This is a genomic window from Micromonospora sp. NPDC048063 (assembly GCF_043202855.1).
GTDB lineage: Bacteria > Actinomycetota > Actinomycetes > Mycobacteriales > Micromonosporaceae > Micromonospora.
In genome coordinates, this window is sequence record NZ_JBIDBG010000016.1 from 1 (window position 1) to 57671 (window position 57671).

General features: G+C 75.4%; 8 protein-coding genes (1 of these 8 running past the window's edge). All 8 read right to left on the reverse strand.

The window, feature by feature from the left end; all coding sequences use genetic code 11:
• Positions 1-509: 509 nt before the first annotated feature.
• The gene (locus ACGFZ2_RS28140; RefSeq protein ID WP_350711463.1) at positions 510-1349 is read right to left on the reverse strand and encodes an ABC transporter permease; all 840 of its coding nucleotides are present in this window, start codon (positions 1347-1349) and stop codon (positions 510-512) included.
• Positions 1346-2398, reverse strand: coding sequence for an ABC transporter ATP-binding protein (locus tag ACGFZ2_RS28145; RefSeq protein WP_393458643.1), 1053 nt, complete (start codon positions 2396-2398; stop codon positions 1346-1348). Before ACGFZ2_RS28145 ends, ACGFZ2_RS28140 begins: the two co-directional genes overlap by 4 nt.
• 86 nt (positions 2399-2484) lie before the next feature.
• Positions 2485-7944, reverse strand: coding sequence for a type I polyketide synthase (locus ACGFZ2_RS28150; protein ID WP_393458676.1), 5460 nt, complete (start codon positions 7942-7944; stop codon positions 2485-2487).
• A 31-nt stretch (positions 7945-7975) separates the two neighbouring features.
• Positions 7976-17491, reverse strand: coding sequence for a type I polyketide synthase (locus ACGFZ2_RS28155; protein WP_393458679.1), 9516 nt, complete (start codon positions 17489-17491; stop codon positions 7976-7978).
• Positions 17488-22479 (reverse strand): type I polyketide synthase, encoded by a 4992-nt coding sequence (locus tag ACGFZ2_RS28160; protein WP_393458646.1) that lies wholly within the window; start codon positions 22477-22479, stop codon positions 17488-17490. Before ACGFZ2_RS28160 ends, ACGFZ2_RS28155 begins: the two co-directional genes overlap by 4 nt.
• 36 nt (positions 22480-22515) lie before the next feature.
• Positions 22516-33480 (reverse strand): SDR family NAD(P)-dependent oxidoreductase, encoded by a 10965-nt coding sequence (locus tag ACGFZ2_RS28165; RefSeq protein ID WP_393458649.1) that lies wholly within the window; start codon positions 33478-33480, stop codon positions 22516-22518.
• Between the two features lie 47 nt (positions 33481-33527).
• Positions 33528-47684 (reverse strand): type I polyketide synthase, encoded by a 14157-nt coding sequence (locus tag ACGFZ2_RS28170; RefSeq protein WP_393458652.1) that lies wholly within the window; start codon positions 47682-47684, stop codon positions 33528-33530.
• A gap of 46 nt (positions 47685-47730) precedes the next feature.
• Positions 47731-57671 carry the 3' portion of a type I polyketide synthase gene (locus ACGFZ2_RS28175; RefSeq protein ID WP_393458655.1) on the reverse strand. 1258 nt of this gene lie beyond the right edge of the window, so the window shows 9941 of its 11199 coding nt (coding positions 1259-11199); its start codon lies beyond the right edge, outside the window; it ends in the stop codon at positions 47731-47733.

Here is a 57671-nt window from a genome sequence, read left to right on the forward strand (position 1 = left end):
GCCCTCATCTGCCTCGCCCGACGCCGCTGCGACGTCCTGTTCGCCATGCTCCGCGACAAGATCCCCTACCAGCCCCGCCCCACACCGCCGATCACCGCTTGACGAAACCCATAGGGACACCCCCCTCACGACCCCGCGCCGACGACGCCCCCGGTCACACCTCGAAACCGGACTTGCGGGTAACGCGTGACACGGCCCTGTCGAACTGCCCGCACAGATGGGGCACACCGTGCCGCCGCAGCCGCCGAAGGCGGGGCCGAGCCTGATGCGACGGGTGGTCCTACGGACGGGGCAGCTCGACAGCGTCCACGACACCCACCACCCCACTCGCCGAACCGGATCCACGGGGCCGACACCACCGACGGCGTCTGGCCCGCCGCCCCCGGCAGGTATGTATCGAGCCACGAAAAGACCTCCGGGCGGGGCCGGGCCTTCGACAGGCCCCGCCTCACCCGGAGGTCTCGAACAACCTCACGGTCCGCCGCCGGATCGCCGGCGGACAGGACGAACTAGTCCATGGAGCGCTTCATGAAGCCGCGCATGCCGATCGCGGAGAACACCACGAAGACGCCCGCGAGGACGGTCATGCAGAGCCAGAGCGGCACGGACTCGACCCCGGGCGGGGCGACCAGCGACCGGGTCGCCTCGCTGATGTAGGTCAGCGGGTTGAGCGAGCAGATCACCTGGTACCAGCGCAGCCCGTCCAGGCCGAGCAGCGGGAACTGCGTCGCGCCGGTGAACATCAGCGGGGTCATCACCACGGTGAACATGATCTGGATGTGCTGCGTCGGGACCAGGGTGCCGAAGGTCAGGCCCACCGCCGCGCCGACCAGCGCGCCGACCGCCAGCACCCCGATCACCTTGAGTACCACCGCCCAGGGCCAGGTGACGTCGAGCATGAGCATGCCGACCGGGATCAGCACCACGCCCGCGATCAGCCCGCGGATGCCGCCGAAGACGATCTTCTCCAGGGCCACCAGCGGGATCGCCATGGGCGACAGGAGGCGGTCCTCGATCTCGCGGGTGAAGGAGAAGTCCATCACCATCGGCAGCGCGGTGTTCTCCAGCCCGATCAGGAAGGCGTTCAGCGCGATGACACCGGGCAGCAGCACGTTGGTGAAGTCGTCGCTGGCGTACCCCAGGTCGCCGAGCACCTTGCCGAAGATCAGCAGCATGAACAGCGGCTGGATGAAGACCTGGAGCAGGAAGCCCACCAGTTCCCGGCCGGTGACGAACAGGTCCCGCGAGAGCACCGCGCGGAACGTGGCGAACTGGTCCATCGCGCGCACCGGCGGCGGCGCCGCCGCCGTCGACGGCGCGGACGGGGTGGCGGGGGCGGTGACGCTCACCGAAGTTCCCTTCCGGTCAGGTGGATGAAGACGTCTTCCAGGCTGGGCTGGCCGATGTTGAGGTCCCGGACCTCGCAACCCAGGTCGGCGAGGATCTTCATCGCCATCGGAATCGCGTTGGCCGGCTGGGTGCTGGTGTAGACCCGGAAGGAGAGCGGGGCATGCGGATCAGCGGGCGCCTCCGCCGCCGGCGCGGGCAACGGCATCGCCGGCATGCCGGGGAACGTCGGCGCCGCGGCGGGGGCGGGGTTCTTCACCTGGAAGTGTTCCACCTGCTCCACGTCCGGGATGGCACCCAGCGCGGACCGCACCTCCTCGGCGGGGGCACCGGGGGTCACCACGAGGGTCAGCGTGCTGCTGCCGGGCAGGGTACGGGTCAGCGCGGCGGGCGTGTCCAGCGTGAGCAGCTTGCCGTGGTCGATGATGCCGACCCGGTCGCAGAGCTTCTCCGCCTCGTCCATGTCGTGGGTGGTGACGACCACGGTCACCCCGGCCTGCTTCAACTCGGCGACCCGGTCGTGCACGAAGAGTCGGGACTGCGGGTCGAGGCCGCCGGACGGCTCGTCGAGGAAGAGCACCCGGGGCGAGTGCATCAGCGCGCGCGCGATCATGGTGCGCTGGGCGAGGCCGCCGGAGAGGAAGTCGGTGCGGGAGTTCGCGTACTCCTTGAGCCCCATCTGCTCCAGCAGTTCGTCGGCGCGGCGGATGCGCTCCGCCCGGGGCACCCGGTGGTACGCCGCGTGGAACAGCAGGTTCTGCCGGACGGTCAGCGCCCGGTCCAGGTTCACCCGCTGCGGCACGACCGCCAGCATCTGTCGGGCGACAGCCGGGGCGCCGATCACGTCCGCGCCGCACACGGTGGCCCGGCCGGAGGAGGCCCGCACCCGTGTGGTCAGCACCCCGATCGTTGTCGTCTTGCCCGCGCCGTTCGGCCCGAGCAGACCGAACACCTCACCCGCGGCGACGGAGAAGCTCAGTCCGTCCACCGCCGGCGGCATGTTGGGCTGGTACTGCTTGACCAGCTCCGTGACCACCACTGCCTCGTCCACGTCGTCATGCTCCCGTCCTGTTCGTGGATCCGATAGATGTACGTGCGCCGATAGGGGGCGCTAGGGGCACGCCAGGGGCGGAAACGTCAGAGGCGCTGCCCGGTCAACCACCGCTGCACCGTGCCGGCGAGCTCCGGCCCCCGGTCGGCGACCATGCTGAAGTGGTCACCGGCCGCGTCCACCGCCTCGTGCGGGTACGGCCAGCGGGACCGCCAGCCGTCCTCCTCGCCGTCCCACTCCCCCAGCGGCTCGCTGGCCCGGACCAGCAGGGTCGACGCCGCCATCGGGGCGGGCTGCCAGTCCAGGAACAGCGGCAGGTATCCGGCCCAGGCCGTCGTCCGCCAGTCGTCCATCGGCGTGTACGCGCTGTCCCGGTCGATCATCCCGTCGAGCAGCTGCGGCACCCACCCGCCGAGCACCTCGCTGTCGGCCGGGTAGGTGTCCATCAGCACGACCGCGGCCGGCGACCGGCCCTGGCGTTCCAGCTCTCCGGCGAGCAGGTTGGCCACCATCGCACCGCCGGAGTGGCCGGCGAGCACGAACGGGCCGGGGCCGACCGTGCGCAACACCGTGTCGGCGTGCACCCGCAGCAGGGCGTCGAGGTCGGCGGGCAGTTCCTCGCCCACCCCGAAGCCCGGGTTGGGCAGGGCCCAGACGTCCCGCACGCCGCGGAAACCGGAGGCGAGCCGGGCGTACTCGTGGGCCCCGGAGAGCAGGGACATGGTGCAGCAGCACACCAGCGGCGCCCCGGCGCCGCCCTCGGCGAGCCGGAGGATGCCGGCCGGGCGGGTGAGCTGCGCGGGCTCGCTGAAGCTGGGCCGGAACTGGGCGAGCTTGACCAGGAGTTCGGCGTACCCGGCGGGGTCCTCGCGCGCCTTGGGCTGGTTGAACAGCCCGCCGAGGAGTCCACCGCCGGCACCCCCCGGGGCGGGCTCCGCGGCGGCGTCCGGGGCGGCCCCGGCCTCGTCCGCGTCGACGAGTTGGCCGAGCAGGTGGCGGGCCAGCGCCGTCGGGGTGGGGTGGTCGAAGAGCAGGGTGGCGGAGAGCTCCGCCCCGGTCTCCTGACGCAGCGCGTCCCGCAGTTCCAGCGCGGTCAGCGAGTCGAAGCCGAGTTCCAGGAAGTCCCGGTCGGCCTCGACCGCCCCGGGCGAGGCGTGGCCGAGCACCGTGGCCACCCGTGCCCGGACCAGGTCCAGCAGGATGCGGTGCCGGTCGCCGGCCGAGGTGGCGGCCAACCGCTCGCGCAGCACCCGGGCCGGATCGCTCGCCTCGCCGCCCGGCCGGGCGTCCCGGTCCGCCTCGACCGCTTCGGGCACGCCGCGCAGCAGCGGACTGGGCCGTACGGCGGTAAAGGTCGGCCCGAACGTGGACCAGTCGAGGTCGGCGAGCGCGACCTGGTCGTCGCCCTGTTCCAGGGCCTGTTGCAGGGCGGACACGGCCACGTCGGTGGCGAGCGGGCGGACTCCGCGGCGGCGCAGCTGCCCCGGCTCGGCGACCTCGTCCGCCCAGGGGACCCAGGCGACGACGGTGGTCGGGCGGCCGGCGGCGCGGCGGCGCGCGGCCAGCGCCGCCAGCCCCGCGCCGCCGGCGGCGGCGACCGCCGCGCCTCCGCCGCCCCAGACGGCGGCGGTGGAGGAAAAGACAACGAACTCGTCGATCGGCCGGTCACCGCACGCCCGGTCGAGCAGTTCCACGGCGGCGGTGCGGGCGGCCACGGAGTCGGCCAGGTCGGACGGTTCCAGCATCGAGACCGGGTCGCCGGCACCGTCGGAGTCGACGACGTGCAAAACGGTGCGGACGCCGGTGCCGTCGGCGGCCAGCCGGTCCAGCACCTCGGGCAGCCGGCCGAGGTCGTCGACGGCGGTGACGGCGACGTCCAGCCCGGTGGGCGCCGCGGGCCCGGCGAGGACGAGGTGGGTCGCACCACGGTCGACGAGCCAGCGCAGCAGGTGCGGGACGCGCACCGCCGCCGCGCCGTGCACGAGGACCGCGCCCCGGGGACGCCAGTCCTCGGCGGCGGGGCCGGCCGGGGCGCGGGACAGCCGCCGCGCGTACACCCCGCCGGGGCGTACCGCGAGCTGGTCCTCGTCGCCCTCGGCCGCGACGAGGCGGGCGAGCGTCGCGAGGGCGGCGTCGTCCGGCTCCGCCGGCAGGTCGACCAGGCCGCCCCACAGTCGCGGCTGTTCCAACGCCAGCACCCGGCCCAGACCCCAGAGGTACGCGCCGGCGACGCCGGGCGCGGGGTCGTCCGCGTCGACGGCGACGGCGCCCCGGGTCACGGTCCACACCGGCACGGTGCTCCCCGCGGCGCCCAGGGCCCGGACCAGCGCGGCGGTGCCGGCCAGCGGGCCCGTCCCGGTCGCCCCGGCCGGCTCCCCCGCCGCCAGCAGCGAGACCACGACCGACGGGGTGCCCCCGGTGGGCAGGGCCCGGGCGACCTCGTCCGGGCCGTCGCCCACGCTCACGAGCACCGGGTCCAGGCCCTCGGCCCGCAGTGCGGCCAGCACCGCCGCGGCGTCGGTACCGGGCCCGGCGACCACCAGGCAGGGGCCGGTCGGCGCGGCGCCGGCGGACGGCGGGTCGACCCGGACCCAGCCGGTGCGGTACCGCAGACCGTCCAGTTCGGAACGGAGTCGCCGATGACCCCGGTAGGCCGTGAGGGCTGGCAGCAGCGCCGTCAGCGCCTCCTGCCGGTCGGTGTCCAGGCCGAGCACGGCGGCCAGCGCGGCCGGCCGCTCGGCCTCCACCGCGGCCCAGAACTCGTCGTCCTCGCCCGCCGGGACCGGCTGGCCGAGGTCGACCACGGGCGGGTCCGGCCAGTACCGCTCGTGGTGGAAGGCGTAGGTGGGCAGCTCGATCCGGGCGGCGTCGGTGCCGGCGAACAGGGCCGGCCAGTCGACGCCGGCTCCCCGCAGGTCGACGGCGGCGATCGCCGCGAGCAGGCCGGCCGGCTCCGGCTGGTCCCGGCGGCCGACCGACGCGAAGGCCGCCGCTTCGGCGTCGGGCAGGCACTCCCGGGCCATCGCGGTCAGCGCCCCGTCAGGGCCGAGTTCCAGGAAGGTCGCCGCCCCGGCGGCGGCGAGGGTGACGACCGCGTCGTGGAAGCGGACGGTGTCCCGGACGTGCTCGACCCAGTAGCCCGGGTCGGTGGCCTCGGCGGCGGTCAGCAGGGCGCCGGTGCGGTCGGAGACGACCGGCAGGGTCGGCGGATGCCAGGTGACCTTCTCCGCGACGACGCGGAAGTCGGCCAGCATGGCGTCCATCCGGGCGGAGTGGAACGCGTGGCTGACGCGCAGCCGGCGGATCCGCCGGCCCTGGGCGGCCAGCCGCTCGCCGGCCGCGAGCACGGCGTCCTCGTCGCCGGAGAGCACCACCGACGCCGGGCCGTTCACGGCGGCCAGCGCCACCCGGTCACCGAGCAGCGGGGCCACCTCGGCCTCGGACGCCCGGACCGCCAGCATCGCCCCGCCGGCCGGCAGGGCCTGCATCAGCCGGCCGCGGGCGGCCACCAGGGCCGCCGCGTCGGCCAGCGACAGCACACCCGCGACGTACGCGGCGGCCAACCCGCCGACCGAGTGGCCGAGCAGGTGCTGCGGGCGCAGGCCCCACGCGGTGACCAGCCGGTAGGCGGCCACCTCGTACGCGAACAGCGCCGGCTGGGTGAACTCGGTGGCGTCCAGCAGCTCCGCCTCGGGCGAGCCGGGGCGGGCGAAGACCACCTCCCGCAGCGGGCGGCTCAGATGCTGGTCCAGCTCCCCGGCCACCTCGTCGAAGGCGGCCGCGAAGACCGGGAACCGGCGGTGCAGCTCGGCACCCATGCCGGGGCGCTGCGCGCCCTGACCGGTGAAGAGGAAGGCGACCTTGCCGGCCGGGCGGGCCACCCCGCGTACCACGCCGGGGGTGGGCCGGTCCTCGGCGACCGCGCGCAGGCCGGCCAGCAGGGCGTCCCGGTCGTCGCCGGTCACCGCGGCCCGGTGCGGCAACGTCGCCCGGGTGGTGACCAGCGAGTACGCCACGTCGGCCGGGGCCAGGTCGGGGTGGGCGGTCAGGTGGTCCAGCAACCGGCGGGCCTGCCCGGTCAGGGCCGGCGCGGAACGGGCGGAGACGATCCACGGTGCCGGCGGGGCGGGCGGGCCGGCGGGCCGGCCGGTGTCGGCGTCCACGTCGGCGGCCTGCTCGATGATGACGTGCGCGTTGGTGCCGCTGATGCCGAACGCGGACACCCCGGCCCGGCGCGGCTGCCCGGTGGCCGGCCAGGACTCCATCCCGGTCAGCAGGGACACGGCCCCGGCGGTCCAGTCGACGTGGGGGGTGGGCTCGTCGACGTGCAGGGTCGGCGGCAGCACCCCGTGCCGCATGGCGAGCACCATCTTCATCACGCCGGCGACACCGGCGGCGGCCTGGGTGTGGCCGATGTTCGACTTGATCGAGCCGAGCCACAGCGGCCGGTCCGCGGGGCGGTCCTGCCCGTACGTGGCCAGCAACGCCTGCGCCTCGATCGGGTCGCCGAGGGTGGTGCCGGTGCCGTGCGCCTCCACCGCGTCCACCTGGTCGGCGGTCAGCCCGGCGTTGGCCAGCGCCTGCCGGATCACCCGCCGTTGCGAGGGGCCGTTCGGGGCGGTCAGCCCGCTGCTCGCGCCGTCCTGGTTGACCGCGCTGCCCCGCACCACGGCGAGGACCGGGTGGCCGTTGCGGCGGGCGTCGGAGAGCCGCTCGACGAGCAGCATGCCGACCCCCTCCGACCAGCCGGTGCCGTCGGCGGCGGCGGCGAACGACTTGCACCGGCCGTCGGTGGACAGGCCGCGCTGCCGGGAGAACTCAACGAAGACGGTCGGGGTGGCCATCACCGACACCCCGCCGGCCAACGCCAGGGTGCACTCCCCCAGCCGCAGCGCCTGGCAGGCGAGGTGCAGCGCGACCAGGGACGACGAGCAGGCGGTGTCCACGGTGACCGCCGGCCCCTCCAGCCCCAGGGCGTACGAGATCCGGCCGCTGGCCACGGCGGCGGCGCTGCCGGTGCCGAGGTAGCCCTCGACTCCGCCGCCGACCCCGGAGAGCAGCGCCGCGTAGTCGCCCTGGCTGGTCGCCGCGTACACGCCGGTGGGCGCGCCACGCAGCGTGGTCGGATCGATGCCGGCCCGTTCGAACGCCTCCCAGGCGGTCTCCAGCAGCAGCCGCTGCTGCGGGTCCATGGCCAGGGCCTCGCGGGGGCTGATGCCGAAGAACGCGGGGTCGAAGTCCCCGGCGGAGTAGAGGAAACCGCCCTCCCGCACGTACGACGTGCCCCGGCTGTCGGGGTCGGTGTCGTAGAGCGCGCCCAGGTTCCAGCCCCGGTCGTCGGGGAACGCCGACATCGCGTCGGCCCCCGCGGCGACAAGGTCCCACAGCTGTTCGGGCGAGGCGACCCCGCCGGGGAACCGGCAGCTCATCCCGATGATCGCCACCGGCTCGCTGAGCGCGGCGGTGAGCTGCTGGTTCTGCTGCTTGAGCTTCTGGTTGTCGAGCAGGGCCGCGCGCAGCGCGTTGACGACCTCGTCCAGTGACACACTCATCGAAGGCTCCTCAGGGCCGGCCGGGTCACGAGTCGGAGCCTTCCAGAGCCATCCTGACCAGGCCGGCGACGTCGAGTTCGCGGATCTGTGCCTCGGGCGCGGGCGGCGCGGCCGGGGCGGCGGGCGCGACGGCCACCGGGCCGGCGCTCGTGCGGGCCAGTTCGAGCAACTGGTCGAGCAGGCCCGCCTGCCGCAGCTGGTCCAGCGGGATCCCGGCGATGGCCCGACGGACCGACTCCTCGTCGCCCCCGCCACCGACGGTCCCGCCGTGGTCGGGGAAGAGTTCCTCGTGCAGGTGGTCGGCGAGACCCTCGGGGGTGGGGTAGTCGAACACGACCGTGGTGGGCAGGTCGTGCCCGGTGGCCGCGGAGAGCAGGTTGCGCAGCTCCACGGCGGTGAGCGAGTCGAAGCCGAGGTCCAGGAAGCCCCGGTCGGTGTCGATCACGTCGGCCGAGGAGTGGCCGAGCACCTTCGCCGCGTCGACCCGCACCATGTCCAGCAGCGCGGCCCGCCGCTCGTCGCCGGGCAGCGCCCGCAGACCGGCAAGCAGGTCCCGGGCGACGGGCGCGGGCACGTCCGGCCCGGCGGCGGGGGCGGCGGCGAGCGCGCGTACGGCCGGCAGGTCCGCCAGCAGCGGGCTGGGCCGCAGCGACGTGAACAGCGGCTGGAAGACGGCCCAGTCGATGTCCGCCACGGTGACGCAGGTGTCACCGGCCGCCAGGGCGTGCCGCAGCCCGGCCATCGCCACGCCCGGCGGCATCACCCGCAGGCCGCGGCGGCGCAACTGCTCCGCCGCGCCGTCGGTGTACATGCCCGACTCGGTCCACGGCCCCCAGGCGACGGAGGTGGCCGCCAGGCCCCGGCCGCGCCGCCGCTCGGCGAGCGCGTCGAGGTAGGCGTTGCCGGCCGCGTACGCGCCCTGCCCGCCACTGCCCCACACGGCGGAAATGGAGGAGAAGAGCACGAACGCGTCCAGCTCGACGCCGTCGAGCAGCTCGTCGAGGTGCTCGGCGCCGGACAGCTTCGGGGCGATGACGTACGCCAGGTCCTCCAGGGTGGTCTCGGCCAGCGGCACCACCTCGCTGACCCCGGCGGCGTGCACCACCGCGCGCAGCGGCGGCCCCTCCCGCCGCAGGTCGGCCAGGAGGTCGGCCATCGCGGTCCGGTCGGCGGCGTCGCACCGGGCGACCCGGCAGTCCACCCCGAGGCCGGTCAGCTCGGCGAGCAGGTCGGTCGCTCCCGGGGTGTCAGTGCCCCGTCGGCTGGTCAGCACCACCCGTTCCGCGCCGGCGCCGGCCACCCAGCGGGCCACGTGCCCACCGAGCGCACCGGTTCCGCCGGTGATCAGCACGGTCCCCCGGGGCTGCCACGGCTCGGGTTCCCCGGTGGTGACGGCGGGGACGAGCCGCCGGACCAGTACGCCGGAGTCGCGGACGGCCACCTGGTCCTCGACGCCACCGCCGGTGAGGATGCCGCCGAGCCGCATCGCCGTCCACGCCTCGATGGTGGTGGGCAGGTCCACCAGCCCGGCCCAGCGGGCGGGCTGCTCGAGCGCGGCCACCCGGCCCAGGCCCCACAGCATCGCCTGTCGGGGGTTGAGCGGGACGTCGTCGTCGCCGACGCCGACGGCGCCCTGCGTGACGCACCAGAGCCGGGCCGGAACGTCCAGGTCGGTCAGTTGCTGGAGCAGGTGCACGGTCGCGGCGAGGCCGCGCGGCAGCGCCGGGTGCTCGGCGTGCGGGGCGTCGTCGAGGCCGAGGAAGGACAGGATCGACAGCGGCTCGTCGGCCGCGCCGAGCGCCTCGGTGAGGACGGCCGCGAATCCCCCGGTCAGCTCGTCCGAATCGGCGGCGGTGTCGACGGGCACGGTGGTGACGTCCCCGCCGAGGGCCCAGGTGCAGGAGTTCAGGTCCGGGTCGTCCGCCCGGTCGGCGGGCAGCAGCACGAGCCAGCGGCCGGACTCCTCCGCCGCGGGCGGCTCGGCGAGCGGCTCCCAGACCGCCCGGTACCGGGTGCCGTCCACGAGGGAGCGTTCCCGCCCGCGCCGCCGCCACGCCGACAGGGCGGGCAGCACCGTCCCGAACGGCTGGTCGCGGTCCACCTCGAGATCGCGGACCAGCGAGTCGAAGTCCTCGGCGTCGACGGCCGCCCAGAAGCGGCGCTCGACCTCGGTGCCGTCGTCCTCGACCGCCAGCGCGGCCCAGGGCGGCGGCTCCGGCCAGTAGCGCTGCCGGTCGAAGACGTACGTGGGCAGTTCGACCCGCCGGGCGCCAGCGCCCTCGTACAGGGCCGACCAGTCCGGGGAGACGCCGTGGGCGTGCAGCGCGGCGACGGCCCGCAGCAGGGTGACCGCCTCGGGACGCTCCCGGCGCAGCGCGGGCACGACCAGCGGCGCCCGGCCGCCGGCCGGGGCGCCCTCGGCGAGGACGGCCTGGGCGAGGGCGGTGAGCACCCCGTCCGGGCCGACCTCGACGTAGCCGGTGACGTTGCGGTCCCGCAGCGCCGCGACGGCGTCCGCGAAGCGCACCGCGTCGCGGGCGTGCCGCACCCAGTACTCCGGCGTACCGATCTCGGTCACGTCGACCGGCGCGCCGGTGACGGTGGAGACCATCGGGACGGTCGGGGCCTGGTACCGCAGGCGGCCGGCGACGGCGGCGAGGTCATCGAGCACCGGCTCCATCAGCGGACTGTGGAACGCGTGGCTGACCGTCAGGCGCCGGATCCGGACGCCCCGGGCGGTCCACTCGGCGGCCAGCTCCTCGACGGCGTCGCCGGCCCCGGAGACCACCACGGCGGTCGGGCCGTTGACGGCGGCGACGGAGACCCGGTCTACGCGGTCGCCGAGCGCGGCGGTCACCTCGGCCTCGCTGGCGGCGATGGCGAGCATCGCCCCGCCGGCCGGCAGTGCCTGCATCAGCCGGCCCCGGGCGGCGACCAGCTCGGCGGCGTCGGCCAGGGACAGCACCCCGGCGGCGTGGGCGGCGGCGAACTCGCCGATGGAGTGCCCGGCGACCGCGTCGGGGCGGACGCCCCACGCCTCCAGCAGCCGGAACAGCGCCACCTCGACGGCGAAGAGCGCCGGCTGGGTGAACTCGGTCCGGTCCAGCAGCTCCGCGTCGGGGGTGCCGGCCTCGGCGAGGAGCACCGGCTTCAGCGGGCGGGGCAGGTGCGGGTCGAGAGCGGCGCAGACCTCGTCGAGGGCGGCGGCGAAGACCGGGAACGCCTCGGCCAGCTCGCGGCCCATCCCGGCCCGCTGGGCCCCCTGCCCGGAGAACAGGTACGCCACCTTCGGCCGGGACGCGGCCGCGCCGGTGACCAGCAGCGGCGAGTCCTCGCCGGCGGCGAGGGCGCGCAGCCCGGCGTCCAGGGCGGTCCGGTCGGTGGCGAGGACGACGGCCCGGTGGTCCAGCGTGGCCCGGGAGGCCACCGACGACCAGCCGACGTCGACCAGCCGCGGGGCGGCCGGACCGGTGAGCTGGTCGGCCCAGCGGTCGGCCTGGGCGGCCAGCGCGGCTGCCGTACGCGCCGACAGCAGCACCGGTACCACCGGCAGCCGGGCCGGGTCCCCCGCGGGCTCGACCGGCGGGGACGGCTCGGCCGGCTCGGGCGCCTGCTCCAGGATGGTGTGCGCGTTGGTGCCGCTGATCCCGAACGAGGAGACGGCGGCCCGGCGCGGGTGGCCGGTGGCCGGCCACGGGCGGCCCTCGTCGAGCAGCTCGACCGCGCCGACGGTCCAGTCCACCTGGTCGGTCGGCTCGTCGACGTGCAGGGTCTGCGGCAGGTAGCCGTGCTGGAGTGCCAGCACCATCTTGATGATCCCGGCGACGCCGGCGGCGGCCTGGGTGTGGCCGATGTTGGACTTGATCGAGCCCAGCCAGAGGGGCTGGTCGTCGGGCCGTTCCCGGCCGTACGTGGCGAGCAGGGCCTGCGCCTCGATCGGGTCGCCGAGCCTGGTGCCGGTGCCGTGCGCCTCGACGGCGTCCACGTCCGCCGGGGCGAGGCCCGCGTTGGCGAGGGCCTGCCGGATCACCCGCTGCTGCGACGGCCCGTTGGGCGCGGTGAGGCCGTTGGACGCGCCGTCCTGGTTGACGGCGCTGCCCCGGATCACCGCGAGCACCGGGTGGCCGTTGCGGCGGGCGTCGGACAGCCGCTCGACCAGCAGCAGGCCGAGTCCCTCGCCCCAGCTTGTGCCGTCGGCGGCGGAGGCGAACGCCTTGACCCGGCTGTCCGGGGCCAGCCCCCGCTGCCGGCTGAAGCCGACGAACACGCCGGGGGTGGACATCACGGTGACGCCGCCGACGAGGGCGAGGGAGCACTCCGCCTGGCGCAGCGCCTGGCAGGCCCAGTGCAGCGCCACCAACGACGAGGAGCAGGCGGTGTCCACCGATACGGCGGGCCCCTCCAGCCCAAGCGTGTACGACACCCGGCCGGAGAGCACGCTGCCGGCGTTGCCGGTCATCAGGTGGCCCTCGGCGCCCTCGGCGCTGTACATCAGGTTCCGGTAGTCCTGGTAGTTGGTGCCGACGAAGACCCCGGTGGAGCTGCCGCGCAGCGCCTGGGGGTCGATCCCGGCCCGCTCGATCGCCTCCCAGGACGCCTCCAGCAGGAGCCGCTGCTGCGGGTCCATGGCCAGGGCCTCGCGGGGGCTGATGCCGAAGAAGCCGGCGTCGAAGTCGGCGACCCCGGCGACGAAGCCGCCCTCGCGGGCGTAGCTGGTGCCCTCGTTCTCGGGGTCGGAGTCGAAGAGCCGGTCGAGGTCCCAGCCCCGGTCGGTGGGGAACTCGCCGATCGCGTCGCCGCCGTCGGTGAGGAGCTGCCACAACTGCTCCGGGGTGTCCGCCCCGCCGGGGAGGCGGCAGCTCATCGCCACGATGGCGATCGGCTCGTCGTCCACGACCGTGGTGGCCGGGGCGGGGGTGGCGGCGTCCGGCGCGACGCCGGTGAGCAGTTCGTCGAGGTGCGCGGCGAGCACGGTCGGGTTGGGGTAGTCGAAGGCGAGCGTCGCGGGCAGCCGCAGGTCCGTGGCGGTGGCCAGGAAGTTGCGCATGTCCACCGCGGTCAGCGAGTCCAGGCCCAGGTCGCGGAAGGGGCGGGTGGCCGGGATGTCGTCGGCCGCGCCGTAGCCGAGCGCGGTCGCCGCGCACTGGCGGACCAGCTCCAGCAGCGCCGCGGCGCGCTCCGCCGGGGCGAGCCCGGCGAACCGCCGGGCCGCTGCCCCCGACGGCGCGTCCGGCTCCTCCTCGGTGGCCTCCTGCGCGACCTGCTGGGCCGCCTCCTGCACCTCGGCGAGGTCGCCGATGAGGGGGCTGGGCCGGACCAGGGTGAACGCGGGGGCGAACCGGGCCCAGTCGATGTCGGCGATGACGGTGGTCGCGTCGCCGCGCCGCAGCGCCCGCGCGAGGGCCTCGACGGCCAGGTCGGGGTCCATGCCGACCATGCCGCCCCGGCGCAGCCGCTGCTGGGCGCGCTCGTTGTCGGCGGGCAGGCCGGCCCCGCGCCACGCGCCCCAGGCCACGGAGAGGGCGGGGCGGCCCTCGGCCCGACGCCGCTCGGCGAGGGCGTCGAGGAAGGCGTTCGCCGCCCCGTATGCGCCCTGCCCGGCGTTGCCGGTGGTGCCGGCGACCGAGGAGAAGAGCACGAAGGCGTCCAGGTCCAGGTCGCGGGTCAGCTCGTCCAGGTGGACGGCGGCGGCGCACTTGGGCGCGGCGACGGTGTGCAGGCGCTGCGGGGTGGCGGTGTCCACGATGCCGTCGTCGAGGACGGCGGCGGTGTGCAGCACGGCGGTCACCGGAGCGTCGGCGGGCACGGTGTCCAGCAGGTCGGCCAGCTGCGCCCGGTCGGTGACGTCGCAGCGGGCCACGGTGACCCGTACGCCGAGGTCGGTCAGCTCCTCCTCCAGCTCGGCGGCGCCCGGGGCGTCCGGGCCGCGCCGGCTGGCCAGCAGGACGTGCGCGGCGCCGGAACGGGCGGCCCAGCGGGCCATGTGCCCGCCCAGCCCCCCGGTGCCGCCGGTGATCAGGACGGTGCCGCGCATCCGCCAGCCGTCGTCCGCCGTGTCGCCGGACGCGGTCGGCTCGGGCTCGGCGATCCGGGCGAGCCGGCGGACGAGGACCCCGGAGTCGCGGACGGCGAGCTGGTCCTCGCCGCCGTTGTCGCCGAGCGCCGCGCAGAGCAGCGCGCCGGTCTGCGCGTCGAGGGCCTCCGGCAGGTCGAGCAGGCCGCCCCAGCGGCCGGGGTGTTCGAGGGCGACGGCGCGGCCGAGCCCCCAGACGGAGGCGGCCACCGGGTGCGGTGGCAGGTCGTCGGCGGAGACCGCGACGGCCCCCCGGGTCGCGCACCACAGCGGCGCCTCGACGTCGAGCGTGCCGAGCGCCTGCACCAGCAGGGCGGTGCCCGAGGCGGCCAGCGAGGTCGCCGGGTGCTCCGGGTGCGCCCGCTCGTCCAGGCCGAGCAGCGAGAGCACGGCGGCGGGCTGGTCCGGGCCGGGGAGCGCGGCGCGCAGCCGGTCGACCAGGGCCGTCGGTTCGTCGGTGGCGTCCAGTTCCACGGGTACGACGTCCGCGCCGAAGTTGCCGAGCGCCGCCAGCACCCCGCTGACCAGGGGGTCGTCGCCCATCCCCGCGGGCAGCGGGACGAGCCAGGTGCCGGCGAGCCAGGTCAGCGGCAGGTCGGGCACGGCCTGCCAGGTGACTCGGTAGCGCCACCGGTCGATGTCCGGCGTGCCGTCGGCGGCGGCGAGGAAGACCGGCGGCGCCGGCCAGTACCGGTGGTGGTCGAAGGCGTAGGTGGGCAGCGCCACGACGTCGGTCCCGGCGAGGACGGCGGTCAGGTCGACGGGCAGGCCGATCGCGTGCGCGGTGGCGAGGTTGGTCAGCAGCCGCGTCGCGTCGTCGTCACCCCGCCGCAGGCTGCCCAGAATGTGACCGGTGACGCCCGCGTCGTCGAGGATCGCGGTGACCGGCATGGTCAGCACCGGATGCGGGGAAATCTCCACGAACGTCGTGTGACCCGCGGCGACCGCCACCCGCACGGCCGAATCGAACTGCACCGTCTGCCGCAGGTTGTCATACCAGTAGTCCGCCGTCATCGACACCGGATCCACCCAGTCACCCGTCAACGTCGACACCAGACGGGTGTGGCCCTCCTGCGGGGCGATGTCAGCCAAGTCGGCGCGGAGTTGTTCCGCGACGTCCTGCACCGCGACCGAGTGGGAGGCGTAGTCGACGGGGATCAGCCGCGCCCGGACACCGTCGGCCTGACAGGCTTCGACGAGGTCCGCGACGGGCTGCGGCGGACCGGACACCACCACGGTGGAAGGGCCGTTGACGGCGGCCACCCCGACACCCGGGAACGCGGCCAGCCTCTCCGCCACCGCGTCGGCGGACAGGTCCACCGACGCCATCGTGCCCGTGCCCCGCAGCACCGTCAGCGCCCGCGACCGCAACGCCACCGCCTTCGCCGCATCCTCCAACGACAGAATCCCCGCCACACACGCGGCACCGATCTCACCCTGCGAGTGACCGATCACCGCCCCCGGAGCCACCCCCACGTGCTGCCACACCGCCGCCAGAGCGATACCCACGGCCCACAGGACCGGCTGCACCACCTCCACCCGCTCCAACCACGACTCGTCCTCGCCCGTGAGCACCGACACCAGGTCCACGTCCAGATAAGGGGCGAGAGCTTGCTGGCACTCGGCCAACTTCGCGTCGAACACCGGCGTACGACCCACCAGACCGGCCGCCATCCGCGCCGACTGCGCACCCTGACCCGGGAACACGAACACCGCACCCGCGCCCGCGCCCGACGCCACGCCCGTGGTCACGTTCGCGGCCGGACGACCCGCCGCGACGGCGTCCAGCCCAGCCAGCAGCTCGTCGACGGTCGACCCGACGACGGCCGCCCGGTGGTCGAACGCCGACCGCGTGGCAGCCAGGGACCAGCCGACCGCCGCCGGGTCCAGGCCCTCCCGCTCCCGCACGTACGACGCCAGTCGGGCGGCCTGCCCGGCCAGGGCGGCCGTCGACCGGGCCGACACCGGCCAGAGGAACGCGTCGGCGGCGACCAGTCCGGGGATGGAGTCGGACGGGTGGCCCTCGGCCGGCTCGGCGGGCTGCTCGATGATCACGTGGGCGTTGGTGCCGGAGATGCCGAACGAGGAGACCGCCGCCCGGCGCACCCGGCCCGTCTCGGGCCACGGCCGCGCCTCGGTCGCCAGTTCGATGGCGCCGGCCGTCCAGTCGACGTGCGGGGACGGCTCGTCCACGTGCAGCGTCGCCGGCACGACCCCGTGCCGCATCGCCAGCACCATCTTGATCACACTGGCCACGCCCGCGGCGGCCTGCGCGTGCCCGATGTTGGACTTCAACGAGCCGAGGAGCAGCGGTTCGGCGCCCTCCCGGTCCTGCCCGTACGTGGCCAGCAGCGCCTGCGCCTCGATCGGGTCACCGAGCTTCGTGCCGGTGCCGTGCGCCTCCACCACGTCGATGTCGGCCGTGGACAGCCGGGCGCTCGTGAGGGCCTGGCTGATCACCCGCTGTTGGGCGGGGCCGTTCGGGGCGCTCAGGCCGTTGGAGGCGCCGTCCTGGTTGACGGCGGAGCCGCGTACGACCGCGAGGATCCGGTGGCCGTTGCGGCGGGCGTCGGACAGCCGCTCGACCAGCAGCCAGCCGACGCCCTCGGAGAACCCGGCGCCGTCGGCGGCGGCGGCGAAGGACTTGCACCGGCCGTCCGGGGAGAGGGCCCGCTGCCGGCTCGACCCGATGTACAGGCCCGGGGTGGCCATCACGGTCACGCCGCCGGCGAGGGCCAGGTCGCACTCCCCCGCCCGCAGCGCCTGCACGGCGAGGTGCAGCGCCACCAGGGACGACGAGCAGGCCGTGTCGATGGACACGGCGGGCCCCTCCAGCCCGAGGGTGTACGACACCCGGCCGGACGCGACGGCCGCCGCGCCACCGGTCATCGAGTGCCCCTCGTCGCCGTCCGGCGACATCATCAGCAGGGTGGCGTAGTCCTGCCCGTTGGTGCCGACGAACACCCCGGTCCGGCTGCCGCGCAGCGACGCCGGGTCGATGCCGGCGGCCTCGACCGCCTCCCAGGAGGTCTCCAGCAGCAGCCGCTGCTGCGGGTCCATGGCAAGCGCCTCACGCGGCGAGATGCCGAAGAAGGCGGAGTCGAAGTCGCCGGCGCCGTCGACGAACCCGCCCTCCCGGGCGTACGAGGTGCCCGGGTGGTCGGGGTCGGGGTGGTAGAGGCGCTCCAGGTTCCAGCCCCGGTCGTCGGGGAAGGGCGCCACGGCGTCCCGGCCGTCCCGCAGCAGCTCCCACAGGTCGTCGGGGTTGCGCACCCCGCCGGGCAGGCGGCAGCTCATCGCCACGATCGCCACCGGCTCCAGTTCCTGGGACTGTGCCTCACTGAGCCGGCGGCGGGTGTCGTGGAGATCAGCCATGACCCGCTTGAGGTAGTCGCGGAGCTTGTCTTCATTGGCCATCGGAGTGCCGCTTCCTGAGCAGGGACGAAGGGGAGCCGGAGCTGGGGTCAGGAGATGCCGAGGTCCTTGTCCACCATGGCGAACAGTTCGTCGTCGGTGGCGTCGTCGAGGTGCCGGCCGATGTCGCTGCCACCGCTGTCCTGGCCGAGCCGGGAGAGCATCGCCTGGAGGCGTACGGTGGCCCGCACCCGCGCCGCCTCGTCCCGTGCCACCACGTCGAGGCTGTCGGCGATCCGGTCGAGATCGTCGAGGAGCGCGGTCGGGGTGACCACGTCGTCGTGGGCGACCTCGGCGAAGAGGTACTCCGCCAGGGTCGTCGGGGTCGGGTAGTCGAAGACCAGCGTGACCGGCAGGGCCACGCCGGTGGCCGAGCCGAGCCGGTTGCGCAGCTCGACGGCGGTGACGGAGTCGAAGCCCAGCTCCCGGAACGCCCGGTGCTCGTCCACCGACTCGGCGGACGGGTAGTTGAGCACGGCGGCGACCTGGCTGCGGACCAGGCCGAGCAGGACGGCGAGCCGTTCGGCGGCGGGCAGCCCGGCGAACCGCTCCCGCAACGAGTCCGGGCCGTCGCCGGCCTCGACGCCGGCCACCTTCTCGGCCGCCTGGAGCCGGCGGACGTCCGGCAGGTCGCTGATCAGCGGGCCGGGCCGGGTGGCGGTGAAGGCGACAGCGAAGCGTTCCCAGGCCATGTCGGCGATGGTGAGGAACGCCTCGCCGTGGTCCACGGCCTGGTGCAGCGCGGCGATGGCCGCGTCAGGGCTCATCTCGGGTACGCCGTGCCGGTGCAGCAGCTCGCCGAGCGGCCCGTCCGCCATGCCGCCGCCGGCCCAGGCGCCCCAGGCGACGGAGGTGGCGGGCAGGCCGAGACCACGCCGGTGCTGGGCCAGCGCGTCGAGGAACGCGTTGCTCGGGGCGTAGTTGCCGACGCCGGAGCTGGCCACGCTGCCGGCGAACGACGAGAACATGACGAACGCGGACAGGTCCAGGTCGAGGGTCAGCTCGTGCAGGTTGTACGCGACGTCGACCTTGGCCTGGAGCACCCGCTCGATCTGCTCCAGCCGGATGTCGTTGATCATGGCGTCGTCCAGCACGGCGGTGGCGTGCACGACCGTGGTGAGCGGGTACTCGGCGGGGATCGCGCCGATCAGGTCGGCCAGCGCGTCCCGGTCGGAGGCGTCGCAGGCCACCACGGTGGCCTGGGCGCCCAGCGCGGTGAGCTCGTCGACGAGCTGCTGGGCGCCCGGCGCGGCCATGCCCCGCCGGCTGACCACGACGATGTTCTCCACCCCGCTGCGGGCCAGCCAGCGGGCGGCGTGCCCGCCGAGCGCGCCGGTGCCGCCGGTGACCAGCGCCGTACCGAACGGCTGCCAGGGGTTCGCGGGCTGGCTGTCGCCGAGCGGGACGCGGGTGAGCCGCCGGGCGAGCAGGCCGCCGGGGCGTACCGCGATCTGGTCCTCCTCCCCGGCGGCGGTGAGGGCCGCGACCAGCAGGGCGGCGCAGCGCTCCTCGACGGCCTCGGGCAGATCCACGAGGCCACCCCAGCGCTGCGGGTGCTCCAGCGCGGCGACCCGGCCGAAGCCCCACACCAGCGACTGCACCGGCGAGCGCAGCAGGTCGGTGCGGCCGACGGACACGGCGCCGGAGGTGACGCTCCACATGGGGGCGCGCAGGCCGATGTCGCCGAGGGCCTGGAAGAGCGCGACGGTGGCGGCGAAGCCGCCGGGCACGGACGGGTGCAGCGGGTGGGCGAGTTCGTCGAAGGCGAGCAGCGAGATGACGCCGGTCACCTCGGCGGCCCCCTGGTCCCCGCCCGGCGCCGCGGCGAGCGCCTCCTGCAGCAGCTTGCCGAGCAGGTCGCGGTCGACGTCGCTGGTGGAGACGGCCACCGGGACGAGGGTCGCGCCAGCCGTCGTGAATGCCTCGACGCAGGCGTCCTGCCAGGGCTCGACGATGTCGCCGGTCGGCATGACGACGACCCAGGTGCCGCTCATGCCCCGGTTGGTGACGCCGGTCAGGGGCTTCCAGGTGTCCTGGTAGCGCCAGCTGTCGATGTCGGACTGCCGGCGCCGCTGCCGGCGCCACGAGGTGAGCAGCGGCAGGGCCGGGAGCAGCGCGTCGAGGGCCTCGTGCGCGGGGGTGTCCTCGGTGGCGACGGTCTCGGCGAGGGCGGTGAGGTCGCCGCGTTCCACGGCGGCCCAGAAGCTCGCGTCGCTCGGGTCGGCCGCTCCCTGGAGCAGGCTTTCCAGGTCGACGCCGCCGCTGCCGTCCAGCCAGTACCGCTGGTGGTCGAAGGCGTACGTGGGCAGGTCGACAGCGTCGGTCTCGGCGAGGACGGTCGTGAGGTCGACGGGCAGGCCGATGGCGTGCGCCGTGGCCAGGTTGGTCAGCAGCCGCGTCGCGTCGTCGTCACCCCGCCGCAGGCTGCCCAGAATGTGACCGGTGACGCCCGCGTCGTCGAGGATCGCGGTGACCGGCATGGTCAGCACCGGATGCGGCGAGATCTCCACGAACGTCGTGTGACCCGCGGCGACCGCCACCCGCACAGCCGAATCGAACTGCACCGTCTGCCGCAGGTTGTCATACCAGTAGTCCGCCGTCATCGACACCGGATCCACCCAGTCACCCGTCAACGTCGACACCAGACGGGTGTGACCCTCCTGCGGGGCGATGTCAGCCAAGTCGGCGCGGAGTTGTTCCGCGACGTCCTGCACCGCGACCGAGTGGGAGGCGTAGTCCACCGGGATCAGCCGCGCCCGGACACCGTCGGCCTGGCACGCTTCGACGAGGTCCGCGACGGGCTGCGGCGGACCGGACACCACCACGGTGGAAGGGCCGTTGACGGCGGCCACCCCGACACCCGGGAACGCGGCCAGCCTCTCCGCCACCGCGTCGGCGGACAGGTCCACCGACGCCATCGTGCCGGTACCCCGCAGCACCATCAGCGCCCGCGACCGCAACGCCACCGCCTTCGCCGCATCCTCCAACGACAGAATCCCCGCCACACACGCGGCACCGATCTCACCCTGCGAGTGACCGATCACCGCCCCCGGAGCCACCCCCACGTGCTGCCACACCGCCGCCAGAGCGATACCCACGGCCCACAGGACCGGCTGCACCACCTCCACCCGCTCCAACCACGACTCGTCCTCGCCCGTGAGCACCGACACCAGGTCCACGTCCAGATAAGGGGCGAGAGCTTGCTGGCACTCGGCCAACTTCGCGTCGAACACCGGCGTACGACCCACCAGACCGGCCGCCATCCGCGCCGACTGCGCACCCTGACCCGGGAACACGAACACCGCCCCCGCACCCGTCCCGGAAACGGTGCCCGTGACCAGGTTCCCGGACGGCGAACCGGCGGCCAGGGCGTCCAGCCCAGCCAGCAGTTCCTCGACGCTCGCACCGACCACCGCCGCCCGCTGATCGAACAGCGACCGCGTCGTGGCCAGGGACCAGCCCACCGCCGCCGGAGCCACGTCACCGCGCTCGCGCACGTACTCCGCCAGCCGCGCCGCCTGACCCGCCAGAGCCCCCTTCGACCGCGCCGACACCGACCACACCAGGACGTCGGAGGCGACCAGGCCGGGTCGCCGGCTGGTCTCGACCGCCACCTCGACGGTCTCCTCACCGTCGGCGGCCTCCGGCGCGGCGGTACGCGGCCGGTACTCCTCCACGATGACGTGGGCGTTGGTGCCGCTGACGCCGAACGAGGAGACGCCGCCCCGGCGGGGACGACCCAGCTCCGGCCACGGCTTGGCCTCGGTGAGCAGCGACACCGCCCCGGCGGTCCAGTCGACGTGCGGGGACGGCTCGTCGACGTGCAGGGTCTCCGGCATGAGGCCGTTGCGCAGGGCCATCACCATCTTGACCATGCCGGCGACGCCGGCGGCGCTCTGGGTGTGGCCGATGTTCGACTTCACCGAGCCGAGCCAGAGCGGCCGGTCGGCGGGGCGGTCCTGCCCGTACGTGGCGATCAGGGCCTGCGCCTCGATCGGGTCGCCGAGCGTCGTGCCGGTGCCGTGCGCCTCCACCATGTCGACGTCGGCGGCACCGAGGCGGGCGTTGACCAGGGCCTGCCGGATGACCCGCTGCTGCGAGGGGCCGTTCGGGGCGGTGAGGCCGTTCGACGCGCCGTCCTGGTTGAGGGCGCTGCCGCGGATGACGGCGAGGATCGGGTGGCCGTTGCGCTCGGCGTCGGAAAGCCGTTCCACCACCAGCACGCCGCCGCCCTCGCCCCAGCCGGTGCCGTCCGCCCCGGCCGCGAACGCCTTGCACCGGCCGTCGACGGACATGCCGCGCTGCCGGGAGAAGACGACGAACACGCCGGGGGTGACCATCACGGTGACGCCACCGGCGATGGCCAGGTCGCACTCGCGGCGGCGCAGCGCGGTCGCCGCGAGGTGCAGGGCCACCAGCGACGACGAGCAGGCGGTGTCCACGGTGACGGCCGGGCCGTTGAGGCCGAGGGTGAACGAGATCCGGCCGGACGCCACACTGGTGGTGTTGCCGGTGCCGATGTACATGTCGACGCCCTCGGGCACGTTCGGCAGACCCATGCCGTAGTTGGAGGTGCTCAGCCCCACGAAGACGCCGGTCTGGCTGCCGCGCAGCGACAGCGGGTCGATGCCGGCCCGCTCGATGGCCTCCCAGGACGTCTCCAGCAGCAGCCGCTGCTGCGGGTCCATGGCGAGGGCCTCACGCGGGGAGATCCCGAACAGCGACGGGTCGAACGCGCCGGCCTGGTCGAGGAAGCCGCCGATCCGGGTGTAGCTCTTGCCCGGCTTGTTGGGGTCGGGGTCGTAGAGCGACGCCAGGTCCCAGCCCCGGTCGTCCGGAAACTCGGTGAGCGCGTCCCGGCCGTCGGCGACGAGTTCCCACAGGTCTTCCGGGGAGTGGACGCCACCCGGGAAGCGGCAGCTCATCGAGACGATGGCCAGCGGCTCCTGGTCGCGTGCCTCGACGGTCTGCAGCTTGCGCTTGGTCTCGTGCAGGTCGGCGGTCACCCGCTTGAGGAAGTACCGCAGCTTGTCGTCGCTCATCGGGTGGCGCCTTCCTCGATGAAGAATCCGGTCATCTCAGGAGATCCCAAACTCTTTGCTGATGAAGTCGAAGATCTCGTCGTCGCTGGCCGATTCGAGATCGGGCTTGTCCTGCTCGGTGGCCGGTCCGGCGCCCAGGTCGGACGCCTTGGCCAGCAGGTCCTGCATCCGGGCGGTGAACCGGGCCCGGGCCGTCGCGTCCAGTGGGATGGCCGTGAGCAGGCTCTCCACGGTGTCGATGCCCTGGAAGATGGGCTGCGTGGACGGCGCCGCGTCGGCGGCGATCTCGCTCGTCAGCCTCTCGGCGAGCGCGGCCGGCGTCGGGTAGTCGAACACCAGCGTCGCCGGCAGCCGCAGCCCGGACAGGCTGTTGAGCCGGTTGCGCAGGTCCACCGCGGTGAGCGAGTCGAAGCCGAGTTCGGTGAAGAGCCGGCCGGGGTCGACCGCGTCGGCGCTGGCGTGGCCGAGGACGGCGGCGATGTTCGCCCGGACCACGTCCAGCACGACCTTCAGCCGCTCCGGGCCGGCCAGCCCGGCCAGCCGCTGGCTCAGCTGCATCCCGCCGGCGCGGGCACCGGCGGCGTCGACCGATCGCCGCAGCGGCACCCGGACCAGGGCCCGGAGCATCGGCGCGAGCGTGCCGGCCTCCGCCTGCGTCCGCAGGGTCCCGACGTCCAGCCGCATCGGTACGACCGCCGCCGCGTCGAGCCGCCAGGCCGCGTCGAAGAGGTCCAGCGCCTGCTCGGTGGCGAGCCCCGCCGCGCCCTGCTCGGCCATCCGCCGCACGTCCGCGTCGTCGAGGTGGCCGGTCATGCCGCTGGCCTGCTCCCACAGGCCCCAGGCCAGGGAGATGCCGGCGAGTCCGCGGGCCCGCCGGTGCGCGGCGAGGGCGTCCAGGAAGGCGTTCGCCGCCGAGTAGTTGGACTGGCCGGCGCTGCCCAGGGTGGCCGCCGCCGAGGAGAAGAGCACGAAGGCCGCGAGGTCGAGGTCGGCGGTGAGGCGGTGCAGATGCCACGCCGCGTCGATCTTCGGCACGGCGACCGCGTCCACCCGCTCGGGGGTCATCGACTCCAGCACGCCGTCGTCGAGTACGCCGGCGGCGTGCACCACGGCGGTGAGCGGATGGTCGGCGGGCACCCCGGCCAGCAGCGCCGACAGGGCGTCCGGGTCGGCGACGTCGCAGGCCGCGACGGTGATCCGGGTGCCGGTGTCGGCGAGGTCGGCGAGGTCGGCGATGCCCTCGGCCGCCGCGCCGCGCCGCCCGGCCAGCAGCAGGTGCCGCACGCCGTGGGTGGTGGCGAGGTGGCGGGCCACGATACGGCCCAGCACGCCGGTCCCGCCGGTGATCAGCACGGTGCCGTCGGGGTCGATGCCGCCGGGCAGCAGCTCCACCCCGGCCGGAACCCGCCCGAGCCGTGGCGTACGGACCTGCCCGCCCCGCACGGCGAGCTGCGGCTCGCCGGAGGCGATGGCGGCGGCCAGCACGGTGCCGCTGCCAGGGGTGTCGTCGAGGTCGACCAGCTGGCACCGGCCCGGGTGCTCGAGCTGCGCGGTCCGCAGCAGGCCCCAGACCGGGGCCTGGCGCAGGTTGACGACCGGCTGCTCCCCCGCCGCGACCGCGTCGCGGGTGACCAACACCAGCCGGGAGTCGGCGAACCGGTCGTCGGCGAGCCAGGTCCGCACCGCGGCGAGGGTGCGGTGCGTCGTGGCCCGCGCCTGCGCGGCCAGCGACGGGTCCGTCGGGTCCCCGACGCCGCCGACCGGGACGATCACCGCCTCGGGCGCCGGCGCGCCCCCGGCGAGCAGGTCACCCAGCGAGTCCAGGTCCACGTCGGCACGCACCCGCACGCCGGCCGCCTCGCAGGCGACGCTGAGGGCGAGATCGTCGCCGCCGAGCACCACCCAGCGGATGGCCGCCGGCACCGGGCCGGTGGGCACCGGCAGCGCCGGCCAGTCCACCTGGAACAGGGACTCGTGCCGGCCGGAGCGGGCAGCGCCGAGCGAGTCGCCGGTGACCCGGCGCATGATCAGCGAGTCCACGTGCAGCACCGGGGCGCCGGTGGCGTCGGCCACCTGGAAGGAGACCCCGACCTCGCCGGCCGCCGCGACGCGCACGCGCAGGGCGGTGGCACCGGCGGCGAGCAGGGAGACGCCGGTCCAGGCGAACGGTAGGCGGGGCACCGTGGCGTCGGCCCCGTCGCCCATCCGGCCGAGGAAGCCGCCGATCGACATGGCCTGCAGCGCGCCGTCGAGCAGCGCCGGGTGCACGCCGAACCGGCCGGCGTCAGCGTGGTGGTCGGCAGGCAGCTCGACCTCGGCGAAGACCTCGTCGTCGCGGGTCCACGCGGCGCGCAGGCCGCGGAACGCCGGGCCGTACCCGAAGACGGTCGCCTCGATGCCGGAGTAGAAGTCGTCGGCCTCGACGCGGGTCGCGCCGGGCGGCGGCCACACCCCGAGGTCGAAGGCGGGCGCGGTGCCCTCGGCCGGCTGCGGGGCGAGCAGGCCGGTGGCGTGGCAGGTCCAGGCCACGTCGGCCAGGATCTCGTCCGAGCCGTCCCGGTAGGGCCGGGAGTAGAGCTGGACGGTGCGGCGCCCGTCGTCGTCCCGGTCGCCGACCATCAGCTGCACCTGGAGCGCGCCGAGTTCGGGCAGGACGAGCGGGGCGAGCAGGGTCAGCTCCTCCACCGTCGGGCAACCCGCCTGCTCACCGGCGTACGTCGCCAGCTCCACGAAGGCGGTGCCGGGCAGCAGGATGTTGTCCATCACCCGGTGCTCGCCGAGCCACGGGTGGGTACGCACCGACAGCCGCCCGGTGAAGACCATCCGCTCGCTGTCCGGGAAGGTCAGCGTGGCGCTGAGCAGCGGATGCCCGGCGTCCTGGAGGCCGGCGGAGCTGACGTCCTGCGCCCGGTGGACCGGGGGGTCGACCCAGTACCGGTGGTGGTCGAAGGCGTACGTGGGCAGATCGACAGCGTCGGTCTCGGCGAGGACGGTCGTGAGGTCGACGGGCAGGCCGATCGCGTGCGCCGTGGCCAGGTTGGTCAGCAGCCGCGTCGCGTCGTCGTCACCCCGCCGCAGGCTGCCCAGAATGTGACCGGTCACGCCCGCGTCATCGAGGATCGCGGTGACCGGCATGGTCAACACCGGATGCGGCGAGACCTCCACGAACGTCGTGTGACCCGCGGCGACCGCCACCCGCACGGCCGAATCGAACTGCACCGTCTGCCGCAGGTTGTCATACCAGTAGTCCGCCGTCATCGACACCGGATCCACCCAGTCACCCGTCAACGTCGACACCAGACGGGTGTGACCCTCCTGCGGGGCGATGCCAGCCAAGTCGGCACGGAGTTGTTCCGCGACGTCCTGCACCGCCGCCGAGTGGGAGGCGTAGTCGACGGGGATCAGCCGCGCCCGGACACCGTCGGCCTGGCACGCCTCGACGAGGTCCGCGACGGGCTGCGGCGGACCGGACACCACCACGGTGGAAGGGCCGTTGACGGCGGCCACCCCGACACCCGGGAAACCCGCGAGACGGGCGGTGATCGCCTCGGCGGACAGGTCGACCGACGCCATCGTGCCGGTGCCCCGCAGCACCGTCAGCGCCCGCGACCGCAACGCGACCGCCTTTGCCGCATCCTCCAACGACAGAATCCCCGCCACACACGCGGCACCGATCTCACCCTGCGAGTGACCGATCACCGCAGCCGGAGAAACCCCAACGTGCCGCCACACCGCCGCGAGGGCGATGCCCACGGCCCACAGGACCGGCTGCACCACCTCCACCCGCTCCAACCACGACTCGTCCTCGCCCGTGAGCACCGACACCAGGTCCACGTCCAGATAAGGGGCGAGAGCTTGCTGGCACTCCGCCAACTTCGCGTCGAACACCGGCGTACGACCCACCAGACCGGCCGCCATCCGCGCCGACTGCGCACCCTGACCCGGGAACACGAACACCGCACCCGCACCGTGGGACGAGGCCGTGCCCGCGACGACGTTGCCGGCCGGCGAACCGGCCGCCAGCGCGTCCAGCCCCGACAGCAACTCCTCGACGCTCGCGCCGACCACCGCCGCCCGCTGATCGAACAGCGACCGCGTCGTGGCCAGGGACCAGCCCACCGCCGCCACATCAACGTCGCCGCGCTCGCGCACGTACTCCGCCAGCCGCGCCGCCTGACCCGCCAGAGCCCCCTTCGACCGCGCCGACACCGACCACACGACGACATCGGAGTCCACCAGGCCCGGACGCGGGTCCACGGGCGCGGACTCGACCGGCTCGTCGGCCTGCTCGATGATGACGTGGGCGTTGGTGCCGGAGATGCCGAACGACGACACCGCCGCGCGGCGGGGACGGTCCACCGCCGGCCACGGCCGGGACTCCGTCGCCAACTCCACCGAGCCGGACGTCCAGTCGATGTGCGGGGACGGCTCGTCCACGTGCAGCGTCGCCGGCACGACCCCGTGCCGCATGGCCTGCACCATCTTGATCACGCCGGCGACGCCCGCCGCCGCCTGCGCGTGCCCGATGTTCGACTTGATCGAGCCGAGCAGCAGCGGCCGGTCGGCCGGCCGGTCCCGCCCGTACGTGGCGAGCAGCGCCTGCGCCTCGATGGGGTCGCCGAGCGTGGTGCCCGTGCCGTGCGCCTCGACCACGTCGACGTCGGCCGTGGACAGCCGCGCCGACGCGAGGGCCTGCCGGATGACCCGCTGCTGGGAGGGGCCGTTCGGGGCGGTCAGCCCGTTCGACGCCCCGTCCTGGTTGATCGCGGAGCCGCGTACCACGGCGAGGACCTTGCGGCCCTGCCTGCGGGCGTCGCTCAGCCGCTGCACGAGCAGCATGCCGACGCCCTCGGACCAGCCGGTGCCGTCCGCCGAGGCGGCGAACGACTTGCACCGGCCGTCGGCGGCGAGGCCACGCTGGCGGGAGAACTCGACGAACGCGGTCGGGGTGGCCATCACCATCACACCGCCGGCGAGGGCCATGTCGCACTCGCCGCGCCGCAGCGCCTGGCCGGCCCAGTGCAGGGCCACCAGGGACGACGAGCAGGCGGTGTCCAACGAGACGGCCGGACCTTCGAGGCCGAACGTGTACGCCACCCGCCCGGAGATGACGCTGCTGGTCATCCCGGTCAGCATGTAGCCCTCGGCGGCCTCCGGCGAGTACGCGAGCAGCGAGCCGTAGTCCTGGCCGCTGGTCCCGACGAACACGCCGGTGCTGCTGCCCCGGACGGCGGCCGGGTCGATGCCGGCGGACTCGAAGGACTCCCAGGTGGTCTCCAGCAACAGCCGCTGCTGCGGGTCCATGGCCAGGGCCTCGCGGGGCGAGATGCCGAAGAACCCGGGGTCGAACCGGTCGACGCCGCTGAGGAAGCCGCCGCCGCGGGCGTAGAAGGTGCCGCTGGCGTCGGGGTCCGGGCTGTAGAGGGAGTCGAGGTCCCAGCCCCGGTCGGTGGGCAGGTCGGTGATCGCGTCGACGCCGTCGGCCACGAGCCGCCACAGGTCGTCCGGGGACCAGACCCCGCCGGGCAGCCGGCACGCCATGCCGATGATGGCGAGGGGCTCGTCGTCGTCGACCGACACGGTGGTGGTCGTGGGTCGCACGGGGACGGGGGTGCCGGCGATCTCCGTACCGAGGAAGGCGGCCAGGTCGTGTGGGGTCGGGTAGTCGAAGACGAGGGTGGCCGGCAGCCGCATCCCGAACGCGTTGTTGAGCCGGTTGCGCATCTCGACGGCGGTCAGCGAGTCGAAGCCGAACTCGCTGAACGCCTTGCGCGGCTCGATGGCCGTCGGGTCGGGGTAGCCGAGCACGGCGGCGGCCTGGCCGCGGACGATCTCGACCAGCGCGGCGGCCCGGTCGGTGTCGCCGAGCGCGGCGAGCTGCTGGACCAGGGACGCGCCGGTGGTGGCCGCGGCGGCGGTGCGGGCGGGCATGCGGATCAGCGCCCGGTACAGCGGCGGGATGCTGCCGCCGGCGAACTGCACCTTCATGGCGGCGAGGTCGAGCCGGGCCGGGACGAGCGCGGCGTCGGTGGTGCGGCAGGCCGCGTCGAAGAGGGCGAGCCCCTCCTCGGCCTCCATGGCGGCGACGCCGGAGCGGGAGATCCGGTTGAGGTGGACGTCGTCCAGCTCGGTGGTCATGCCGCTGCGGTCGGCCCAGAGGCCCCACGCGAGGGTGAGCGCGGCGAGCCCGCGCGCCTTGCGGTGCTGGGCCAGCCCGTCGAGGAACGCGTTGGCGGCGGCGTAGTTGCCCTGGCCGGGGCCGCCGGCGGTGGCGGCGAGCGAGGAGTACGAGACGAACGCCTTCAGGTCTAGGTTGGCAGTCAGCTCGTGCAGGTTCCAGGCGGCGTCGACCTTGGGCCGCAGCACGCCGTCCATCCGCTCGGGGGTGAGCGAGGAGATGACGCCGTCGTCGCGGACGCCGGCGGCGTGGATGACAGCGGTGAGGGGGTGCTCCGCCGGGATGGCGGCCAGCAGCTCCGCCACGGCGGCCCGGTCGGCGACGTCGCAGGCGGCGACGGTGACGGTCGCGCCGAGCGCCTCCAGGTCGGCGCAGAGTTCGGCGACGCCCGCGGCCGCCCGGCCGCGCCGGCTGGTGAGGATGAGGTGCCGGACGCCGTACGTGGTCACCAGGTGCCGGCTCATGAGCTGGCCGAGGGTGCCGGTGGCGCCGGTGATCAGGACGCTCCCCTCCCCGTCGAACGGGGCGGCTGGCGGCTCGGCGACGGCGGGGACCCGGGTGAGCCGGGCGCCGGCGGCGACGCCCGCGCGGATCACCACCTGCGGCTCGTCGGTGGCGACGGCCGGGACGAGCGCGGCGGCGCAGCCGGCCACGTCGTCGACGTCGACCAGCACGAACCGGTCGGGGTTCTCCGACTGGGCGGAGCGGAGCAGGCCGATCACGGCGGCGCCGGCCAGGTCGGTCAGGTCGGCGTCCCGGTCGGTGGCGACCGCGCCGCGGGTGAGCACGACCAGCCGGGAGGCCGCGTACCGGTCGTCGGCGAGGAACTGCTGGAGCACGGCGAGCGCCCGGTGGGTCACCTCGGCGACGGCGCGCGGCACGTCCGCCGACGCGGGCGGGTCGAGGAAGGGCACGACCAGCACGCCGGGTGCGTCCGCGCCGTCGTCCATCGCGGTCGCCAGGGCGGTCAGGTCGGGGTACGCCGCCACGGCCGTCCCGGTTGCCGCTACCGCGTCGGTGAGGGCCGCGTCGTCGTCGACCACCACCCAGGCGTCGGTCGACGGGCCGGCGGCCAGGGCGAGCGGGGCCCACTCGACCCGGAACAGCGACTCGGTCCCGCCGCCCCCGGCGGTGCGGAGCTGGTCGGCGGAGACCGGCCGCAGGACGAGGGAGCCGACGGAGATGATCGGCGCGCCGGTGACGTCGGCGAGCAGCAGCGAGATGCTGTCGGTGCCGGTGTGCGAGACCCGGACCCGGGCCGCCGCCGCGCCGGCGGCGTGCAGGGCGACGTCGTTCCACGAGAACGGCAGCCGGCCGTACCCCGGGGGCATGTCCGCCCCGGACGGCGCGCCGGTGGCGGTGGTCAGCCCGAGGGTGTGCAGCGCCGCATCGAGCAGGGCCGGGTGCAGGCCGTACCCGTCGGCCTCGGCGGCGGAGGTCTCCGGCAGGGCCAGCTCGGCGAAGAGGTCCTCGCCGCGCCGCCAGGCGGAGCGCAGCGCGATGAAGGACGGGCCGTAGTCGTAGCCCTGGGCGGCGAGGTTCAGGTACAGGTCGTCGGTGGCGACCTCGGTCGCGCCCGGGGGCGGCCAGGCGGTCAGGTCGGACCAGCCGGAGGGCGTGCCCGGTCCGGCGGGGCCGCTGGCCAGCACGCCGCTGGCGTTGCGGGTCCAGGCCCGCTCCCCCGCGCCGTCGGCCGGGTCGCCGTCGACCGCGGAGTGCAGCGACACGGACCGGCAGCCGGTCTCGTCGGCCGGGCCGATCCAGAGCTGGATGTCCACGCCACCGGTCTCAGGCAGGATCAGCGGCGACTCCAGGGTGAGTTCGCGGACGTGGTCCGCGCCGACGTGCGCGCCGGCCTGGAGGGCGAGTTCCACGAAGCCCGTGCCGGGCAGCAGCACCGTGTCGAAGACGACGTGGTCGGAGATCCACGGGTGGGTGCGCCGGGCCAGTCGCCCGGTGAACAGGAAGCCCTCGGCGTGCGCGACGCCGACGGCGGCGCCGAGCAGGGGGTGCCGCGCGGGCCGCAGGCCGACGGCGGTGACGTCTCCGGTCCACCCGGCGCCCGCCTCCGGCCAGTAGCGCTGGTGCTGGAAGGCGTACGTGGGCAGGTCCACGCGGCGTGCGCCGGTGTCGGTGAACCACTGCCGCCAGGTCACCGGCACGCCGTGCACATGCAGGTCGGCCAGGGCGTGCAGCAGGGCGTGCGTCTCCGGCCGGTCCTTACGCTGGACGGCGACGGCCAGCACGGCATCATCCTCGGGCAGGATGTCCGCCGCCATCGCCGTCAGCACACTCTGCGGACCCACCTCCAGGAACGTGTCCACGCCCGCCTCACGCAGCGCGGCGACCCCGTCGGCGTACCGCACCGCCTCACGGACATGCCGCACCCAGTAGTCGACCGTGCGAATCTCGTCGCCCTCGGCCAGGGCACCGGTCACGTTCGACACGACCGGCAGCAACGGGGCGGCAAAGGTCAACCCGTCCAGGAGCGTGCGGAACTCATCGAGGATCGGCTCCATCAGCGGACTGTGGAACGCGTGGCTGACGGCGAGGCGGCGGGTCCGGGCGCCTCGCTCCTTCCAGGTCCGCTCGATGCCGTCGAGGGCGTCGACCGCGCCGGACACCACGACCGATGTCGGCCCGTTGACCGCCGCGATCCCGACCCGATCCGTGAGGCCGGCGATCGACTCGGCCACCGCGGCCTCGTCCGCCGCCACTGCGAGCATCCCGCCGCCGGACGGCAGGGCCTGCATCAACCGACCCCGAGCCGCCACCAACGCGGCGGCGTCCGACAGGGACAACACCCCGGCCACGTGCGCGGCCGTGATCTCACCGATCGAGTGACCGGCGAGCATGTCCGGCACGACGCCGAACGACTCGATCAGCCGGAACAACGCCACCTCGACCGCGAACAGGCCCGCCTGGGTGAACACGGTCTGGTCCAGCAGCTCGGCCTCCGGGGTGCCCGCCTCGGCGAACAGCACCTCCCGCAACGGACGCGGCAATAGCGGATCGAGCTGCGCACACACCTCGCCCAACGCGGCGGCGAAGACCGGGAACGCCTCGGACAACTCCCGGCCCATGCCCGCACGCTGCGCACCCTGACCCGAGAACAGCACCGCCAGCGAGCCCCGGCCGCCGGCCTGGCCCGCGACCACCGCGCCCGACGGCTCGCCGGACGCGAGCGCCCGGAGCCCGGCGAGCAGGTCGTCGCGGCCGGTGGCCGGCACCACGGCCCGGTGGTCCAGGGTGGACCGGGAGGTGACCGACGAGAAGGCGACGTCGAGGGGACGCAGGGTCTCGTCGGCAGCCAGCCGGGCGGCCCAGCGCTGCGCCTGTCCGGCTAGGCCGGCGGCGTCCCGGGCCGACACCAGCACGGGGACGACCGGCCGCTCGACGGCCGGTGCGGCGGGGGCCGGCGCGGGCTGCGGCACCGGGGCCTGCTCCAGGATGGTGTGCGCGTTGGTGCCGGACACCCCGAACGAGGACACGGCCGAGCGGCGCGGCCGGTCCGTCGCCGGCCACGGCGTCGCCTCGGTCACCAGCGAGACGGCACCGGCAGACCAGTCGACCTCGGGGGTCGGCTCGTCCACGTGCAGGGTCGGCGGCACGACGCCGTGCCGCATCGCCATGACCATCTTGATCACACCGGCGACGCCGGCGGCGGCCTGGGCGTGGCCGATGTTCGACTTCACGGACCCGAGCAGCAGCGGCGCCGCGTCGCCCCGGTCCTGCCCGTACGTGGCCAGCAGCGCCTGCGCCTCGATCGGGTCGCCGAGCCGGGTGCCGGTGCCGTGCGCCTCCACCACGTCCACGCCGCCCGCGGCGAGACCGGCGTTGGCCAGGGCCTGCTGGATGACCCGCTGCTGGGACGGCCCGTTCGGGGCGCTCAGGCCGTTGGAGGCGCCGTCCTGGTTGACGGCGCTGCCCCGCACCACGGCGAGGATCGGGTGGCCGTTGCGCTGCGCGTCCGACAGCCGCTCCAGCAGCAGGACGCCGACGCCCTCGGACCAACCGGTGCCGTCGGCGGCGGCGGCGAACGCCTTGCACCGGCCGTCGGCGGCGAGGCCGCGCTGCCGGGAGAACTCGACGAAGGCGGCCGGGGTGCACATGGCGGTGACCCCGGCGACGATGGCCAGGGTGCACTCCCGCTGCCGCAGCGCCTGCCCGGCGAGGTGCAGCGCGACCAGGGAGGACGAGCAGGCGGTGTCGATGGTGACCGCCGGCCCCTCCAGGCCGAAGGTGTAGGCGATCCGGCCGGAGACGACGCTGCCGGCGTTGCCGGTCATCAGGTGCCCTTCCAGGCCCTGCGCGGCACCCATCAGCACGGTGCCGTAGTCCTGCCCGGTGCTGCCGGCGAAGACGCCGGTACGGCTGCCGCGCAGCGAGTGCGGGTCGATGCCGGCCCGTTCGAGGACCTCCCACGAAGTCTCCAGCAGCCAGCGCTGCTGCGGGTCCATCGCCAGGGCCTCGCGCGGTGAGATCGCGAAGAAGCCCGGGTCGAAGTCGGGCATGTCGTGGACGAAGCCACCCTGGCGGGTGTACGACGTGCCGGGGCCGCCCTGCTCCTGGTCGGCGTCGTACAACGACCCGAGGTCCCAGCCCCGGTCCTCCGGGAAGTCGGTGACCGCGTCCCGGCCGGACGCGACCACCTCCCACAGGTCCTCCGGCGACCGCACGCCGCCGGGGAACCGGCAGCTCATGGAGACGATGGCGACCGGTTCCTGTTCGCCGGCCTCCACCTCGCGCAGGCGCTGCCGCACCTGATGCAGGTCAGCGGTGACCCGCTTGAGGTAGTCGAGAAGCTTCGCCTCGTCAGCCATGGACCGCGCACTCCTTGTGTTGACCCGTCGTCGCAGCAGCGATCACGTCAGGACATCCCCAGCTCGCGGTCGATGAAGTCGAAGACCTCATCCGGCGTCGCGTCCTGGAGCTTCTCGGCGACGGTGTCGCCGTCCGCCGGCGCGTCGGCCTCGTTGAGGGAGGCCAGCAGCGCCCGCAGCCGCTCGGTGATCCGAATCCGGGCGCTGCGGTCCGGCGCCGAGCCGGAGAGCGCCGCTTCCAACCTGTCCAGCTCGCCGAAGACCGGCGCGACACCGACCACCCCGCCGTCGACGATCGCGGCCCGCACGTAGTCGGCCAGCCCGGCGGCGGTCGGGTAGTCGAAGACCACCGTGGCGGGCAGCCGGACGCCGGTCGCCGCGGTGAGCCGGTTGCGCAGCTCCACGGCGGTCAGCGAGTCGAAGCCGAGTTCCCGGAACGCCCGGTCCGGCTCCACGGCGTCGATCGAGGCGTGCCCGAGCACCGCGGCGGCCTGGCCGCGCACCAGTTCGAGGAGGGTCTTGCGCCGCTCGGCGTCCGTCTGGCCGGCGAGCAGCGCGGCCAGCGACTCCGCGGACACGCCGCTGTCGTCGGCCCGCTCGGCGGCGGCCCGCCGCGCCTCGGCCACGCCCTCGATGAGCGCGCTGGGCCGGACGGCGACGAAGCCGGGCACGTACCGGACCCAGTCGATGGCGGCCACCAGCGTCGCCGGCTCGCCTCCCGCGACGCACCGCGCGAGCGCGGTGAGGGCGGGCTCGGTGTCGAGGCGGGCGACCCCGGTGCGCCGCCGACGCTCCTCCACCGCCTGGTCGGTGGCGGCCATCCCGCCGGCCGCCCAGGGACCCCACGCGATCGAGGTGGCCGGCAGTCCCTGGCGGTGCCGCTGCTCGGCGAGGGCGTCGAGGTAGGCGTTGGCGGCGGCGTAGCTGCCCTGGCCGGCGGCGCCGAGCTGGCCGGCCATCGCGGAGAACAGCACGAACGCGCGCAGTTCCCGCCCGACGGTCAGCTCGTGCAGGTGCAGCGCGCCGAGCACCTTGGGCCGCAGGACGGTGGCGAGCCGGTCGGCGGTGAGGCCGTCGAGCACGCCGTCGTCGAGCACGCCGGCCGCGTGCACCACGCTCGTCAGCGGCGCCTCGGCGGGCACCTCGTCGAGCAGCTTGGCCAGCGCCGCCCGGTCGGCCACGTCGCAGGCCGCGACGGTCACCCGGCTGCCGGCCTCGGTCAGCTCCCGAACCAGCTCGGTAGCACCCGGGGCGTCCGCTCCCCGGCGGCTCACCAGCAGCAGGTGCTCGGCGCCGCGGGCGGCCAGCCAGCGGGCCACCTCCGCGCCGAGCGCGCCGGTGCCGCCGGTGACCAGCGTGGTGCCCGGGTAGCCGGCCTCGTCGGTGGCGGTGTCACCGCCGGGCGCCCGCACCAGCCGGCGTACCAGGATGGTGGCGCCGTCGACGGCGAGCTGGTCCTCGCCGTCGAGGCCGGCCAGCGCGGCGCAGAGCAGGTCCCAGCCGTGGTCGTCGAGGGTGGCCGGGACGTCGACCAGCCCGCCCCACCGCTGCGGGTGTTCCAGGGCCGCGACCCGGCCGAGGCCCCAGAGCAGCGACTGCTCCGGGCGGCCGGGGGTCCCGCCCCGGGTGGTGCCGGCGGCGCCCCGGGTGAGGCACCACAGCGGCGCGGCGACGTCGAGGTCGCCGAGGGCCTGGACCAGCGCCAGGGACCGGGCGAGGAACGGCGGCACCGGCTGGGTGTCGTCGACCGCGCCGTCGGCGAGGGCGAGCAGCGACAGCACGCCGTCCACCGGGGCGGGCCCGCCGTCGGCGGTGCGCGTCGCGGTGGTCAGGTGCGCGGCCAGGGCGGCCCGGTCGGTCAGGTCGTCCGGCAGCAGCATCAGCCGGACGTCGGCGCCTCGGCGGGCCAGTTCGACGACCGCGGCCTCGCCCTCCTCCGGGTGCCGCTCGTCCGCGACGACCCACCAGGCGCCGGGGAGGAAGCTGACCGGCGTCCCGGTGTACGGCTGCCAGACGCTGCGGTACCGCCAGTCGTCCAGGGTGGACCGTTCCCGCTGCTGCCGCCGCCAGGAGGCGAGCACCGGCAGGGCCGCGCCCAGCCGTTCCAGGGACTCCGTCGCGCTCTGTGCGGTGAGTTCCGCGAGCGCGGCCAGGTCCTCACTCTCGACGGCCGCCCAGAAGGCGGAGTCGACGCCGCTCGGGGTTTCGTCGGCGCCGCCCTGCGCGGTCGTCGCGGTCGGCCAGAACCGGTCCCGGTCGAAGGCGTACGTGGGCAGCGCCACGACGTCGGTCCCGGCGAGGACGGCGGTCAGGTCGACGGGCAGGCCGATCGCGTGCGCCGTGGCCAGGTTCGTCAGCAGCCGCGTCGGGTCGTCGTCCCCGCGCCGCAGGCTGCCCAGGATGTGACCGGTGACACCCGCGTCGTCCAGGATCGCCGTGACCGGCATGGTCAACACCGGATGCGGGGAAATCTCCACAAACGTCGTGTGACCCGCGGCGACCGCCACCCGCACAGCCGGGTCGAACTGCACCGTCCGCCGCAGGTTGTCATACCAGTAATCCGCCGTCATCGACGCCGGATCCACCCAATCCCCGGTCAACGTCGACACCAGGCGCGTGTGACCCTCCTGCGGAGCGATGTCGGCCAGGTCAGCACGCAACTGTTCCGCAACGTCCTGCACCGCCGCCGAATGCGACGCGTAATCCACCGGAATCAGGCGGGCCCGAACGCCCTCGGCCTGACACGCCTCGACAAGGTCCGCGACCGGCTGCGGCGGACCCGACACCACCACCGTGGACGGACCATTCACCGCGGCCACCCCGACACCCGGGAACACGGCCAGACGCTCCGTCACCGCGTCCACGGACAGGTCCACCGACGCCATCGTGCCGGTACCCCGCAGCACCGTCAGCGCCCGCGACCGCAACGCCACCGCCTTCGCCGCATCCTCCAACGACAGAATCCCCGCCACACACGCGGCACCGATCTCACCCTGCGAGTGACCGATCACCGCCCCCGGAGCCACCCCCACGTGCCGCCACACCGCCGCCAGAGCGATACCCACGGCCCACAGGACCGGCTGCACCACCTCCACCCGCTCCAACCACGACTCGTCATCCCCGGTCAACACCGACACGATGTCGACATCCAGGTACGAGGCGAGGGCCCGCTGACACTCCGCCAAGCGCGCGTCGAACACCGGCACACGACCCACCAGACCGGCCGCCATCCGCGCCGACTGCGCACCCTGACCCGGGAACACGAACACCGCACCCGCACCCGCGCCGGAGACGGTGCCCGTGACGAGGTTGCCCGTCGGCGCACCGGCCGCCAGCGCGTCCAGCCCGGCCAACAGCTCCGTCACGCCCGCACCCACCACCGCGGCCCGCTGGTCGAACGCCGAGCGCGTGGTGGCGAGAGACCAGGCCACGGCGGCCGGGTCCAGATCCTCGTGTTGGCGGACGTGGCGGGCCAGCCGGGCGGCCTGCCCGGCGAGGGCGGCCTTGGACCGCGCGGACATGGGCCAGACGACGGCGTCCGAGGCCACGAGCGCGGGACTCCGGTCCGCGCCGGCCTCGGGCTCCGCGCTCTCGGCGGACAGTTCCTCGGCCAACTCGATGATGACGTGCGCGTTGGTGCCGCTGATGCCGAACGACGACACCGCCGCGCGGCGGGGGCGGTCCACCGCCGGCCACGGCCGGGACTCCGTCGCCAACTCGACGGCGCCGGACGTCCAGTCGATGTGCGGGGACGGCTCGTCCACGTGCAGCGTCGCCGGGACCACGCCCTCCCGCATCGCCAGCACCATCTTGATCACGCCGGCGACGCCGGCCGCGGCCTGGGTGTGCCCGATGTTCGACTTGACCGACCCGAGCAGCAGCGGCTCGTACCCTTCCCGGCCCTGCCCGTACGTGGCCAGCAACGCCTGCGCCTCGATCGGGTCACCGAGCGTCGTACCCGTGCCGTGCGCCTCCACCACGTCCACGTCGGCCGTGGTCAACCCCGCCGACGCCAGGGCCTGCCGGATCACCCGCTGTTGCGACGGACCGTTCGGCGCCGTCAACCCGTTCGACGCACCGTCCTGGTTGACCGCGCTTCCCCGCACCACCGCCAGGACCCGGTGACCGTTACGCCGCGCGTCGGACAGCCGCTCCACCAGCAGCACACCGACGCCCTCACCCCAACCCGTACCGTCCGCACCCCCAGCGAACGCCTTGCACCGGCCGTCCGCCGCCAACCCGCGCTGCCGCGAGAACTCCACGAACAGCCCCGGCGTCGCCATGACCGTCACGCCGCCCGCCAACGCCAGGTCGCACTCGCCCCGGCGCAGCGCCTGCACCGCCAGGTGCAACGCCACCAACGACGACGAACACGCCGTGTCCACCGACACCGCCGGCCCCTCCAACCCCAACGCGTACGCCACCCGACCCGACACCACACTCGCGGCGTTGCCCGTGCCCGCGAACCCCTCCACCTCGTCCGCACTGGCCACCATCAACAGGGCCCCATAGTCCTGACCATTCGTGCCCACGAACACCCCTGTTCGCGAACCCCGCAACACCCCCGGGTCAACCCCTGCCCGCTCCACCGCCTCCCACGACGCCTCCAGCAGCAACCGCTGCTGCGGATCCATCGCCAGGGCCTCACGCGGCGAGATCCCGAAGAACCCGGCATCAAACTCCGCCGCCTCGTAGAGGAAGGCGCCGCTGCGGACGTAGGAGGTGCCGGTGGAATAGGGGTCGGGGTCGTAGAGCCGGTCGATGTCCCAGCCCCGATCGCCGGGCAGGTCGGACACGGCGTCCCGGCCGGCGTGCAGCATCTCCCAGAACCGCTCGGGGTCGTTCGCGCCGCCGGGGAAGCGGCAGGACATCGCGACGATGGCCACCGGCTCGTCGTCGCCGAGCGCCAGGGGCGCGGTCTCCACCGTCGCGGCGGCCCCGCCGCCCAACTCCTCGTGCAGGTGCCGGGCGAGCGCGGTCGAGGACGGGTAGTCGAAGACCAGGGTCACCGGCAGCCGCAGCCCGGTCGCGGTGGCGAGCCGGTTGCGCAGCTCCACCGCGGTCACCGAGTCGAAGCCGAGGTCGCGGAACGCGTGGTGCGGGTCGACGGCCTCGCCGTCGGCGTACTTGAGGACCATGGCCGCCTGGTCGCGGACCAGGCCGAGCAGCGCCTGCTGGCGCTCGGCGGCGCTCATCCGGGTGAACGCGCCGGCCGGGCCGGCCTCGTCGGCCTGCTTCGCCTCGGTGAGGCCCTTGGTCTTCGCGAGCGCCTGCGCCTCGGGGATCTCGGCGATCAGCGGCCCGGGCCGGGTCGCGGTGAACGCGACGAAGAACCGGTCCCAGGCGATGTTCGAGATGGTCAGGAACGTCTCGTCGTGCTCGACGGCCTGGTGCAGGGCGGCGACGGCGAGCCGCGGGGGCATCTCGGGCGCGCCGTGGCGGTGCAGCATCCGGCCGAACTCGCCGTCGGCCATGCCGCCGCCGCCCCAGGCGCCCCAGCCGATGGAGGTGGCGGGCAGGCCGAGGCCGCGCCGGTGCTCAGCGAGGGCGTTGAGGAACGCGTTGCCGGGGGCGTAGTTGCCGACGCCGGAGCTGCCGACCGTGCCGGCCATCGAGGAGAACAGGATGAACGCGTCCAGGTCCCGGTCGCGGGTCAGCTCGTGCAGGTTCAGCGCGGCGGTGACCTTCGCGCTCAGCGCGTAGTCGACCTGGTCCAGGGTCAGCGAGTTGATCACCGAGTCGTCGAGCACGGCAGCGGTGTGCACGACCGTGGTCAGCGGGTGCTCGGGCGGCACGTCCGCGAGGACGGCGGCGAGCGCCGACCGGTCGGCGGCGTCGCAGGCGGCCACGGTGACCCGGGCGCCGAGGCCGACCAGTTCGGCCTCCAGCTCCGCGATGCCCTCGGCCTGCCGGCCACGCCGGCTGAGCAGCACCAGGTGTGCGGCGCCGTTGGCCGCGAGCCAACGGGCCATGTGCCCGCCGAGCGCGCCGGTGCCGCCGGTGACCAGGGCCGTGCCGGAGGGCCGCCACTCGCGGGTGGCGGGCGTGTCGCCGACCGGGGCGTGCAGGAGCCGCCGGCCGAACGCGCCGGCCCGCCGCAGCGCGACCTGGTCCTCCCCGTCGGTGCCGGTGACGACGCGGACCAGCCGGCGGCCGGCGGCGTCGTCCAGCACGTCGGGGAGGTCGACCAGGCCGCCCCAGCGATCCGGGTGCTCCAGGGCGGCGACCCGGCCGAAGCCCCAGGCGAGCTGCTGGAGCGGGTGCGGCAGCGGGTCGCCGGGGTCGGTGGAGACGGCGCCCCGGGTGAGGCACCACAGCGGTGCGCGCAGGCCCGCGTCGCCGAGCGCCTGGGTCAGGGTGACGGTGCCGGCGAAGCCGACCGGCACCGAGGGGTGGGCTGGGGCCGGCGTCTCGTCGAGCGCCAGCAGCGACAGGATCCCGGCGACGGGCGCGCTGCCATCGGCGAGCTCGCGCAGTCGGGCGGTAAGGGCCGTACGGTCCGTGCGGTCGGCGTCCAGCACGAGCGGTACGACGGTGCCGCCGTGCCGTTCCAGCGCGTCCCGGCAGAACGCGGCCTGGGCCGCGCCGGTGTCGTCGGGTCCGGTGACCAGCCACCAGGTGCCGGTGGCGGCGGGCTCGACCGGGCCGTCGGCGACGACGGGCAGCCAGCTGTCCCGGTACCGCCAGGAATCCACGGTGGCCTGGTCGCGGTGCCGGCGGCGCCAGGCGGCGAGGACCGGCAGCACGTCGGCGAAGGCGGCGTCCGGCACGGTCTGCGCCTCGGTCGCGTCGGCGAGTTCGGCGGTGAGGGCGGCCAGGTCCTCCGCCTCGACGGCGGCCCAGAACCGGGCGTCGACCTCGTCGTCGGCCACCGGGCCGGCCGCGCCGGCGGTGGGGGCGGTGGCGGCCGACGGCTGCGGCCAGTAGAGCTGCCGCTGGAACGGGTACGTGGGCAGGTCCCGGCGGCGGCCGGCGAGGCCGGCGAACGCGGGCCGCCAGTCCACCGGCGCTCCCCCGGCGTACACCTCGGCCAGGGCGCGGAGGAAGCGACCGAGGCCGCCCTCGTTGCGGCGGAGGGTGCCGGTGACGGTGGCCGCGCCGGGGTCGGCGGCGGCCAGCTCGACGCTCTCCTGCACGGCCATGGTGAGCACCGGGTGGGCGCTGACCTCGACGAAGGTCTGGTAGCCGGCGGCGACGAGGCTGCGCACCGCCTCGTCGAAGCGGACGGTCTGGCGCAGGTTGCGGTACCAGTAGTCGGCGTCGAGGGCGGCGGTGTCGAGCCAGTCCCCGTCCACGGTGGACCAGAACCGGACGTCGCCGGTGCGGGGGCGCAGCCCGGCGAGCAGTTCCAGGAGCTGCTCGCGCAGCGGCTCGACGTGGACGGAGTGGGAGGCGTAGTCCACCGGGATGCGGCGCACCCGCACCTCGCGGGACTCGTAGTGGGCGACCAGCTCGTCCAGGGCCGCGCCATCGCCGGAGACCACGACCGAGGTGGGGCCGTTGACGGCGGCCAGGGCGACCCGGCCGGCCCAGCGGGTGATGGTCTCCGTGGCCTCGTCGGCGGTGGTGGCGACGGAGACCATGCCACCGTCCCCGGCGATGCCGGCGATGATCTGGCTGCGCAGGGCCACGACGGCCGCCGCGTCGTCCAGGGTGAGCGCCCCGGCGACGTGCGCGGCGGCGATCTCGCCCTGGGAGTGGCCCACGACGGCGGACGGGCGCACCCCGTACGACTCCCACAGGGCGGCGAGCGAGACGCTGACCGCGAACAGGGTGGGCTGGACGACGTCGACGCGCTCCAGGGAGGGGGCGTCCGGCGCGCCGCGCACCACGTCGGTCGGTGACCAGTCGACGTACGGGCGCAGCGCTTCGGCGCAGGCGGCGAACTTCTCGGCGAAGACGGGGGCGGTGTCGAGGAGTTCGGCGGCCATGCCGACCCACTGGGATCCCTGGCCGGGGAAGACGAACGCGACCTCGCCCGGGGTGCCGGGGACGCGGGTGACGGTCTGCGGGGTGGGCCGGCCGTCGGCGAGCGCGTCGAGGGCGGCGGTCAGCTCGTCGCGGGCGGCGGCGAAGACGACGGCCCGGTGGTCGTGGGACGCGCGGGTGGCGGCCAGCGACCAGCCGACGTCGGCGAGCGTGGCGTCGTCGATGGTGTCGAGGTGGGTGCTCAGGTCCCGGGCCCGGGCGGTGAGGGCGTCGGCGGTGCGCCCGGAGAGCACCCAGGGCAGTTCCCCGGCCGGCCCGGTGGCCGCCGGCTCGGGCCGGGGTTCGTCGGCGGGTGCCTGCTCGAGGATGGTGTGCACGTTGGTGCCGCTGATCCCGAACGAGGACACGGCGGCGCGGCGGACGCCGTCGGCCGGCTCCCAGGGGCGGGCGGAGGTGAGCAGTTCGACGCCGCCGGCCGACCAGTCGACGTGGGGGGTGGGCTCGTCGACGTGCAGGGTCGGCGGCAGCACCCCGTGCCGCATGGCGAGCACCATCTTCATCACGCCGGCGACACCGGCGGCGGCCTGAGTGTGGCCGATGTTCGACTTGATCGAGCCGAGCCACAGCGGCCGGTCCGCGGGGCGGTCCTGCCCGTACGTGGCCAGCAACGCCTGCGCCTCGATCGGGTCGCCGAGGGTGGTGCCGGTGCCGTGCGCCTCCACCACGTCCACCTGGTCGGCGGTCAGCCCGGCGTTGGCCAGCGCCTGCCGGATCACCCGCTGCTGGGCGGGGCCGTTGGGGGCGGTGAGTCCGTTGGAGGCGCCGTCCTGGTTGACGGCGCTGCCCCGCAGCACGGCGAGGATCGGGTTGCCGTCGCGCTGGGCGTCGGAGAGCCGCTGGAGCACCAGCAGGCCGACGCCCTCGCCCCAGCCGGTGCCGTCGGCGGCGCCGGCGAACGGCTTGCACCGGCCGTCGGCGGCGAGGCCGCGCTGCCGGGAGAAGCCGACGAAGATCCCGGGGGTGGCCATCACGGTGGCACCGCCGGCCAGGGCGAGGTCGCACTCCCCCGCCTGGAGTGCCTGCGCGGCCAGGTGCATCGCGACCAGCGACGACGAGCAGGCGGTGTCGACGGTGACCGCCGGGCCGTGCAGCCCGAAGGTGTACGCCAGCCGGCCGGAGATGACGCTGGCGGAGACGCCGGTGGCGAGGTAGTTCTCGTCGACGTCCCCGGCGGCCATCAGCAGCGAGCCGTAGTCCTGGCCGTTGGTGCCGACGTACACGCCGGTGCGACTGCCGCGCAGCGCGGTGGGGTCGATGCGGGCCCGCTCGAACGCCTCCCAGGTGCTCTCCAGCAGCAGCCGCTGCTGCGGGTCCATGGCGAGGGCCTCGCGGGGGCTGATGCCGAAGAAGGCGGGGTCGAACTCGCCGGCGCCGGCGACGAAGCCGCCCTCCCGCACGTAGCTGGTGCCCGGGTGCTCGGGGTCGGGGTGGTACAGCTCGGCGAGGTTCCAGCCGCGTTCGCCGGGCATCAGGCTCATCGCGTCGGTGCCGGTGGCGACGAGGTCCCACAGCTGCTCGGGCGAGGCGACCCCGCCGGGGAACCGGCAGCTCATCGCGACGATGGCGATCGGCTCGCGGTGCAGGTGCGTGCCGTCGGCGACCACCTCGCCGGTGGCCTGGCCGGCGGTGAGGCCGTGCAGGTGGGCGGCGAGTTCGGCGACCGTGGGGTGGTCGAAGACCAGCGTGGCGGGCAGGCTCATGCCGGTCTCGGCGGTCAGCCGGTTGCGCAGCTCGACGGCGGTCAGCGAGTCGAAGCCGAGGTCGCGGAAGGTGCGGTCGGGCAGCGGTTGACCGGCCGGGTAGCCGAGCACGACCGCGGCCTGGGTGCGGACGAGGTCGGTGAGCTGCGGCAGGGACCGGCCGACCACCACGGCGCGGACGGGCCCGGTGGGCACGGCGGGCACCCCGGGCAGGGCGGCGATCAGCGGGGTGGGCCGGCCCCAGGCGGCGGCGAGGCGTCCCCAGTCGACGTCGGCGACGGTGACCGCGGGCTCGGCGGTGTTGACCACCCGGCCAAGGGCGGTGACCGCCTCGGCGGCGGGGAGCGGGTTGATGCCGCCCCGGGTGAGCCGGGCGGTCAGCGCGGCGGTCGCGGCGGCCATGCCGTCCTCGGCCCACGCGCCCCAGGCGATGGCGGTGCCGGGCAGCCCCTGGCCGCGCCGCCAGGCCGCGAACGCGTCGAGGTACGCGTTGGCCGCCGCGTAGTTGCCCTGTCCGGCGCTGCCGACGACCCCGGCGAGGGAGGAGAAGAGCACGAACGCGTCGAGGTCGCGGCCGGCGGTCGCCTCGTGCAGCACCCGGGCGGCGCGGACCTTGCCGTCGAGGACGTTCTGCATGCGGGTCAGGTCGAGCCCGTCGAGGACGCCGTCGTCCACGACCCCGGCGGTGTGCACGACGGCGGTCAGCCCCGGCAGCCCGGCGACGAGGGCGTCGACCGCCTCCCGGTCGGTGACGTCGCAGGCCACCACCCGCACCGCCCCCAACTCGGCCACCAACTCCGCCGCACCCGGCGCGGCCGGACCACGCCGCGAAGCCAGCACCACCTCGCCGGCGCCGTTGGCCAGCAACCACCGGGCCACGTGCCGGCCCAGCGCACCCGTACCGCCGGTCACCAGCACCGTGCCGGCGGGCCGCCAGCCCGACCCGGCCGGCGGCGCGGCCGGCACCAGCCGCCGGCCGAAGGTCCCCTGCGGGCGGATCGCCACCTGGTCGTGGCCGGCGTCGGCGAGGACGGCGAGCAGCGCGTCCCCGGTGGCCCGGTCGACGCGGGCGGGCAGGTCGACCAGGCCGCCCCAGCGGTCCGGCTGTTCGAGGGCGACGACCCGGCCCAGTCCCCAGGCCAGCGCGGGCCACGGGTCGGCGACGGTCTCGCCGCCGACGGCGACGGCGCCCCTGGTGAGGCACCAGAGCCGGCCGGGCAGGGCGGCGTCGGCGAGCGCCTGGGTCAGGGTGAGCAGCAGCGCGGCGCCGACGGAGACGGCCGGGGCGTCCGGCAGCGCCCGGTCGCCGTCGGGCAGCACGCAGAGCACCCCCGTCCAGCCCCGCTCGCCGTGCCCGCGCAGCAGCTCGGCCAGCTCGGCGCGGCCGACGCCGGGGGCGACGGCAAGGGTGTCGACGTGCGCGCCCGCGCCGGCCAGCGTCCCGGCCGCACCGGCGTCGTCGGTGTCGGCGGTGACGACCAGCCAGCGGCCGGTCAGCGTCGCCGCCGCGGCGGGGCGGACGAGTTCCCAGTCGATCCGGTGCGACCATCTGTCCACGACGGCGTCGCGGTGCCGGGCCCGCCGCCACGACGACAACACCGGCACGGCCGGGGCGAGCGCCTCGACCGCGGCGGGGTCGTCCTGCACGGCCAAGTGGGACGCCACCTCGGTCAGGTCGCCGCGTTCCACGGCCGCCCAGAAGTCGCCCTCGGCGGCGTCGGCCGGCGCGGCCTGCCCGGCGGCGCCGCCGATCTCCGGCCAGTAGCGCTGGTGCTGGAAGGCGTACGTGGGCAGGTCGACCCGCCGCGCCCCGGTGTCGGCGAACCACGGCTGCCAGGTCACCGGCACCCCGTGCACGTGCAGCTCGGCGAGCGCGGCCAGCAGCCCCTGCGGCTCGGGCCGGTCCTTGCGCTGCGCGGCGACGGCGAGCGCACCGTCCCCGTCGGGCAGGACGTCCCCGGTCATCGCGGTCAGCACGCTCTGCGGGCCGATCTCCAGGAAGGTGCCCACGCCCGCCTCGCGCAGCGCGGTGACCCCGTCGGCGTACCGGACGGCCTCGCGGACGTGCCGCACCCAGTAGTCGGCGGTGCGGATCTCGTCGGCGTCGGCGATCGCGCCGGTCACGTTCGACAGGACCGGCAGCACCGGCGCGGCGAACGTGAGCCGGTCGAGCACCGCGCGGAACCTGCCGAGCATGGGCTCCATGAGCGGGCTGTGGAACGCGTGGCTGACCGTGAGCCGGCGGGTCCGCGCGCCCCGGTCCCGCCAGCGCCGCTCCACCTCGTCGAGGGTTTCGGCGGCGCCGGAGACCACGACCGAGGTCGGGCCGTTCACCGCGGCGATCCCGACCCGGTCGGCGAGCCCGTCCAGCGTGGCCAGCACGTCCGCCTCGGGGGCGGCGACGGCCAGCATCCCGCCCCCGGCGGGCAGCGCCTGCATCAGGCGGCCCCGCGCCGCCACCAGCGCGCAGGCGTGTTCCAGGGACAGCACCCCGGCCACGTGCGCGGCCGTGACCTCGCCGATCGAGTGGCCGCCCACGACGTCCGGCGCCACGCCGAACGACTCGACGAGGCGGAACAGCGCCACCTCGACGGCGAACAGCCCGGCCTGCGTGAACACCGTCTGGTCCAGCAGCTCGGCCTCGGCCGTGCCCGGCGCGGCGAACAGCACCTCCCGCAGGGGGCGCGGCAGGGCGCGGTCCAGGTGCCCGCACGCCTCGTCGAGTGCGGCGGCGAAGACGGGGAACTCCGCGTACAGCTCCCGGCCCATGCCGGCGCGCTGCGCGCCCTGGCCGGAGAAGAGCACCGCGAGCTGGCCGCGCGGCGACCCGGCGCCGGTGACGACGGTGCCGGCCGGCTCCCCGGCGGCGACGGCGCGCAGCCCGGCGAGCAGGTCGTCGCGGCCGGTCGCCGACACGACGGCGCGGCGGTCCAGGGTGGACCGCGAGGTGACCGACGAGAAGGCCACATCGAGCGGGCGGAGGGTGTCGTCGGCGGCGAGCCAGGCGGCCCAGCGGCCGGCCTGCGCGGCGAGCGCGGCCTCGGACCGGGCGGAGAGCAGCACCGGGGAGGCCGGACGGTCGGCCACCACGGCCGGCTCGCCCTCGGCCTCGGCCGGTGCCGGGGCCGGTGCCGGGGCCTGCTCGATGATGGTGTGCGCGTTGGTGCCGGACACCCCGAACGACGACACGGCGGCCCGGCGCGGCCGGTCGGCCGTGGGCCACGCGGTGGGTGCGGTGGCGAGGGTGACGGACCCGGCGGTCCAGTCGATGTGCGGAGACGGCTCGTCGACGTGCAGGGTCGGCGGGACAACGCCGTGCCGGATCGCCATGACCATCTTGATCACGCCGGCGACGCCGGCGGCGGCCTGGGTGTGGCCGATGTTCGACTTGACCGAGCCGAGCAGCAGCGGCGCGGCGGCGCCCCGGTCCTGCCCGTACGTGGCCAGCAGCGCCTGCGCCTCGATGGGGTCGCCGAGCCGGGTGCCGGTGCCGTGCGCCTCCACCACGTCCACCTGCTCGGCGGTGAGCCGGGCGTTGGCCAGGGCCTGGCGGATGACGCGGACCTGGGACGGGCCGTGGGGGGCGCTCAGGCCGTTGGACGCGCCGTCCTGGTTGACGGCGCTGCCCCGCACGACGGCGAGCACGGGGTAGCCGTGCCGCTGGGCGTCGGAGAGGCGGGTGAGCAGCAGCATCCCGATCCCCTCCGACCAGGAGGTGCCGTCGGCGCCGGCGGCGAACGCCTTGCACCGGCCGTCGGCGGCGAGGCCGCGCTGCCGGCTGAAGCCGACGAAGACCGCCGGGGTGGGCATCACCGTCACGCCGCCGGCCAGCGCCAGCTCGCAGTCGCCGTTGCGCAGCGCCTGCGCGGCGAGGTGGATGGCGACCAGCGACGACGAGCAGGCGGTGTCGACGGTGACCGCCGGTCCCTCCAGCCCGAGCGTGTACGCGACGCGGCCGGAGATGACGCTGGTGGCGTTGCCGGTGAGCAGATGCCCCTCGCCGTTCTCGGCCTGCGCCATCATGCCGTCGTAGCCGTGCGACGCCGCGCCGACGAACACCCCGGTGCGGCTGCCCCGCACCGCCGGCAGCGGCAGCCCGGCCCGCTCGAACGCCTCCCAGGAGGTCTCCAGCAGCAGCCGCTGCTGCGGGTCCATGGCGACGGCCTCGCGGGGCGAGATGCCGAACAGGTCCGCGTCGAAGTCGGCGGCGGCGTAGACGAAGCCGCCCTCGGTGACGTAGCTGGTGCCCGGGTGGTCGGGGTCGGGGTGGAAGAGGCGGTCCAGGTCCCAGCCCCGGTCGGCGGGGAACGGCCCGATCCCGTCGCCGCCGTCGCGGACGAGCTGCCACAGCGCCTCGGGGCTGTCGACCCCGCCCGGGTAGCGGCAGCTCATCGCCACGATGGCGATGGGCTCGGAGTCGCGGGCCTCCAGCTCGCGCAGCCGCCGCCGGGTACGCCGCAGCTCCGAGGTCGTACGCTTCAGGTACTCGACGTACTTCTCGTCCTCGTTGCTCACCGTGGACCTACCTCACTCGGCATGCCGATGTCGTTGCGGCTGGGGGTCACGACGTCTCCAGCTCGCGGTCGATCAGGTCGAAGATGTTCTCGGCGGTGGCCGACTCCAGGTCGTCGTCGCCGTCCGCGTCCGCCTGCCGCTCGGTCAGCCGGTCCAGCAGACCGTGCAGCCGGTCGGTGATCCGGCGGAACTCGTCGTCGGCCGGGTCGAGCCCGACGAGCGCCGCCTCCAGCCGGTCCAGCTCCCGGCCCGCCACCGACCGGTCCCCCGCCGGGGCCACCGGGGCGAACTGCCCGGCCAGGTGGTCGGCGAGCGCGGTCGGCGTCGGGTTGTCGAAGACCAGCGTCGCCGGCAGCCGCAGCCCGGTCGCCGCGCCGAGCCGGTTGCGCAGCTCGACGGCGGTGAGCGAGTCGAAGCCGAGTTCCCGGAACGCGCGGGTCGGCTCGATGCCGGCCGGGTCGCCGTGCCCGAGGACGACCGCCACGTGCGACAGCACCAGCTCGCGCAGGGCGCGAGCCCTCTTGTCGTCGGGCAGCGCGCGCAGCGTCTCGGCGTACGCCTGCCCGTCGGTGGCCTCGCCGGCGGCGGCCCGGCGGCCCCCGGGGCGGACCAGGTTGGCCAGCAGCGGGTGGACCGGCGCCCCCGGCGCGGCCACCCCGGTGATGATCTTGGCGGGCATCAGCACCGCCCGTTCGGCGCGCCAGAGCGCGTCGAACAGGGCGAGGGCCTCGTCGTTGGCCAGGGCGGCCATGCCGCCCCGGTCGAGCCGGCGGATGTCGGCCGAGTCGAGGTGCCCGGTCATGCCGCTGGCCTGGGCCCAGCGCCCCCAGGCGAGGGCGACCGCCGGCAGGCCGAGGGCCCGCCGGTGCTCGGCGAGGGCGTCGAGGAACGCGTTGCCGGCGGCGTAGTTTCCCTGGCCCGGGCCGCCGAAGACGCCGGCGGCGGCGGAGAAGAGCACGAACGCGGTCAACTCGTGGCCGAGGGTGGCCTGGTGCAGGTTCCAGGCCGCGTCGACCTTGGGCCGCAGCACCGCGTCGAGCCGGTCCGGAGTGAGCGACTCGACGGTGCCGTCGTCGAGGACGCCGGCCGCGTGCACGACCGCCCGCAGCGGTTGCCGCGGATCCACCATGGACACCACGTCCGCGACGGCGTCCGGGTCGGCCAAGTCGGCGGCGACGATCGACACGTCCGCGCCGAGCGCCTTGAGGTCGGCGAGCAACTCGTCGGCGCCCTCGGCGTCCGGGCCGCGCCGGCTGACCAGGAGCAACTGCCGGGCGTCGTGCGCGGTGACCAGGTGCCGGCAGAGCAGCGCGCCGAGGGTGCCGGTCGCGCCGGAGACCAGGACCGTGCCGTCGAGCCGGGGCGTCTGCGGGATGCTCAGGGCGAGCTTGCCGACGTGCCGGGCCTGGCTGAGGAAGCGGAACGCCTCGGGGGCGCGCCGGACGTCCCAGGTGCGCCGGGGCAGCGGCCGCAGCGCGCCGGTGGCGAAGAGCGCCATCAGCTCGGCCAGCATCGCGCCGATCCGGTCCTCGCCGGCCTCGATGAGGTCGAAGACCTGGTAGCTCACGCCGGGGTGGTCGGCGGCGACCCGCTCCGGGTCCCGCTTGTCGGTCTTGCCCATCTCGACGAACCGGCCGTCCGGGGCGAGCAGCCCCAGCGACGCGTCGACGAACTCGCCGCTGAGCGCGTTGAGCACCACGTCGACGCCCCGCCCGTCGGTGCGGTCGCGGAACTCGTCGGCGAAGGCGAGGCTGCGGGAGGAGGCGAGGTGCGCGTCGTCGAAGCCGGTGGCGCGCAGCGCCGGCCACTTGCCGGGGCTGGCCGTGCCGTAAACCTCCGCGCCGAGGTGGCGGGCGATCTGCACGGCGGCCATGCCGACCCCGCCGGCCGCCGCGTGGACGAGCACGGACTCCCCGGCGCGCAGCCGGGCCAGCTCCACCAGGCCGTACCAGGCGGTCAGGAAGACCACCGGCACGGCGGCGGCGTCGGCGTACGACCAGCCGTCGGGGATGCGGGTGAGCAGCCGGCGGTCGGTGACCGCGACCGAGGAGAACGAGCCGGAGAAGATGCCCATCACCCGGTCGCCGGGCGCGAGGTCGGTGACCCCCGGCCCCACGCCGAGTACCACGCCGGCGCCCTCGTTGCCCAGCACCTGCTGGTCGGGGACCATGCCGAGGGCGAGCACCACGTCCCGGAAGTTCAGCCCGGAGGCGCGCATCCCGACCAGGACGTGCCCCGCCGGCAGGTCCCCGGTCACCTCGGGGACGGGCAGCAGGGCGAGGTTCTCCAGCGTCCCCTGCTCGGTGACGTCCAGCCGCCACGGCACCTCGTCGGCGGGCAGCGGCAACACCCCGACGTCGCGCGCCCGGGCCAGCCGGGGCACCAGCAGGGCGCCGTCGCGGACCGCGAGCTGCGGCTCGCCGGAGGCGACGGCCGCCGGGACCGCCGCGAGGGAGGCGGCGGAGTCGTCGGTGTCGACCAGCGTGAACCGGCCGGGGTGCTCGGACTGCGCGGAGCGGACGAGCCCCCACAGGCTCGCCCGGGCCAGATCGCGGGGGGCCTCGCCGGGGGCGGCGCCGACCGCGCACCGGGTGTGCAGGACCAGCCGGGCCCGTTCCAGCCGCGGCTCGCCGAGCCAACCCTGAACGAGCGCGAGCGCGTCCCGGGCCGCCTCGTGCGCGGCCGCACCGGCCCGGTCCGGGTCCGGGTCCGTGCCGGACCGCAGGTCCAGCACCACATCGGGTACGTCCCCGTACCGCTCGATCGCGGCGACCAGCGTCGCCAGGTCGGCGTGGCCGCGCACCGGGTGCCCGGCGGCGGCCAGCGCCTCGGCGAGGCCGAGGTCATCGTCGCCGAGCAGCGCCCAGCGGGTGTCTCCCGCCACCGCGTCGGGGGCCGGCAGGGGCATCCAGTCCAGGTGGAACACCGAGTTGCGGCGCAGCGCGGCGGCCTCGTCGGCCCGGCCCGCGGCGACCGGCCGGAAGGTCAGCGACTCGACGGTGGCGACCGGTTGGCCGGCGGTGTCGGCAAGGGCGACCGCGACCGTGTCCGCGCCGAGGGGCCGCAGCCGCACCCGCAGGCGGGTGGCGCCGTGGGCGTGCAGGGCGACCGAGCGGAACGCGAACGGCATCCAGCCCGCGCCGGAGGTGTCCGCCGCGTCGCCGAGCAGCGCGGTGACCCCGCTGGCCTGGAGGGCCGCGTCGAACAGGGCGGGGTGCAGCCCGAACCGGGACGCGTCGGCGGTCGCCTCGTCGGGGAGGGCCACCTCGGCGTAGACCTCGTCGTCGCCGCGCCACACGCGGCGCAGGCCCCGGAAGGCGGGGCCGTAGCCGAGGCCGCCGTCGGCCATCCGGGCGTACCAGGCGTCGAGGTCGGTGTCGACCTCGACGGCGTCGGCCGGCGGCCACTCCCCGGGCACGGCCGTCGGGGCGGGCAGGTGCGGCAACAGCAGGCCCTCGGCGTGCCGGGTCCACTCGGCGTCGCCGCCGTCCTCGGGGCGGGAGTGCACGGTCACGGCGCGCTCGCCGGTGTCGCTCGGCGGGCCCACCCGCACCTGCACCTGCACCGCGCCGCTCGCGGGGAGCACCATCGGGTTGATCAGCGTCAGGTCGCCCACCTGGCCGGCGTCGACCTCGTCGCCGGCCCGGACCACCATGTCGACGACGCCGGTGCCGGGGACGATCACCACCCCGCCGACGGCGTGGTCGGCGAGCCACGGGTGGGTACGCACCGACAGCCGCCCGGTCAGCACCACCGTCTGGTCGTCGGCCACCGGCACGGCCGCGCTGAGCAGCGGGTGCCCGGCGTCCTGGAGGCCGGCGGAGCCGACGTCCCGCACCCGGTGCGCGGGTGCCTCCAGCCAGTAGCGCCCCCGGTCGAAGGCGTACGTGGGCAGGTCGACGGCGTCGGTCTCAGCGAGGACGGTGGTCAGGTCGACGGGCAGGCCGATCGCGTACGCGGTGGCCAGGTTCGTCAGCAACCGCGTCGGGTCGTCGTCCCCGCGCCGCAGGCTGCCCAGGATGTGACCGGTGACGCCCGCGTCGTCCAGGATCGCCGTGACCGGCATGGTCAGCACCGGATGCGGAGAGATCTCCACAAACGTCGTGTGACCCGCCGCGACGGCGACCCGCACGGCCGCATCGAACTGCACCGTCTGCCGCAGGTTGTCATACCAGTAGTCCGCCGTCATCGACGCCGGATCCACCCAGTCACCCGTCAACGTCGACACCAGACGGGTGTGGCCCTCCTGCGGGGCGATGTCAGCCAAGTCGGCGCGGAGTTGTTCCGCGACGTCCTGCACCGCGACCGAGTGGGAGGCGTAGTCCACCGGGATCAGCCGCGCCCGAATGCCGTCGGCCTGGCACGCCTCGACGAGGTCCGCGACGGGCTGCGGCGGACCGGACACCACCACGGTGGAAGGGCCGTTGACGGCGGCCACCCCGACACCCGGGAAACCCGCGAGACGGGCGGTGATCGCCTCGGCGGACAGGTCGACCGACGCCATCGTGCCGGTGCCCCGCAGCACCGTCAGCGCCCGCGACCGCAACGCGACCGCCTTTGCCGCATCCTCCAACGACAGAATCCCCGCCACACACGCGGCACCGATCTCACCCTGCGAGTGACCGATCACCGCAGCCGGAGCCACCCCCACGTGCCGCCACACCGCCGCGAGGGCGATGCCCACGGCCCACAGGACCGGCTGCACCACCTCCACCCGCTCCAACCACGACTCGTCCTCGCCCGTGAGCACCGACACCAGGTCCACGTCGAGGTACGGGGCGAGAGCTTGCTGGCACTCGGCCAACTTCGCGTCGAACACCGGGCTCCGGCCCACCAGACCGGCCGCCATCCGCGCCGACTGCGCACCCTGACCCGGGAACACGAACACCGCCCCCGCACCCGTCCCGGAAACGGTGCCCGTAACCAGGTTCCCGGACGGCGAACCGGCGGCCAGGGCGTCCAGCCCAGCCAGCAGTTCCTCGGCGCTCGCACCGACCACGGCGGCACGCTGGTCGAACAGCGACCGCGTCGTGGCCAGGGACCAGCCCACCGCCGCCACATCAACGTCGCCGCGCTCGCGCACGTACTCCGCCAGCCGCGCCGCCTGACCCGCCAGAGCCGCCTTCGACCGCGCCGACACCGGCCACACCAGGACGTCGGAGGCGACCAGCGCCGGGCCCCGGTCCGGACCGGCCTCGGGCTCCACGCTCTCGGCGGACAGCTCCTCGGCCAGCTCGATGATCACGTGCGCGTTCGTGCCGGACATGCCGAACGACGACACCGCCGCACGCCTCGGCCGGTCCACGGCGGGCCACGGCCGCGCCTCGGTCGCCAGCTCCACGGAGCCGGCGGTCCAGTCGATGTGCGGGGACGGCTCGTCCACGTGCAGCGTCGCCGGGACCACGCCCTCGCGCATCGCCAGCACCATCTTGATCACACCCGCCACACCTGAGGCGGCCTGCGTGTGCCCGATGTTCGACTTGACCGACCCGAGCAGCAGCGGCTCGTACCCTTCCCGGCCCTGCCCGTAGGTGGCGAGCAGCGCCTGCGCCTCGATCGGGTCACCGAGCGTCGTACCCGTGCCGTGTGCCTCCACCACGTCCACGTCGGCCGTGGTCAACCCCGCCGAGGCGAGGGCCTGCCGGATCACCCGCTGCTGCGACGGACCGTTCGGCGCCGTCAACCCGTTCGACGCACCGTCCTGGTTGACCGCGCTTCCCCGCACCACCGCCAGGACCCGGTGACCGTTACGCCGCGCGTCGGACAGCCGCTCCACCAGCAGCACACCGACGCCCTCACCCCAACCCGTACCGTCCGCACCCCCAGCGAACGCCTTGCACCGGCCGTCGGGGGCCAGGCCCCGCTGCCGGGAGAACTCGAGGAAGGTGCCAGGGGTGGCCATGACCGTGACACCGCCGGCGAGGGCAAGGTCGCACTCGCCACGCCGCAGCGACTGCACCGCCAGGTGCAGCGCCACCAACGACGACGAACACGCCGTGTCCACCGACACCGCCGGCCCCTCCAACCCCAACGCGTACGCCACCCGACCCGACACCACACTCGCGGCGTTCCCGGTCGCCGCGAACCCCTCCACCTCGTCCGCGGCCACCGCCAACAGGGCCCCATAGTCCTGACCATTCGTGCCCACGAACACCCCTGTTCGCGAACCCCGCAACACCCCCGGGTCAACCCCTGCCCGCTCCACCGCCTCCCACGACGCCTCCAGCAGCAACCGCTGCTGCGGATCCATCGCGACAGCCTCACGCGGCGAGATCCCGAAGAACCCGGCGTCGAACTCTGCGGCCCCGGACAGGAATCCGCCCTTGTCCGTGTAGGAGGTGCCGGGGTTGGCCGGGTCGGGGTCGTAGAGCCGGTCGAGGTCCCAGCCCCGATCGGTGGGGAAGTCGCCGATGGCGTCGACGCCGTCGGCGACGAGCCGCCACAGCTGCTCGGGGTCGTCGGCGCCGCCCGGGTAGCGGCAGGCCATGGCGACGATGGCCACCGGCTCGTCGTCGTCCACCGTGGTCGGCACGGCGACGGCGGTCGGGGCGGCGTCGGCGTCGAAGAGGCCGGCGAGCAGGAAGCGGGCCAGCACGACCGGGGTGGGGTGGTCGAAGACCAGGGTGGTGGGCAGCGCCTGCCCGGTGGCGGCGACGAGCCGGTTGCGCAGCTCCACCGCGGTCAGCGAGTCGAAGCCGAGGTCGCGGAACGCGGTGGTCGCCGGGACGGCGGCGGCCCCGCCGTCGTGGCCGAGCACGTCGGCGGCGAGGTCGCGGACCAGGTCGGCGACGGTCTCCTCCCGCCGGGCCGGGGTCAGCCCGACGAGCCGCCGGCGCAGGGTCGCCGCCGGGCCCTCGTCGCCGTCGTCGACCGGGGCGCCGCCGTCGAGGGCGGCCCGCGCCTCCGGTACGCCCTCGAGCAGCGGCCGGCGTCGGGCGGAGGCGTACGCCGGGGCGAACCGGGACCAGTCGACGTCGGCCACGGTCACGGTGACGTCGTCGTGGTCCAGGGCCTGCGGCAACGCGCCCAGGGCCACGGTCGGGTCCATCGCGGGCAGGCCCCGGCGACGCAGGTTCTGCTCCGCGTCGGCCGCATGCATGCCGCCGTCGGACCACGGTCCCCAGGCGATGGCGGTGCCGGCCCGGCCGTCCGCCCGCCGCTGCTGCACGAGCGCGTCCAGGTACGCGTTGCCGGCCGCGTACCCGGCCTGGCCGCCGCTGCCCCAGGTGGCGGCGATGGACGAGTAGACGACGAAGGCGTCCAGCTCCCGGTCGGCGAGGAGGTCGGCGAGGTGGGCGGCCCCGGCGGTCTTGCCGAGGGTCACCTCGGCCAGCTCGGCGGGGGTGACCTCGGCCAGCGGGGTGCTCTGCGCGAGGCCGGCGGTGTGCACGACGGTGCGCACGGGCGGGCCGTCAGCCTCGATCCGGTCGAGCAGGGCGGCGACGGCGGCCCGGTCGGCGATGTCGCACGCGGCGACGGTGACCCGGGCGCCGAGACCGGTCAGCTCGGCTTCCAGCTCGGTGGCGCCGGGGGCGTCCGGTCCGCGCCGGCTGACCAGCACGACGTGCTCGGCTCCGGCGCCGGCGAGCCAGCGGGCGGCGCGGGCGCCGAGCCCGCCGGTCCCGCCGGTGATCAGCGCCGCGCCGGTGGGCGTGAACCGGCGCGCCGGGGGGCGGTCACCGACGGCGGCGCGGACCAGGCGGCGGACGAAGACGCCGGGGCCGCGTACCGCGAGCTGGTCCTCGCCGGTCGATCCGGTGAGGATCGCGGAGAGCCGGCCGCCGGTGCGGTGGTCGGGGCGGGGCGGCAGGTCGACGAGGCCGCCCCAGCGGTGCGGGGCCTCGACGCCCACCACCCGGCCGAGGCCCCAGATCGCGGCCTGCGCGGGGTCGGTGACCCGGTCGTAGGAGGCGGCGGCGACCGCGCCCCGGGTGACCAGCCACAGGGGGGCGTCGACCCCGGCGTCGCCGAGCGCCTGCACGAGCGCGAGGGTGGCGGCCAGGCCGGGCAGGACCGAGCCGTCGGCGGCGGCCGGTTCGACGGCGAGCAGGGAGACGACCCCGGCGAGGTCGGCGCCGGCGAGGGACGCGGCGAGGCCGGCCCGGTCGGCGCCCGCGTCGACGGTCAGCGGCAGTACGCCGGCGCCGGCGCCGGTCAGCGCGGCCCGGACGGTCTCGGCGGCGGGGTCGTCGGCGCCACCGGCGGGCAGCGCCAGCAGCCACGCGCCGGTCAGCCGCGCGGGGGCGGGCTCGGGGGTCACCTGCCAGTCGGCCCGGTAGCGCCAGCCGTCGAGCACGGAGTGTTCCTGCCGCTGCCGCCGCCAGTCGGCGAGGACGGGCAGCAGGGTGCGCAGCGACTCGGCGGCGGCCTCGTCCTCCACGGCGAGGGTGTCCCGCAGCGCGTCGAAGTCGGCCCGTTCGACGGCCGCCCAGAACCGCTGGTCGAGCACGCCGGTCCCGGCGGTGGCGGTCGCGTCGCCGGGCGCCTCGGCCGGCACCCAGTAGTGCTGCCGCTCGAACGGGTAGGTGGGCAGCCCGACGAGCCGGCCGGGCCGGCCGGCGAAGAGGTCCGCCCAGCGCACCGGCGTGCCGGCGACGTGGAGCTGGGCGAGGGCGGCGAGCAGGGCGCGGCGGTCCGGGCGGTCCCGGCGCAGCACCGGCACGACCACGGCGGGGACGGCGTCGGCGGCCTCGACCTCGGCGATGGTCTCCTGGGTGGTGGCGGTGAGGACGGCATCGGGGCCGACCTCGACGAAGGTGCCGACGCCGTGGGCACGCAGGGTGCGTACGCCGTCGGCGAAGCGGACCGCCTCCCGGACGTGCCGCACCCAGTAGCCGGGGTCGGTGAGCTGCGCCGGGTCGGCCAGCTGGCCGGTCAGGTTGGACACGACCGGCAGGGTGGGGGCGCGCAGGTCGAGGCCGGCGGCGACGGCGGCGAACTCGGCGAGCATCGGCTCCATCAGCGGGCTGTGGAAGGCGTGGCTGACCCGCAGCCGGCGCACCTTCACCCCCCGTCCGGTCCAGAGTGCGGCCAGCTCGTCGATGGTCGCGCCGTCGCCGGACAGGACGACGGCGGTGGGCCCGTTGACGGCGGCGACGGCGACCCGGTCGGTCAGCTCGGCGATCGACTCGGCGACCCGGGCCTCGTCGGCGGCGACGGCGAGCATCGCCCCGCCGGAGGGGAGGGCCTGCATGAGTCGGCCGCGGGCGGCGACGAGGGCGCAGGCGTCGTCGAGGGTGAGCACGCCGGCCACGTGGGCGGCGGTCAGCTCGCCCACGGAGTGCCCGGCGACCAGGTCGGGGGCCAGCCCCCAGGAGCCGAGCAGCCGGTGCAGCGCCACCTCGACGGCGAACAGCCCGGCCTGGGTGAAGACGGTCTGGTCGAGCAGCGCCGCCTCGTCGGTGCCGGGCTCGGCGAACAGCAGCGGCTTCAGCGGCCGGGGCAGCCGGTGGTCGAGGTGGGCGAAGACCTCGTCGAGCGCCGCCGCGAAGACCGGGTACGCCTCGTACAGCTCCCGGCCCGCGCCGGCGCGCTGGGCGCCCTGCCCGGAGAAGAGGAACGCGACCCCGCCGCGTTCGGCGGCGGCACCGGTGACCAGGCCGGGGGCGGGCCGGTCGTCGGCGAGGGCGTGCAGGGCGGTGAGCAGGCCGTCCCGGTCGTCGGCGAGGACGACCGCCCGGTGTTCCAGGGGCGAGCGGGACACGGCCGAGGTCCAGGCGACGTCCGCCGGTCGCAGCCCGGCGTCGTCGGCGACGTACCGGGACCAGCGCTCGGCCTGGGCGCGCAGCGCGGCGCGGGTGCGGCCGGTGAGCAGCACGGGTGCGGGCGCGGGGAGGTCCGGCCGGTCGGTCTCGGCGGCGGTGGGCTCGGGCTGTTCGAGGATGAGGTGGGTGTTGGTGCCGCTCATCCCGAACGAGGACACGGCGGCGCGGCGCGGCCGGTTCACGGCCGGCCACGGGGTGGCCTCGGTGACCAGGGTGACCGCGC

Coding starts and splice junctions, on each gene's coding strand:
- ACGFZ2_RS28160 (WP_393458646.1), bottom strand. CDS start 22,479: ATGAGCGACGACAAGCTGCGGTACTTCCTCAAGCGGGTGACCGCCGAC.
- ACGFZ2_RS28165 (WP_393458649.1), bottom strand. CDS start 33,480: ATGGCTGACGAGGCGAAGCTTCTCGACTACCTCAAGCGGGTCACCGCT.